This is a genomic window from Amycolatopsis methanolica 239, assembly GCF_000739085.1.
Lineage (GTDB): Bacteria > Actinomycetota > Actinomycetes > Mycobacteriales > Pseudonocardiaceae > Amycolatopsis_E > Amycolatopsis_E methanolica.
The window spans coordinates 4,831,555-4,887,551 of sequence record NZ_CP009110.1 but is presented as its reverse complement, the minus strand read 5'-3'; the positions used below and the strand labels follow the sequence as shown (position 1 = coordinate 4,887,551).

The following is a 55,997-nucleotide window of genomic DNA, read 5'->3' as shown; positions in this document are numbered from 1 at the left end:
ACGGGTCGCTCGCCAGTTCCCGGTCGATCTCCGCGCGCACGTAGACAACCATCCGCAGCACCCCGTCCCAGGACTCCGGGCCTTCCGGGTCGTGCAGCAGCACCAGGCGGCCGGTCGCCGTCACGTCCGCCGGGCCCGTCGCGTCGCAGCTGAGCGCGTAGGACCAGGGGGCAAGGCGCTGCGGCGCGCGCACGGGTTCGAGGGTCATCTCCGGCCGGGGCCGGATCGCTTGCAACGCCGCGACAGCTTCACGGAACATCTCGGGCGCATGCGTCATCGCGGTCACAGCCCGACTGTAGGACGGCGAACGGGCACCGGGCGGCAGACGCGCCGAGGGAAGGGGCCCCGGGGCCGCGTGGCACCATGGTTGACGATGTCCACTACTGCGCAGTCGCGGCCACGCACGGCCCACCGGGACCTGGCCGGGTCCCCCCTCCTGGCGGCCGCCCGCGGCCGTCGTCCCGCGCGGCTGCCCGTCTGGTTCATGCGCCAGGCAGGCCGCTCGCTGCCCGAGTACCGGGCGCTGCGCGAGGGCGTGCCGATGATGAAGGCGTGCTTCGACCCGGAGATGATCGCCGAGATCACGCTCCAGCCGGTGCGCCGCCACGGCGTGGACGCCGCCATCTTCTTCAGCGACATCGTGGTGCCGCTGGTCGCCGCGGGCATCGACGTCGACCTCGTGCCCGGCACCGGCCCCGTGGTGACCGAACCGGTGCGCGACGCCGCCGCCGTCCGCCGCCTGCCGGTACTGGAGCCCGAGCGGCTCGAGCCGGTGCTGGACGGCACCCGGCTGCTGGTCGAGCGGCTGGGTGAGACCCCGCTGATCGGGTTCGCCGGCGCGCCGTTCACGCTCGCGTCCTACCTCATCGAGGGCGGCCCGAGCCGCACCTGGGAGCGCACCAAGGCCCTCATGCACTCCGAGCCGGCGGTGTGGCACGACCTCGCCGGGCGGCTCGCTGAGATGGCGGTGACCTTCCTGCGCGGCCAGGTCGAGGCCGGCGCCGACGCGGTGCAGCTGTTCGACTCCTGGGCCGGCGCACTGACCCTGCGCGAGTACCGCGAGTTCGTGCTGCCGCACTCGGCACGGGTGCTCGGCGCGATCGCGGACCTGGACGTGCCGCGCATCCACTTCGGCGTCGGCACCGGCGAGATCCTGTCCGCGATGCGCGACGCCGGGGCCGACGTGGTCGGCGTCGACTGGCGCGTCCCGCTGGACGAGGCGGTGCGGCGGCTGACCGCTCAGGGCGAGCCGGTGCCGGTGGTGCAGGGCAATCTGGACCCGGCGCTGCTGCACGCGTCCTGGCCGGTGATCGAGGCGCAGGTGCGGCGCATCGCCGGGGAGGGCCGCGCCGCCGCCGCGCACATCTTCAACCTCGGGCACGGCGTGATGCCGAACACCGACCCCGACGTGCTGACCCGCGTCGTCGAGCTCGTCCACAGCCTGGAGGGCTGATGCACGTCGCGGTCGTCGGCGGGGGCCTGTCGGGCGCGGTCGCGGCGTACCGGCTGCGTGGCGCGCTCGGCGACGGCGCGGCGATCACCCTCGTCGAGGCCACGGACAGCCTCGGCGGCAAGCTGCGCACCGCCGAGGTCGGGGGCGTGCGTTACGACGTGGGCGCGGAGGCCTTCCTCGCCCGCCGCCCGGAAGGCGTGGGGCTGGCCGCCGAGCTGGGGCTGGACCTGGTCCACCCGGGGAAGGCCCGCTCGACCGTGCGCGCCGGCGGCCGCGTCGCCCCGCTGCCCGGCCGGACGCTGATGGGCATCCCGGGCTCGCCGGACGCCGTCGCGGAGGTGCTCTCGGACGAGGGCCGGGCGCGCGTGGCCGCCGAGCCGGACCTGCCCCCGGTGACGCTGGAGTCCGACACCGCGCTGGGCGCCCTGCTGCGCGAGCGCTTCGGCGACGAACTCGTCGACCGGCTCGTCGACCCGCTGCTCGGCGGCGTCTACGCGGGCGGCGCCGACGGCCTCGGCCTGCGCGCCACCGTCCCCGCCCTGGCCACCGCGATCGACCGCGGCGCACCTTCGCTGACCGCGGCGGCGGCCGGGTTGATCCCATCCCAGCCCAGCAGCGCTCCGGTGTTCGGCACCCTGCCCGACGGGCTCGGCACGCTCGTCGACCGGCTGGTCGAGCTGGCCAAGCCGGACATCCGCCTCGGACGACCGGTCACCGAGCTGCGGCGGCGGGAGAGCGGCTGGCAGCTGGAGGTCGGCGACGAGCTGATCGACGCCGACGCCGTCCTGCTCGCGGTGCCCGCGCCGGCGGCCCGCAAGCTGCTCGACGGTGTCGCACCGGCGGCGTCGGCGGCGCTCGGCGAGGTTGAGCTGGCCTCCATGGCGGTCGTGGCGATGGCCCTGCCGCCGGGCACCGAGCTGCCGGACGCGTCCGGCGTGCTGATCGGGGCACGGGAACGCCGCGCCGACGGCGAGCCGTTCGCCGCGAAGGCCTTCACCTTCTCCACCCGCAAGTGGCCGCACCTGGACTCCGGCCCGGTGCTGGTCCGCGGCTCGGTCGGCCGATTCCGCGAGCCTGGTGCGCTGCACCGCGACGACGACGACCTGGTCCGCGTGGTGCGCGACGACCTCGCCGAGCTGACCGGGATCACCGCCGAGCCGATCGACGTCGTGGTGACCCGCTGGGGCGGCGGGCTGCCGCAGTACGGGCCTGGCCACCTCGACCTGGTCGAGCGCGCCGAGCGGGCCGTCACCGAGGTGCCCGGGCTGGCGCTGGCCGGGGCCGCCCTGCACGGCGTCGGGGTGCCGGCGTGCATCGCGACGGCCACCGCGGCCGCGACCCGCATCACCTCACAGCTGGTGCGCTAGCAGCGGGTTTCCGCGCAGTGCCAAGATGGGGGCATGGCGCGGCTGAACTATCAGGAGCTCAACGACACCATCCGCTACACCGCCTGGTCGGTGTTCCGGGTCGAGCCGGGGCGGCTCCCCGAGGATCGCGGCCAAGCCGCGACCGAGACCACCGAGTACCTCGACGCCCTGGAGGGCAAGGGGGTCGTGGTACGCGGCGTCTACGACGTCGCCGGGCTGCGGGCCGATGCCGACTACATGATCTGGTGGCACGCCGAGACCCCGGAACAGGTGCAGGCCGCGTACACCGGGTTCCGCCGCACTCCACTCGGCCGGGTGTCGACGCCGGTGTGGAGCCAGTTCGCGCTGCACCGCCCCGCCGAGTTCAACCGCAGCCACATCCCTGCCTTCCTGGCCGGGGAGGAGGCGCGCAAGTACGTCTGCGTGTACCCGTTCGTCCGCTCCTACGAGTGGTACCTGCTGCCGGACGCCGAGCGCCGCAAGATGCTCGCCGACCACGGCAAGGAGGCCCGCGACTACCCGGACGTGCGCGCGAACACGGTGGCGTCGTTCGCGCTGGGCGACTACGAGTGGATCCTCGCCTTCGAGGCCGACGAGCTGCACCGCATCGTCGACCTGATGCGTCACCTGCGCGGCACCGAGGCGCGGCGCCACGTGCGGGAGGAGATCCCGTTCTACACCGGCACGAAGGTCGTTCCGGCCGAGCTGATCCTGAACCTGCCGTAGGTGTTCGGCGCGCTGTGGCGCGACCTGACCGGTGAGGCGCCCGGCCCGGTCGAGATCACCGGCCCGGAAACGGTGCTGCCGGGTCCGTACCGGGTGGCGGCGGCCGCGTCGACGAGCGTCGCCGCGGCCACCCTGGCCGCCGCGGAATTGTTGCGGCTGCGCGGAATCGACCCCGGTGCGGTGTCGGTCGACACGCGGCACGCCGCGGCGGCGTTCTCCAGCGAGAAGCTGGTGCGGGTGGACGGCAAGCCGCCCGGGGACGCGTGGGCGCCGCTGTCCGGTGACTACCGCGCGGCCGACGGCTGGGTCCGGCTGCACTGCAACTACCCCCACCACGCGGCGGCGGTGTGTCGTGCGCTCGGGGTGCCGGAGGACCGGGCGGCGGTGGCGCCGGCGGTCGCCGCCCGGGACGCGTGGGACGTGCAGGAGGCGGTGGTCGCCTCGGGCGGGGCCGCGGCCGCGATGCGCACCCGCGAGCAGTGGCTGGACAGCCCGATGGGGCGGGCGCTGGACGGACCGCTCGTGGTGCAGGAGCTGCTGGGGACGGCCCCGGCGCGGCCGTTGCCGGAGTCGCCACGGCCGCTGGGCGGGGTGCGCGTGCTGGACCTGACGCACGTGATCGCCGGTCCGGTCGCCGGCCGGGTGCTGGCCGCGCACGGCGCGGACGTCCTGCACATCGGGGCCGCGCACCTGCCGGTCGTGCACCCGCTGGTGATCGACACCGGGATGGGCAAGCGCTCGGCGCACCTGGACCTCCGCACCGAAGCCGGGCGTGCCGCATTGTGGCGCCTGATCGGTTCGGCGGATGTCGTGCTGCAATCCTTCCGGCCGGGCGCGCTGGCCGGGCTGGGGTTCACGGCGGAGCGGCTGGCGGCGGCGCGGCCCGGGATCGTGCTGGTGGAGCTGAACGCGTGGGGCTGGGAGGGCCCGTGGCGGGGGCGGCGCGGGTTCGACAGCCTGGTTCAGATGGCGTCGGGGATCGCCTGGGGCGCCGAGGAGCCGCGGCCGTTGCCCGTGCAGGCGCTGGACCACGCGACGGGCTGGCTGGCCGCCGCTGCCGCCATGATCGCCCTGCGGAACCGGGCGGTCGAGGGCGGCAGCCGGCGGGTGCGCCTGGCACTGGCCCGGACGGGGCGGTGGCTCGACGGACTGGACCGGGCGCCCGGTGGATCCACTGTGGACTTCGCGGAGTTCCTCGCCGACACCGGGAGCGGGTTCGGCTCGGTGCGGTATGTGACTTGTCCGGGTGGGCTGGTACCGCGTCCGATGTGGACTTCCGGGCCGCCGCTGCCGGGGAGTTCGGCCGCGGAGTGGCGTTAGCGCCGTCCTGGGAGTAACGCACCCTGGCTGGCCCGCTCCGGTCGCCGCAGGATCGGGAGGTAATGGCAGCAGCGGTAGGGAGCGGGATGCCCGGCAGGGGGCGCGGCTGGTGCTGGTGCTGGTCAACGTCGCGGGAATCGTGGACTGGCCGGGCATCGAGGACACCGCCGAGGCCGCGTGGGACCGGGTGATCGCGACACCGATGATCCAGGACATCCTCGACGCCGCGGGCGACCAGCAGGCCGACATCCAGCCCACCCCGATGAAGCGGGCAGGCACACACCGGACGAGATCGCCGCGGCGATCCTGTTCCTCGCTTCGGATGAGTCGTCCTTCGTCACGGGCGCGGAGATCGTCGTCGACGGCGGCATCACGGCGCACTAGCGTTGCGGGTGTAGCGGGACCACCAGCGCCGCCGGGGCAGTTCGCCGCGGTCGGCGAGCCAGGTGGCGAAGTTCGCGGCGTCCTGGCGGTAGCCGGCGCCGTCGGTGCGGGGTGTGGCCTCGGCGTAGGCGTCGAACAGGGGGCGGAACCGGTCGCCGAGCGTGCGGACCAGGTCGGGACTCAGGTCGGCGACGATGGAGCGGCGCTTGGCCCGCAGGGCGAGCACCTCGGCGGCCACCCGGTCGGCGTCGAAGCCCGCCGGGGGAGGCCCGCCTGCCAGCGGGGCGCGCAGCAGCTCGGCCTGCCGGGCCGCGAGTTCTTTCCGGCTGGTCACCGGTGCTCCCGGATGGCGGCCCGCGGAGCGTGCGGCTGTCCGGCTTGCCGGGCGGCGAGCCCGTCCCGGCTGCTCACAGGCGCTCCCGGATCGCGGCCAGTTCCGCGGCCAGCTCGTCGTCCGGTGGGTAGGCGCCGTCGCGTTCCAGGAGTGCCCCGGGTGGCTCCGTGCGGCGCCGCAGGTCGGTCAGCAGGTCGAGCACCTCCAGCAGCACCGGGTGGGTGTGCGTGTCGTGGTAGATGCCGTCGACCTCGACGCCCCCGGCGACGTGCACGTACGCCACCCGCTCCAACGGCACCTCGTCCAGGAACTCCACCGGGTCCGCGCCCAGGTTCCGCGCGTTCGCGTACAGGTTCGCCACGTCCACGATCAGCAGGCACCCGGTCCGCGACGTCAGCTCGGCCAGGAACGCGGCCTCGCTCATCTCGGCGTCCGGCCACTCCAGCAACGCGGCGATGTTCTCCAGCGCGAACGGCCTGCCCACGATCGACTGCGCCAGCCGCACGTTCTCGACCAGCACGTCCAGCGCCTCCCGCGTGCGGGGCAGCGGCACCAGGTGCCCCGCGTCCAGCCCGCCCGCGCGCACGAAGCACACGTGGTCGCTGGCCAGCGGCGCGTCCAGCTCGTCCGCGACCGCCGCGAGGTGTTCCACCCGCCGCGTGTCCAGCGGCTCCGCCCCGCCCAGGGACAACGACACCGCGTGCGGCAACACCGGCAGGCCTCGCTCCCGCAGCTCCACCAGCGCCGCGGGCAGGCGGCCCGGGTGCAGGTTCTCGGCGATCACCTCGACCCACTCCACACCCGGCAGCCGCGCGATCGACAGGTCGATCTCCGGCCGCCACCCGATGCCCACACCCAGCCGGTCAACCGCCACCGCAATCACCTCCACCATCGGCGCAGTCGAGCCCGCCGCGCCGCGTAAGCGACCCCTCAGTCACCACCGCCGCCACCCCCGCAGCCACCGCCCCCGCCGCACGAGCTGCCTCCGCCACATGAACTGCTGCCGCACGAACCGCTCCCGCAGGAGCTGCCCGACGAGCCGCAGCCGTAGCCCGACGAGCCGGACCAGCCGCCGCGGCGACGGGGCTTCCGCGGCGCCGGCGCCGACAGCAGCGCCTGCGCGATCGCCGTGTCCGGGTAGCGGTCGAGGCCGCCGACGGCCACCGCGTGCGCGGCCCCGCCGGTGGTCACGCTCGCCGTGCGCAGCGCGGTGTCGCCGGTCGTCGTCCGCGCCGGGCCGCGTCGTCGCCGGTCGGTGAGCGCCCAGAGGAGCCCGGCCGGCATCACCGCCAGCACGAACGTGCCGTCCGGGAAGGCCAGGAACGCGAGGACCACGACCGCGAAGAGCATGAGGGTGGCCAGCCGCCGGACGTTGCGCACCGCGCCGGGCGGGACCAGGAGGCCTTCCCCGGCGAGCCGATCGCGCAGCTCCTCGAACTCGGCGCGGCCGAGCATCGCCGCGCGCAGGTCGTGCACGGTCCAGGTGCCGCGGCCGTCGCGCACACCGGTCCACACCGCCGCGCTCAGCCGGTCGGCCGGGGCGTGGCCGCCGGTCGTGGCCAGCCGCCCGGCGCTGCTCACCCGGATCCGCTGCCGCTCCACGAGGTCGGCGAGCGCGGTGTCGGCCGCCCGCACCGGGCCGCCTGCCAGGAAACCCAGCTCGATCGGCCCCGGCGGGTGGTGCGGCCCGCCGCCGCGCCGCTTGAACAGCCGCGAGCCGAACGCGCGCACCACCACGGGCAGCACCACCAGCGTGGCGAAGAGCGGGAGGAACGTCGAAGCGGGCAGGCCCCAGAACGCGGGCCCGTCACCGACCGCCAGGACCACCGGACCAGCCACCCCGCCACCTCCGAATCCACCCCGGCACTTGGCCGTTCGACGGACCTGGCCCGGTGGTGGTTCCCACGACTGTGGCGCCCCGCAGCAGGCGGCTCCCGGCGACGGTGCGCCTCGGCGACGGGACGAGTTCGGCCGCCCCGAGGACGAGCACACCGGCCGGCATCACCGGGATCGCGGTCACCGCGTAACCGCCGAAGAAGGTGCTGACCACGAACCCGACCAGCAAGACCCGGGCCGCGCTGCGGATGCTGGACGCGTCACCGGGCGGCACCACCAGCCCGCGGGCCGCGAGCCCGCGCACGAGCTCCCCGATCCGCGGGCTGTCCGCCAGGTGCAGGCGTAGGGGTCCGCGCGGTGGCAAGGCCGCGCCAGAACGACACCGCCAGCACCACCGCGACGGCGAGCGGCTCCCATGGTGCCGGACCTGTGCTCGCAGACCTCGTCCGGCGCCGGTGGATCCGCGTGGACGGCGGTGTCCGGCCGACCACCACGACCACCGCCGCGTAGAGCGCGGCGAACTCCCGGGCGGTCAGCCCCCAGTACGCCCCCATACGCCCGCAGGGTAGCGGGCGGGTGCGTGTCCCGGCGCGGGTTTACTCGGCGGGCACCAGGCGCAGGGAGATCGAGTTGATGCAGTACCGCTGGTCGGTCGGCGTGGGGTAGCCCTCGCCCTCGAAGAGGTGGCCGAGGTGGCTGTGGCAGGTCGCGCACAGCACCTCGGTGCGCACCATGCCCAGCGACCGGTCCTCGCGCAGCAGCACGGCGTCCGAGGAGGACGGGTCGAAGAACGACGGCCAGCCGCAGTGGCTCTCGAACTTGGTGTCGCTGCGGAACAGCTCGGCGCCACACGCGCGGCACTCGTAGATGCCGGTTGTCTTGGTGTCGGTGTACTCGCCGGTGAACGGCCGCTCGGTGCCCGCCTGGCGCAGCACGGCGTACTCCTCGGGGGAGAGCTGCTCGCGCCACTCCTGGTCCGACTTGACCACCTTCGGGGTGGCTCCCACGACAGGTTCCATGCGAGGTTTCATATGGTTCAGGCTACTCGGCGAGCCACTGCACGGCCCGTACCACGATGTCCCACGAGGCGACGATCACCCCGAGGACCAGCAGCACCACGATGGTGGCCGCGATCCACCACCGCAGCCCGCCGACCCGGGTGCTGGACTCCGCGAACTCCGCCACGTTGTGCAGCGTGCCCTCGACCGTGAAACCCGGCTCGCACCGCTGCATCCGGTCCAGGTGCCGCGCGAACGCCTGGGCCTCCGGATCGTCGGGGTCGAGCCCGACCAGGTCGTCGTCGAAGCGCGGGTTGCGGCCGCTTTCGGTCATACCGACCAGGGTAGGTCAGCCGAGTTTGGTGTTCGCGTCGATCCGCAGCCCGCCCGGGGTGTTGACGACGCGCCAGGACACGCGGCCGACCCCGTCGATGGATACGGACATGTCGGCGGAACCGTCGGCGTTGGCGCCCTTGTCCGCGCGGATCGAGTTGTAGCCCTCGATCTCGTGCTCGTCCCAGTACTGCTGGAACGCCTGCTGGCTGCCGAACACGGCCTGCGCGGCCGGCGTGAGCAGGCCCCACGCCTGGGGCGACCCCGAGCCGTCGAGGTAGGCCTTGACCACCTGGCCCGCCGAGCCGAAGTCCACCGAACCGGTGTTGGCCGTCTGGCCGAGGTCGGCCGGGGCGGCGCTGCTGGGCGTGCTGGGCGGCGCGGAGGTGGGGGCCGTGGTGCCGCCCGCGTTGGCCTGCGACGCGCCGCCGTTCGTCTTGTCGCCGCCGTTGAGCAGGACGATCACCACGACCACGACCACGGCGACCACGGCCACCGCAGAGCCGGCCAGCACGCCCTTGCGCTTCAGCGGGGACTGCTTGGCCTGCTGGGGCGGTTTCGGCGGCGGGATGAACGCGGCAGTGGGGTTGCGCGGGCTGCGCTGCGGCGGGGCGGGCGGCGCGGCGGTGGCGGCGCCGGTGCGCTGCCACGGCGGGCGCTCGCCGGGCGGAGGGGGCGGCGGCGCGTCGGCCGCCACGGACGCGGGCTGGCGGCCGCTGCCGAACAGCGGCGGCGACACCAGCGTGCCCTCCTTGCTGTCGTTCTCGCCGTTGGCCAGCGCGGCCAGCCGGTCGCGGGCCTCCAGCATGGTCGGCCGCTCCTCCGGCTCGACCCGCAACAGGCTCATCAGCAGCGCGGTCGCCTTCCCGGACTGGCGCGGCGGGATGACCTGCCCGTTCGCCGCCGTGTAGAGCAGGGCCAGCTGGTTGGAGCTGTTGCCGTACGGCGGCTGACCCTCCAGCGCGTGGTAGAGCGTCGCGCCGAGGGAGAAGACGTCGGAGGCCGGCGCCGGGTCGGAGCCGCGCGCCAGCTCGGGCGCGAGGTAGGCCGGGGTGCCGCCGATCAGGCCGGTCTGGGTGAGCGTGAGGTCGCCCGCCGCGCGCGAGATGCCGAAGTCGGTGATCTTCGCGGTGCCGTTGTCGTCGATCAGGATGTTCGCCGGCTTGATGTCCCGGTGCACGATGCCGGCCCGGTGCGCGACGACCAGCGCGGAGGCGACCTGGTGCCCGATGCGCGCGACCTCGGCCAGCGGCAGGGTGCCCTGCTCGGCGATCACCGCGGAGAGGCTGCGCGAGGGCAGGTACTCCATGACGAGGCACGGATCACCGCCGTGCTCGGCGATGTCGAACACCACGATGGCGTTCGGGTGCTGGAAGCGCGCCGCGTTCTTCGCCTCGCGCATGGCACGCTGCCGCATGCTGTTGCGCTCGGCTTCGGACATGCCCGGCTGAGCGAGGATCTGCTTGACCGCCACGGAACGCTCGAGGCGCTCGTCGACCGCGCGCCACACGACACCCATGGCGCCGCTGCCGATGTGCTCAACGAGGCGATAGTGCCCTGCGATCAGCTGACCGGTGTCGATGGGACTACTCCTCGGAAACTCTCCGCAAGTGCTGGGTTGGCTCAGCGCGAACGATCTCCTCGCGCACCGGGTCGAGTGTAGCGGGCTGCCCGGTGCGCCCGGCGTAAGCAGTCCCGCGGGCGATTCGGGCCAGGCCAAGGGCCCCGGCGAGTGCGAAGGCACCGTAGCAGGCGAGCAGCGCGGGCGGCGTGCCGCCGGTGAGCGCGTCGCCCAGCACCACCACCGCGATCGTGCCGGGCAGGCTGCCGAGGACGGTCCCGGCCAGGTACGGGCGGAACCGCACGGAGAGGATCCCGCAGCAGTATCCCAGTGGCGCGAAGGGAACCAGCGGGATCAGCCGCAGCGACGCTACCGCGAGCACACCGCCGTCGGCGAGCCGCTCGTCGACCGCGCGCACCACTTTCCGTTCCAGGTGGCGGGAGACGAGGTCGCGGCCGACCAGGCGGGCCAGGCCGAAGCCGAGCGCGCCGGACACGGCGGTCGCCGTGATGGCCACCACGATGCCGAGCACGTCACCCAGCAGGAGCCCGGCCGCGAGGTTGAACACGGTGCGGGGTATGGGCGCGACGGTGAGTACCGAATAGGCGGCCAGGAACACCAGCGCCGTCACCGGACCGGCGCCCGCGGCCCAGTTGCGCAGTTCCGCGGGGCTCGGCACGGGGAGTGTGAACGCCGCCACGACCGCCCCGGCGAGCAGGACGAGCGCGATGACCATCTTCAGGCGGCGGGGCACGACGTCCACGGTAAGGCACGCGCGGAACCGGCCCGGCGGGGCTACGGTGATCCGGTGGCAGGACGTGGTGAGGCGGTCGAGTACCAGGTCGGCGACCGTGTGGTGCGGGTGTCCAATCCGGACAAGGTGTACTTCCCGGAGCGCGGGATCACCAAGCGGCAGGTCGTGGAGTACTACCTCGCGGTCGCGGAGCCGTTGCTGCGGGCGGTCGGGGAGCGGCCGACGACGCTGAAACGGTTCCCCGACGGGGTTTCCGGCGAGCCGTTCTACGCCAAACGGGTCCCCCGGGGAGCGCCCGAATGGGTGCAGACCGCGCGGATCATGTTCCCGTCCGGGCGCACCGCGGACGAGGTCTGCCCCACCGAGGCGGCGGTGTTCGCGTGGGCGGCCAACCTCGGCACGCTCGACTTCCACCCGTGGCCCGTCCGGCGGTCCGACGTGGACCACCCGGACGAACTGCGGATCGACGTGGACCCGTCGGACAGCTCCGGGTTCGGCGACGCGGTGCGGGTCGCGCTGGTGGTGCGGGAGGTGCTGGCGGACGCCGGGCTGACCGGGTACCCGAAGACCTCCGGCGGGCGCGGGGTGCACGTGCTGGTCCGGATCCGGCCGGAGTGGGACTTCGTCGACGTGCGGCACGCGGTGATCGCGCTGGGCCGCGAGGTGGAGCGACGCCTGCCCGACCTCGCCACGATCGCGTGGTGGAGGGAGGAGCGTGGCGGCCGCGTGTTCCTCGACTACAACCAGGCGGCGCGGGACCGGACCGTGGCCTCGTCCTGGTCGGTGCGCGGCACCCCGCGGGCGACGGTGTCGACGCCGCTGACCTGGGAGCAGCTGCCCGAGGCCGACCCGGACGACTTCGACGTGCTCACGGTGCCAGACTGGCTGGCCGGGCACGGCGACCCGCACGCCGCGATCGACGACGAGGCGTTCGGCCTGGAGACGGCGCTGGAGTGGTACGCCCGCGACGAGCGGGACCACGGGCTCGGCGAGATGCCGTACCCGCCGGACTATCCGAAAATGCCAGGTGAACCGAAGCGCGTGCAGCCGAGCAGGGCGCGGCCGGAGGGGTGACGGGCCGCGCGGGGATGGCGGTGCAGGATGACCCAGAACCGGGCCACGGGCCGGCTGCTCCACCGCTCCGCCGTCGTGTGCGCGCAACTGCTGGTCGTCGCCGCCGCGCTGTGGGTGCTCGCCCGGGTGCTGGCCGCGCTCGCCGTCGTGGTGATCCCCGTCGCGCTCGCGCTGCTGCTCGCCGCGCTGCTCGCGCCGGCCGTGACCTGGCTGGCGCGTAACCACGTGCCGAGGGCGCTGGCGACGGCGGTCGTCCTGGTCGGCGGGGTGGCCGCGGTCGGCGCGGTGCTGTGGTTCGTGGTCAAGACGGTGGTGGACAGCCTGCCCGACCTGCGCACCCAGCTCGGCGGGAGCTACCAGGAGCTGCGCGGCTGGCTCGGCTCGGTGGGGGTGCGCCCGGAGCAGCTGGACCAGGTGGCGACCCAGGCGCGGGAGTGGGTGGCGGCGAACCAGCAGGCGCTGGCGACCGGCGCGTGGAACGCGTTCGCCACGCTCGGATCGGTGCTCACCGGACTGGCACTGGCGGTCTTCGTCCTGGCCTTCGTGCTCTACGACGGCGAGCGGATCTGGCGGTTCCTCACCCTGCCGTTTCGCGGGCCTGCCCGCCGCCGGGTGGACGCCGCGGGCAAGCGGGCCTTTCACGACCTCACGGCGTTCATGTACGCGCTGATCATCGTGTCGGCGGTGGACGCCGTCGGGATCGGCGTCGGGCTGTGGGCGACCGGGGTGCCGCTCGTGGTGCCGCTGGCGACGCTGGTGTTCCTCGGCGGGTTCGTGCCGATGATCGGCGCGTTCGTCACCGGCCTGCTCGCCGCGCTCGTCGCGCTTGTCGCCGAGGGGCCGTTCACCGCGCTGCTGGTCGTCCTGATCGTGATCGCCGTGCAGCAACTGGAGGGCAACGTGCTGGAGCCGGTGATCACCAGCAGGGCGGTGCGGCTGCACCCGGTCGCGGTCATCCTGGCGATCGCCGTCGGCGTGCAGCAGGCCGGGGTGATCGGGGCGCTGCTGGCGGTGCCCGCGCTCAGCACGGTCCGGGCGATCACCGCGACGCTGCTGGAGGCGGAACAGGCGCCGGGGCCGGCGTGTTGACCAAGGCGTGAAGCTGTCCGTGCTCGACCGGTCCCGCACCCGCGAAGGCGGCACCCACGCCGAGGCGCTGCGGGAGACCGTGGCGTTCGCGCGGCAGGCCGAGGCGCTGGGCTACCACCGGTTCTGGGTGTCCGAGCACCACAGCGTGCCGGGCGTGGCCGGATCCGCGCCCACGGTGCTGGCCGCCGCGGTCGCGGACGCCACCTCGACCATCCGCGTCGGCACCGGCGGGGTGATGCTGCCCAACCACCAGCCGCTCGTCGTGGCCGAGCAGTTCGGTGTGCTGGAGGCGCTGCACCCGGGCCGCATCGACATGGGGCTGGGCCGGTCGGTCGGGTTCACCGGCGGCGTGCGGCGCGCGCTCGGCCACGGCAAGGACGACGCCGACCGGTTCGGTGAGCAGGTGCGGCTGTTGCTCGGCTACCTCGACGGCACGCAGGGCGAGTACCCCGGCGTGCACGCGTTCCCGGCGGAGGGGCAGCCGGTCCCGGCGTTCCTGCTGGCCACCGGGGCGGGCGCGGACCTGGCCGCCGAGCTGGGGCTGCCGCTGGTGATCGGCGCCGTGCGCGGTGAGGCGCGCATGATCGAGGCGATCGGCCGCTACCGGGAGTCGTTCGTCCCGTCCGTCCGCTGCCCGGCGCCGTACGTGATCGTCTCGGCGACGATCGCGGTGGCCGAGACGCGGGCGGCCGCGGAGCGGTTGCTGGTGCCGGAGGCGCGGTCGTCGGCGTGGTCGCGCACGCACGGCGTGTTCCCGCCCCTGCGCCCGGCGGCGGCGATCCTGGCGGGGCCGATGACCGACCGCGAACGCCGCTACTTCGACGAGGCCAGGGAGGGGCAGATCGCCGGCACCCCCGCCGAAGCGGCCGCGGCACTGGAGGGGCTGGTGGAGCGCACGGGCGCGGACGAGGTCCTGGTGACCACCAGCACGTACGACCGCGCGGAGATGCTGGAGTCCTACCGGCTGCTGGCGGAGGCGGTCTCCGCGGGCAGCGCCGCCGGGTTCTTCGGGCTCCGGTAGTACAGCGCGACCGCCAGGAACACCGCGAACGTGAGCCAGATGTAGGCGTTCTGGAACAGCCACTCCAGCCCTGCCGGTTTGAACGCCAGCACCGTGTCCGCCTCGAAGCCGATCAGCGGCAGCACCCCGCCGGACGTGATGAGCGCCGCGCCCACCAGCCCGATCCATCCCAGCACCGACCCGCGGAACGCCAGGTTGCCCAGGCAGATGAGCAGCATCGCCAGCCACACCCAGTGGTGCACCCAGCTGTACGGCGACACGGCCGTCGTCGCCAGGCCGCACAGCGTCGCCGCCACCAGTTCCTCGCCGCGCGCGGCCAGCCGCCGCGCCAGCAGCAGGCACACCACGGCGGTCGCGGCCGCGACGAGCAGCCACACGATCTGCATCCCGCCGGTCACCCCGGTCGCCCGCGCGAAGAACCCGCGCAGCGACTCGTTCGACGGGTTCTCCGGCACGCCGACCCGCGTCGGGTCCATGAACGCGCCGGACCAGAACGTCACCGAGTCGTGCCACAGGAAGGCGAACCCGACGGCCACGGTGACCACGAACGTGCCCATCGCGACGATCGCCGCCCGGTACCGGCGCGTCACCAGCAGGTACAGCACGAAGAACGCGGGCGTCAGCTTGATCCCCGCGGCGATGCCGATCAGCACGCCCTTGACCTTCGACGAGTCGGGCAGCGCCAAGTCGAGCAGCACCAGCGTCATCAGCAGGATGTTGACCTGCCCGAACGCCATCGTCTCGCGCACCGGCTCGCACCACATGAGCAGCGCCGCGACCGGCAGGCTGAACAACACGAGCCGCACGTCGCGCCGGAACCGCAGCAGCGACAGCGCCGCCCACACCCCGGCGGCCAGCATCGCGTAGTCACCGAGCGCGCCCACCCACGTGAAGAGTTCACCCTTCAGTGGCGCCAGCGGCACGAACAGCAGCGCGGCGAACGGGGTGTAGACGAACTCCCACTGCCCGCGGATGTTGCCGAGCAGCGGCGTGTCGTAGACCGACACGCCGTCCAGCACGCGCTCGCCCGCGATCCGGTACACACCCAGGTCCAGCAGGTGCAGCAGCGCGGGGAGCTGGGCCAGGACCTCCCTGACGTACCAGAAACCGGCGACCGCGCCCAGCACGAGGACCGGCCAGACGGCGATCCAGGGAATCGGTCGTCGTGCGCTGTCCCGGGGTGCCGGCGCCACAGCCGGCGTCTCGACCGCGGAAGACGGCACAGTCACTCCCAGTACTCAGTGGTCCGGCGGATGGAGGACAAGCCTAAACGGGGGCCGCGCAGGGTCCCCTACGCGGGGCAGAGCGTGCCGTCGGCGGGGACCTTCCCGTCGACCAGGAACGCCCGCACCGCCTCGGCCGCGCACGGTGAGCCGAGCGCCCCGTGCCCGGCGCCCTGCCACGCGACGCGCACCGCGCTCGGTATCTGCTGCGCCGCCCGCACCGTGCCGGTTTCCGGCGTGCCCGGGTCGGTCAGGGTGCTGGTGACCAGGACCGGCGGCAACCCGGACGTGCCCAGCGTCGGCAGCGACTCGGTGCGCGCCGGCCAGGGCAGGCACCACGCGAGCCGCTGCGTCACCAGCCCGCCGAAGACGGGGTAGCGGCCGCGCAGCTGCGTGGTCAGCCCGGCGATCTGGTCGGCGGGCATCCGCACGACGGTGTCGTTGCACTCGGTGGCCAGCGTGGCGTCGAGGCGGGACGGCGCGACGTCCGAGCCGTTGAGCATCGGCGAGACGAACGCGGCGAGCCCGCGGACGTCGCCACCGCGGCCGGCGTCCAGCGCGCCGGCCAGCTCGCTCCAGCGGGCGCGGTCGGCGAGCCCGGTGACCACGGCCCGCAGTGCCGTGCCCGCGCCGAACACCGCACCGCCCGGCAGGACCTGCGGGGCCGCGCGCAGCCGCTCCACCACGGCGTTCACCGTCGCGGCCGCGTCCTGGCCGACGGCGCGGCCGTAGGCGTCGAGGGTGGCCTGCTGCGCGGCGGCCAGGTCGCCGAGCACCGTGACCGTGTCGCTGGACGGGTCCGGGATACCGTCCATCACGAACCGGCCGACGCGGTCCGGGAACCGGGCGGCGTAGGAGATGAGCACCTGCGAGCCCTCGCCGTGGGCGAGCGCGTGCAGCTTCGGCACACCCAGCTCACCGCGGATTTCTTCGAGGTCGCCGGCGGTGCGCCAGCTGTCGAAGGACTGCTGTGCGCCGCCGAGGTCGATCGCGCACTGCTGCCCGGCCTTGCGGGCGGCGTCCAGCAGCGGTTCGAGGTCGTCGTCGGCCGGGTCCTGGTTGAGCAGCTGGCTGCGGGTGTCCTCGGGCACGCACGACAGCGGGTCGGACTCGCCGGTGCCGCGCCGGTCCACCCCGATCAGCGAAAACCGCTGCAGCAGCGCGGGCGGCAGTGTCGACGCGAGCCGCGCGGCGTAGAGGGTGCCGGGCTCGCCCGCGACGTCGTTGACCACGACCAGCGGGATCGCGCCGTGGCCGGCCTTGAGGACGGACACGCGCGTCTGCACGCGGCCCGGCAGCGCCGGGTTGTCCAGTGTGGACATCACGGTGCCGCAGCTGAACCGCAGGTAGCCCGGCGCCTCGGCGCCGAGGCGGTTGCGGGTCTGGGCGTCGCAGTCGGTCCAGTCGAGCGCGGGCGAACGCGGCTCGGTCAGCGGCGGCAGCGGCACCTCCGTGGCGGAGCTGGCCGGCGCGGAGGACACCGGCTCGTCGTTCTCCACGACCGGCGGCCGTTTCGACGGCCCCGCCGTGCAGCCGGCGAGGAGGGCCGGCAGCAGCACAGCGAGCACGAGACCACGGCGCGGCACGACGTTCCTCTTTCCCTTGGTGCGTGTTCGCCCCCGAGGTTCGCACGACGCCCGTTTGCCCGTGGTGAGCGGGGTCGGTGCGCTCAGGCGCCGTGGGCGGTGAACCCGCCCGCGCTGAACCCGCCGGAGCCCGCGGTCCCGGTTCCGCCGGGCGTGTGGTGGCGGGGCGCGGACGTCCGCGGGGACACCGGCGGGGCGGGTTCGGCGGACAGCCGGTCCAGCACGTGGCGGGCGGCGGCCGCCACGTACGGCACGCCGGGCTCGTCCACCGCGCTCAGCAGCATCTCGCGCAGTTCGCGCCGGTCGTAGCGGGCCACGAGCTCGGGCCGGGCGTCCAGGAGGGTCAAAGGTGACCACCCACGGCAGATCCCGGCCGTCCCGGGCGTTGCGGTCGCCCTCGGCCGCCATGACCTCCCGCATGGCGGCCCAGATCTTCTCCCGCCACAGCGGGCTGCGGTGCCACAACCAGCCGTCCCCGGCTCCGCAGCGCGTGCCGTTCCACCCGGCCTGCCATCAGCGGGTCCGCTTGACCTCGCCGTGGAAGACGGCGTCCAGGTCGTAGCGGGCGACCTCCTCCAGCTGGGCGTACGTGCACGACTCCGGCTCGCGGTCCGGGCGCCACCGGATGAACTGCGCGGTGTGCCGGAACCGCGACGGCTGGCCGCCTTCGGTGTGCTCGTAGGCGACCTCGACGACCCGTTCCGGCCGCACCGGCACCCACGGCTGCTCGGTGGAGCGCCACCGCGTGATGCCGCCGGGCAGGCGCTGCCCCTCGGTGGTGCCCTCCAGCCACGGGTGCCCGCTGCCGTCGGTGATCAGGCCGGCGAACTCGGCCGCCAGCTCCTTGCGCCGCTTCACCGGGAACGACCCCACGACACCGGGGTGGTGCAGCACGCCGTTGTCGTCGTACAGCCCGAGCAGCAGCGAGCCGACCGCCTCCCCGGGCGTGGAATCCTTGTGCCACCGCAGCCCGGCCACCACGCAGTCGGCGGTGCGCGAGTGCTTGTACTTGATCATGATCCGCTTGCCCGGCTCGTACCCGGCGTCCAGCGGCTTGCCGATGACCCCGTCCAGCCCGGCGCCCTCGAACAGCTCGAACCAGTGCCGAGCGGTCGCCGGGTCGGTGGTGGCCGGCGTGATGTTCAGGTCCTGCCCGGCGAGCTTCGCCAGGCGCTCCCGCCGCGCGCTGGTCGGCTCGCCGAGGAACGCCTCGTCGCCCAGTGCGAGCAGGTCGAACGCGACGAACGTGGCCGGCGTCTGCTCGGCGAGCAGCCGGATGCGGGACTCGGCCGGGTGGATCCGCTCGGTCAGCGCGTCGAAGTCCAGGTGTCCCTCGCGGCCGACGACCAGCTCGCCGTCCAGCACCACCCGCTCCGGCAGCCGCGGCGGCAGCTGCGCCAGCACCTCCGGGAAGTACCGGTTCAGCGGCTTCCCGGCGCGCGACTGCAGGGTCAGCTCGTCGCCGTCGCGGAAGACGAGGCAGCGGAAGCCGTCCCACTTCGGTTCGAAGAGCAGCTCGTCGGAGTCCGGGATCGACTTCGCCGGCTTCGCCAGCATCGGCTGGATCGGCGGGGTCAGCGGCAGCATGCGCCCACTTTAGAGGCGACGGCGGTACCGCAGCATCGTGAAACCGTCTTCGACCAGGATCGACGCCAGATCCATGTCCCGCGCCTCGCTGGCCATGCGGCCGATCGCGATGCGGTCCGCGCCGCCACCGGCCAGCAGCGGCGCGACGGTCAGGCACAGCTGGTCGACCAGGTCCCCGGCGACCAGTTCGCCGAACAGGTGCGGGCCGCCCTCGCAGTTGACCCGGAGCAGCCCCCGGTCGGCCAGTCCGTCCAGCGCCAGCCGCAGGTCGATGGTCTCCGCGCCCGCGATGAGGAGGTCCGCGCCCGCGTCGGCGAGCGCCTTCCGCCGGTCCGCTGGGGCGTGCTCGGTGGTGATGACGATCGGCGGCACCGTCGTGTCGGTGAACAGCGGCGCCGCCGGGTCGAGCCGGGCGCTGCCGGTGACCACGGCGATCGGCGGGACCTCGGCGAGCCCGAGCCGGGCCCGGCGCTCACGCCGTTCGGGGGTGGTGCGGGCGCCGCGGTAGTTCTCCGCGCGCACGGTGCCGGCGCCGGCCAGCACGACGTCGGCGAGCAGGCGGCCGTGGAAGAAGATCCGCTTGTCCGCGGGGCCGGACAGGCCCTCGGACCGGCCTTCCAGCGTCGAGGCGCCGTCGGCGGAGGAGGTGAAGTTGGCCTGCACGAACGGCCGGTCGAGGTCCTCCGGGTAGCCGTAGATCCGGTCCAGGTCGTCGTCGGTCACGTCGTCGAGGGGTTCGGGCCACAGGCTGCGCACGATCTCCATCACATCAGACGGTGACAGTTCGGGCGCGGCGCGGTGCTGCCGATAGCCCGCCCGTCGCCCACCACCACCCTCAACGGAGGCGCTGCGCGCCGCGGTTACGCTCTTGCAATGCCCGCGCACCTCACCGACCGGCAGCCCGAGCTGGGAGCGGACGAGCTGATCGCCGCCCTCGTGCCGCCGCCGCGCTTCGACGCCGTGCGGTTTGCCACCTACGTGCCGAACCCCGACGAGCCCAGCCAGGCGCAGGCGGTGGAGTCGTGCTCGGCGTTCGCGGCGCGCATCGAGAAGGCGGCGCCGAAGAAGTCCAAGCTGCGGTCGCTGTTCGGCGGCGGCTCGGCGCCCGCACCGGGCAAGCAGGGCCTCTACCTGGACGGCGGGTTCGGCGTCGGCAAGACCCACCTGCTCGCCTCCACCTGGCACGACGCGCCCTCGCCCAAGGCCTACGGCACGTTCGTCGAGCTGACCCACCTGGTCGGCGCGCTCGGCTTCGCCGAGGCGGTGCGGCGGCTGTCCGAGCACCGGTTGCTCGCCATCGACGAGTTCGAGCTGGACGACCCGGGCGACACGATGCTGGTCACCCGCCTGCTGCGGGAGCTGACCGACGCCGGCGTGTACGTCGCGGCGACGTCGAACACGCTGCCGGACAAGCTCGGCGAGGGCCGGTTCGCGGCCGAGGACTTCCTGCGCGAGATCCAGTCGCTGTCGTCGCGGTTCTCGGTGGTGCGGGTGGACGGGCCGGACTACCGGCACCGCGGCCTGCCGGACGCGCCGCCGCCAGTGGATGAGGAGACGCTGCTCGCGTCGGCGGAGGGCCGCGAGGGCGCGACGCTCGACGACTTCGACGCGTTGTGCGCGCACCTGGCGAAGCTGCACCCGTCCCGCTACGGCCGTCTCGTCGACGGCGTGTCGGTCGTGCACATCCGGGGTGTGCGGCCGGCGCCGGACCAGAACGTGGCGCTGCGGCTGGTCGCGTTCGCCGACCGGCTCTACGACCGGGCCATCCCGGTGGTCGTCTCCGGCGGGTCGCTCGGGGAGCTGTTCACCGAGGAGATGCTGCAGGGGGGCTACCGGAAGAAGTACCTGCGGGCGGTGAGCCGGCTGACCGCGCTGGCGCGAGACGCCGCGTCGGTGAGCTGAGCGCCACCACCACGGCGACGGCGAAGCACGCGCCGCCCGCCACGTCGGTCGGGTAGTGGTAGCCCAGCCCGACGAGCCCGATGCCCGCGACGACGAGGATCACCGCACCCACGGCGACGGTGACGGCTCGGGCGATCCCGGGCCGGGCGAGCAGCACCAGCACGGTGAGCGTGGCGACCGTGCTGACCGTGTGCCCGCTCGGATAGGCGAGGTAGTCGGACTTCATCCGGTCGAACAGCGGCTTGAGCACCCAGGTGTTGAGCGCGACCGGCGCGGCGACGCCCAGCACCGCGAGCGCCACCGCGTCCCAGCGGCGGCCGAGCGCGCAGGCGAGCACCACGATCGCGACCAGCGGCAGCAGCACGACCGGTTCGGTGGGCAGCACGAACAGGCGCAGCAGCGCGGGCTGCCCGCCGAACGCGCCGTCGATCCACGCGGTGACCGTCGCGTCGGGGCCACTCGCGGTCGTGTCGCCCGCGAACGGGACGCCGATCGCCAGTGCGGCCGCCGCGCACACGGCGACGACGGCCCACCTCACGCGTCAGTCCGTGACCGCCGGGAAGCGGCCGTTCTTGACCGCCGTGACCAGCTCGGCGTGGTCGGACTCGGTCTGGTCGGCGTAGCGCACCGCGTAGCGGCCGATGGCCTCGTCGAGCTGGTCGTCACCGTCGAAGTATCCCGCCAGCAGTCGCGGGTGGACCGAGCGGATGTGCGCGCGGGCGAGCAGCGCGCCGGCCACGCGGCCGTAGTCGTCGAGGTCCTTGCCACCCAGCTCGGTCGGCTCGATCGCGCCTTTCATGTTGCGGAACTGCCGCACGATGAACGGCCTGCCCTCGATGGTGGTCCAGCCGAGCAGGATGTCCGTCTCGGCCTGCACCAGGCGGGCGCCGTGCACGATGCGCTGGCCCTCGTGCTCGGTGCGGTGCTCCGGGAGGTACGGGGTGAGCGCGGACGGGCGGGCCTCCTTGACCTGCAGCACCAGGTCCTCGTCGGTGTTGCCGTGCAGCAGCACGACGTAGCTGCGCAACCCGACGCTGCCGGTACCGGCGACGCGGAAGGCGACGTCGGCGATGCGGTAGCGGGCGATCAGGTTACGCCGCGACTCGCGCAGGGTGTGCACATAGGACACCAGCCCGTCGGCCACGGCGTTCGCGGTCGCCTCGTCGACGTGCCGCAGCACCGGCGGGTCCTCGACGAACCGGTGGTGGCTCAGGCCGGTGGTGTGGTCGTCGATGCGCTCGGTCCACTTCGCCACGACGCGGGCGCTGGTGTTGCGGCGCGCCTTCTCGGCGGCCTCGCTGAACTCGTCGGCGAGGTCGTGTGCCTTCACCTTGGACAGCGCGTCCGCGTCGGCGAGCGCGTTCCACGAGCGCAGGAACGACGCCTCGCCGAGCTGGCGCACCACGCGCCGGTAGGACTTCACCGCGTCCTCGGCCGCGTCCCGGCAGTCCTCTTCGGACACGCCGCCTTCGCGCCCGGCGAGCACCAGGCTCGCGGCGAGGCGCTTGAGGTCCCACTCCCACGGCCCGCGGATGGTCTCGTCGAAGTCGTTGACGTCCATGACGATCTGCCCCTCCGGCGTGCCGTACAGGCCGAAGTTGGCGGCGTGCGCGTCACCGCAGATCTGGGCGGACAGTCCACTGTGCGGGGTGCCGGCCAGGTCCGCGGCCATCAGCCCGGCCGCGCCGCGGAAGAACGCGAACGGGGAGGCGATCATGCGCCCGATCCGCAGCGGGACCAGGTCGCCGAGACGCCCGGCGTTGCTGTGCTCGACGAAGTCGGCGACCGACGGCCGGTGCTCGCCGGCGGCCGCGTGGTCGTGCGCCGTCGATGGCGTGCGTGCCCCCAGCTCCCGGCCCCGCGCGTGCAGCTCCTCCGGATCGCTCAGCTCACCCGGCACCAGTGCCCGTTCCATCCCCTGCTCCCTCCGTTGCCTGCACAACGTATGGCAGCGGCGGACGGTTTCCCCGCGCCCACGCCCCCCGCTCCCGCCGGCGAGTTCCACGCTCGCGCTCGCGAGTGCCACGGCGGAGGTCAGTCGGCCAGGACCTCCTCCAGGATGTCCAGCCCGCGGTCTAGATCGGCCTCCGAAATGACCAGCGGTGGCGCCAGCCGCAGGGTCGCGCCGTGGGTTTCCTTCGCCAGCAGCCCCTTCGCGGCCAGGGCTTCGCACGCCTCGCGGCCGGAGAGCCCGCCCGGCGTGATGTCGATGCCCGCCCACAGGCCGCGGCCGCGGACCTCGGCCAGCCCGTGCCCGACCAGTTCTCCGAGCCGCGCGTGCATGCGTGCGCCCAGCTCCACCGATCGCGCCTGGAACTCGCCTGTGGACAGCAGCTTGATCACCGCCCGGCCGACCGCGCACGCCAGCGGGTTGCCGCCGAAGGTCGAGCCGTGCTCGCCCGGCTTCAGCACCCCCAGCACGTCCCGGCGGCCGACCACCGCGGACAGCGGCAGGATCCCGCCGCCCAGCGCCTTGCCCAGCGTGTAGAGGTCGGCGCGCACTCCGCTCGGCTCCAGCGCGAGCAGCGTGCCGGTGCGGGCCAGCCCGGACTGGATCTCGTCGGCGATCAGGAGCGTCCCGGCCTCGTCGCACAGCCGGCGCGCCTCGGCCAGGTACCCCTCCGGCGGCACCAGCACCCCGGCCTCGCCCTGGATCGGCTCCAGCAGCACCGCTGCGGTGCGCTCAGTGATCGCGTCGCGCAGGGCAGCCGCGTCGCCGTACTTCACGACCGTGAACCCCGGGGTGTAGGGCCCGAACCCGGCGCGCGCGGACTCGTCGGTGGAGAACGAGATGATCGTCGTGGTGCGGCCGTGGAAGTTAGACCCGGCGACCACGATCTCGGCCTGCCCGTCCGGCACGCCCTTGACCTCGTAGGCCCACTTGCGGGCGACCTTGAGCGCGGATTCGACCGCCTCCGCGCCGGAGTTCATCGGCAGCACCATCTCGGTGCCGGTCAGCTCGGCCAGCTCGCGGCAGAACGCGCCCAGCTGGTCGTGGTGGAACGCGCGCGAGGTCAGCGTGACCCGCCCGAGCTGCTCCTGCGCCGCGGCGACCAGGGCGGGGTGCCGGTGCCCGAAGTTCAGCGCCGAGTAGGCGGACAGGAAGTCGAGGTACCGGCGGCCCTCGACGTCGGTGACCCAGGCGCCGTCGGCTTCGGCGATCACCACGGGCAGCGGGTGGTAGTTGTGCGTGCTCCAGCGCTCGTCGAGCGCGATGAACTCGGCCGCGGAGGTCGTCATACCTTCAGGCTAAGGGCAGTTCAGGCCCGGAATCATCCGTCGATCGTTGCTGCGGCACGCTGATCGTTGCGCAGTTCCCGGCGATTCCGGCGGTTCGTTGCACGACTCAGGGCGCCAGTACCTCGTTCCACTTCCGGACGTACCAGTTCTTCACCACGCCGTGGCGCACGAACGGGTCGCCTGACACGAACTCCTCCGCGGCCTCGCGCGTGCGGAACACGCTGAGCGACCCGTTCACCTGCGGGTTCTCCAGAGTGCCGACGAGCAGCAGATCGCCGCGGGCGTGGAACTCGCGGATCCGCGCCGAGTGGGCGTCCATGTGCGGGGCGTCGCGCTCCAGGACGTTGTCCGCCGGTTCGTAGAACACCAGGTACTTCATGCCGCACGCTCCGCCGCCTGGGTGAGCCGGCCCAGGATCCGCGCCCAGCCCTCGGTGAACGCGCCGCCGGTGTAATCGCCGCCGAGCGCGCCGGACGCCCGCACCTGCTCGTCGCTGAGCGCCTCCCAGCCGCGGTGCTCCACCGCGACCCGGGTCAGCGCGGGGCCCAGCGCCCGGAAGGTCAGCTCGACCTCGGTGGGCGCCGGGGTGACCAGCCAGGTCATGGTGAACCGCTCCGGCGGGTCCCACGCGAGCACCTCGCCCCAGTCGTGCTCGGTGCCGTCGTCCCACGTCTCGTAGACGCGGCCGCCCGTGCGGCGCTCGAAGGTCACGTCCCGCACCCGGTCGCCGCCGCGGGAGAACGGCTCGACCGGCCACCAGACGCCGATCGTGCGGACGAACGTGTCGAAGGTGTGCGCGGCGTCGCTGCGCACGAGGGTCGCCTGCCGCACCGGCGGCCGGCTCAGGATGTCGGTCATGCCGATCCTCTCGCCGTGTCGTCTTCGCCGATCCCCCGCTCAGCTTCGACCAGCCGCCGGGCCGTGTCGAGGGATGAGGCCCACATGTCGTCGAGGAACCGCCGCAGCCCGGCGAGGCCGTCCGGGCGGGCGCGGTAGAGCCGTCGCGTGCCGTCGCGCCGCTCGTCGAGCAGTCCCGCGTTCTTCAGGACGGTGAGGTGCTGGCTGACCGCCGTGCGGCTCACGTCGAAGGACTCCGCGATCTCGCCGGCGGCCAGCTCGTCGTGGGCGACCAGCCGGAGGATCGCGCGCCGCCTGGGCTCCGCGAGCGCCCGCAGTGCCTCGTCCGTCCGGTCGTCGTCCGTCATGCCCGCTCCTACGCCCAGAGTCCGACCTGGTTGCCGTCCGGGTCGGCGAAGATGGCGAACCGCCCGAAGTCGCCGGGGAGGTCGGTGGGCGGCACCAGCCGCCTCCCGCCCAGCCGCTCCGCCCGGTCCAGGTGCGCGTCGAGGTCGTCGACGCGCGTGTAGATCTTGACGCCGGTGTCGCCGGGGCCGGTCGAGGGCCCGATCCCGCCGCCGATGCCCCCGCCCGTGTCGACGAGCGCGTAGCCGCCCATCGCCGGGTCGGCGTCGACCTGCCAGTCGAACCGCTCCGCGTAGAACTTCCGGGCCCGTTCGGCGTTCGCGCTGATCACTTCGAAGAACGCGACCTGCTGTCCCATGATCGATCCCTTTTGTCAGAATTCACTAACGTTAGCGAATCCTGACGGAAGGAGTCAACCGCCGCTCGCCAAGACCGGGCGTCGTTTGACAGAGTGCGAGGCGTGACCGACGAGCTCTCCTTCCTCCGCCAGCAGGCCCGCACCCAGCGCTTCACCCTCGGCACCCCGCGCGAGTTCCGCGTCGCACCCGACGGGTCGCGCCTGCTGTTCCTGCGTTCGGAGTCCGGCACCGACCGGCGCAACAGCCTCTGGGAACTCGACCTCACCCGGGGCGCCGAGACCAAGATCGTGGACGCCGCCGAGCTGCTGCCCGGTGAGGAGGAGCTGCCGCCGGAGGAGCGGGCCCGCCGCGAGCGCATGCGGGAGAGCGCCGGTGGCGTGGTCGGCTACGCCGTCGACGACGAGTTCCGCCTGGCCGCCTTCTCCTTGTCCGGCAAGCTCTACACCGTCGACCTGGGCAGCCGCGAGGTGACCGAACTGGTCGACACCTCGGTCGTGGACCCCCGCCCGAACCCCACCGGCACCCACATCGCCTACGTTCGCGACCGCAAGCTGCGCGTCATCGACCTCGCCACGCGCGAGGACACGGTGCTGGCAGGCGAGGACGGCGAGGACATCGCCTGGGGGCTGGCGGAGTTCATCGCCGCCGAGGAGCTGGGCCGCGCCCGCGGCTACTGGTGGTCGCCCGACGGGCAGACCCTGCTGGTCGAGCGCACCGACCGGGCGGACGTGCCCCGCTGGACCATCTCCGACCCGGCCCACCCCGAGGGCGGCGCGAACACCGTCGCGTACCCGGCGGCGGGCACCACGAACGTCGACGTCTCGCTGTCCTTCTTCGGTCTCGACGGCACCCGCGTGGACGTCGAGCGCGGCGACTGGGAGTACCTCGTCGCCGTGCACTGGTCGGCAGGCGGCCCGCCACTGCTCGCCGTGCAGCCCCGTGACCAGCGCGAACTCGCCTTCTACGCGGTGGACCCCGGCGACGGCTCCACCAAGCTGCTGCACACCGAGACCGATCCGCACTGGGTCGAGATCGTCCCCGGTGTGCCCGCCTGGACCACCGACGGGCGGCTCGTGCACGTCAGCGCCGCGGACGGCAGCTACCGGCTGGTGGTCGACGGCGAGCCGGTCACCGGGCCGGGTCTGCAGGTCCGCTCGGTGCTGCACGTCGGGGCCGAGGTCCTGTTCAGCGCGAGCGAAAGCGACCCGACGCAGATCCACGTCTACCGCACCGGCCCGGACGGCGTGACCCGGCTGTCCGACGCCGACGGCGTGCACGTGGGCGCGGGCACGGCCGAGATCACCGTGCTGTCGTCGTGGAGCCTGCGCCGCAGTGGCCCCGAAGTGACCGTGCTGCGCAACGGCCGCCCGCTCGCCGAGGTCCGGTCCTATCCGGTCGACCCGGGACTCGTGCCCGATCCGGAATGGCTCACCGTCGGCGAGCGCGGCCTGCGTGCCGCGCTGCTGCTGCCCACCGGGTACCGGCCCGGGGACGGCAAGCTGCCCGTCCTGCTCGACCCCTACGGCGGCCCGCACGCGCAGCGCGTCCTGCAGAGCCGCAACGCCTTCCTCACCTCGCAGTGGCTGGCCGACCAGGGCTTCGCGGTCCTGGTCGCGGACGGCCGCGGCACCCCGGGCCGGGGGCCGGCGTGGGAGAAGGAGATCGTGCGCGAACTGGCCGAGGTGACGCTCACCGACCAGGTGGACGCCCTGCACGCGGTCGCCGCCGACCACCCTGAGCTCGATCTGTCCCGGGTCGCGATCCGCGGCTGGTCCTACGGCGGGTACCTGTCCGCGCTGGCCGTGCTGCGCCGGCCGGACGTCTTCCACGCGGCGGTCGCGGGCGCGCCGGTCACCGACTGGTCCCTCTACGACACCCACTACACCGAGCGCTACCTCGGCGTGCCGGACGAGGAGCCGGACTCCTACGAGCGCAACTCGCTGATCGCAGGCGCGCCGGAACTGCGGCGCGCGTTGCTGATCGTGCACGGCCTCGCCGACGACAACGTGTTCGTCGCGCACGCGCTGCGACTGTCCTCGGCCCTGCTGGCCGCCGGCCGCCCGCACGTGTTCCTGCCGCTGGTCGGCGCGACCCACATGACGCCGCAGGCCGAAGAGGTCGCGGAGAACCTGATGAGGGTCCAGGTGGACTGGATCAAACGAGAGCTGGAGGCTGCTGCGCGATGAAGCGCTGGGGAATCACGATTCCGCTGACCGGGGTGCCGCTGACCGCGCACCGTGAGCTGATCGAGCGCCTGCCCGCGCTCGGCTACACCGACGCGTGGTCGGCCGAAACCGCCGGGACGGACGCGTTCTCGCCGCTGCTGCTGGCTTCGCAGTGGGCGCCGGAGCTGCGGCTGGGCACCGCGATCGTGCCGGTGTACACCCGCGGGCCCGGGTTGCTGGCGATGTCCGCGGCGACCCTGGCCGAGGCCGCGCCTGGCCGGTTCGTGCTCGGCATCGGCGCGTCCTCGCCGGTGATCGTGCAGAACTGGAACGCCGCCGAGTTCGCGAAACCGTTCGCCCGCACCAGGGACACGCTGCGGTTCCTGCGCGCCGCGCTGGCGGGGGAGAAGGTGACCGCGGAGTACGAGACCTTCTCGGTCAGCAAGTTCCGGCTCGAGCGCGCGCCGGAGCCGGCGCCGCCGATCATGCTCGCCGCGCTGCGGCCCGGCATGCTGAAGCTGGCCGCCAAGGAGGCCGACGGCGCGATCACGAACTGGCTCTCGCCTGCCGACGTCCGTCAGGTGCGCGCCGAGATCGGGCCGGACACCGAGCTGGCGGCGCGGATCTTCGTCTGCCCGACCACCGACCGTGAAGCCGCGCGCGGCCTCGGCCGGATGCTGATCAGCAGCTACCTCACCGTGCCGGTGTACGCGGCGTTCCACGACTGGCTCGGCCGCGGCGAGGCGCTCGCGCCGATGCACGAGGCGTGGCGCGCGGGCGACCGGAAACGGGCGAACGAGGTGATTCCGGACGAGGTGGTCGACGACCTGGTCGTGCACGGCAGTCCCGGGGAGTGCCGGGAGAAAGTGCAGTCCTATGTGGACAACGGGCTGACCACGCCGGTGATCGCGCTGCTGCCCACCGGCGAGGACCCGGTGCGTCAGGTGGAGGCGCTCGCGCCCCGGTGACCCGGCGCACGCCGCCGTGACCCCTTTGGCGGCATGACTAACGCTCCCCGGGCGGGCACTTTGGGAGGAACGTGCCCGCCGGGGGTGTGCCTGCGGCGCACGGTGTCCGTATCGTGGCTTAGCGTAGGCATACCTAAGGAGTGGTGAGTGGGCGAATCGACATCGGAGAGCGCCGGGCTGGCCGGTGGTCGCGCGGGACACCGGCGGCTGGCCGAGCTGATCCCGCTGGTCCTCGACGCGATGGGCGCGGGGTCCGTGGAACGCGGCGGGCCGGGCCCAGCGGGCGGGCCTGCCGCCGTCGCGGCCGGGGTGGCGGCCCTGACCGGCGCGGAACCCCTGGCCGGGGCCACTGGTGTCGGAGCGGAGCAAGCGCTTTCCGAAATGTCCCGGCTGCTGGCCGCGGGCTCGGTCGACCCCGCCGATCCGGCGTGCGCGGCGCACCTGCACTGCCCGCCGCTCGCCGTCGCCGTGGCCGCCGACGTCGTGGCGAGCGCGCTCAACCCGTCGATGGACTCGTGGGACCAGGCGCCGGTGGCGAGCGAGATCGAACGCGAGCTGGTCACCCTGATCGCCCGGCTCTGCTACCCGGACGCCCCTGCGCCGGACGCCGTCGTGACCACCGGTGGCACCGAGTCGAACCTGCTCGGGCTGCTGCTCGCGCGCGAGCCGGAACCGGCCGTCCGCCCGGTGTGCGGGCGCAACGCGCACCACAGCGTGGCCCGTGCCGCGTGGCTGCTCGGCCTGCCCGCGCCGGTCCTGGTGGACTGCGACGGCGAACGCATGCGGCCCGCCGCGCTGGCGGAGACCCTGCGCGAACTCGGCTCGCCCGCGGTCGTGGTCGCCACCGCGGGCACCACCGACACCGGCGAGATCGACCCACTGCGCGAGCTCGCGGCGGTGTGCCGTCGGCACGGCGCGCGCCTGCACGTGGACGCCTCCTACGGCGGTCTCGCCCTGTGCAGCGCGAAGCTGAAGCCCCTGCTCGACGGACTCGGCGAAGCGGACTCCGTCGCGCTGGACGCCCACAAGTTCGGCTGGCAGCCGATTTCCGCGGGCCTGCTCGCGGTGCGCGACGCCGCGGACCTGTCCTCGTTGTCCGTGCGCGCCGAATACCTCAACGCGGACGACGACACCGAGGCCGGGCTGCCGGACCTGCTCGGACGCTCCATCCGCACGTCGCGCCGCCCGGACGCGTTCCGGATGGCCGTCACCCTGCGGGCGCTCGGCATCGACGGCATGGGCGCGCTTGTCGAGCACTGCTGCGCCACCGCGGCCGAAGTCGCGGCCATGATCGAGCGGCACCCGGGGCTGCGGTTGTGGGGCGCGCCGACGTTGTCCACCGTGCTGTTCAAACCGGTGGACGCCGACGACGAACTGGTCGCGCGGGTGCGCCGCACGTTGCTGGAGGCAGGCACCGCGATCGTCGGCAGGGCAACGATGTCCGACGGCGTGTGGCTCAAGCTGACCCTGCTGCACCCGCACGCGAGCGCCGAGGACTACCGCCCGCTGCTGGACTCGGTGGTCGCGGCCGCCGCGGCCCAGTCCGCCGAGGTGGTCCTGCAGTGACTCCGGTCGATCTGGCCGGGGTCGGGATCGGCCCGTTCAACCTGTCGCTGGCCGCGCTCGCCGAGCCGGTCGACGACCTGACCGTCGCGGTGTACGACCGCTGCCCGGAGTTCCGCTGGCACCCCGGCCTGCTGCTCGACGGCGTGACCCTGCAGGTGCCGTTCCTGGCCGACCTGGTGTCGCTGGCCGACCCGACCAGCGCGCTGTCCTTCCTGAACTACCTGCGCGCGAAGGACCGGCTGTTCCCGTTCTACTTCGCCGAACGCTTCCACCTGCCGCGCGCGGAGTACGACGACTACTGCCGCTGGGTGTCGCAGCGGCTGGACAGCTGCCGGTTCGGCACGGACATCACCGGGATCGAGTGGCGCGACGGGTTGTTCCGGCTGCGCTCGGCCGCCGGGGAGATCAGCGCGCGCAACGTCGTGCTCGGAATCGGCACCGAGCCCCGCGTGCCGGAACCGTTGCGCGCGCTCGCCGACGATCCGGACGTGCCGGTGATCCACTCCGCGGAGTACCTGTCCGAGCGGGAACGGCTGCTGGCGCTGCCGGCGGTGACGGTCGTCGGCTCGGGCCAATCCGGCGCGGAGGTGTTCCTGGACCTGCTGCGGCACCGCAAGCAACCGGACGGGCTGCGGTGGGTGACGCGGACGGTGTCGTTCGCGCCGATGGAGTACTCCAAGCTCGGGCTGGAGCAGTTCACGCCCGACTACACGCGTTTCTTCCACCGGCTGCCGGAGGCCGAGCGCGACCGGCTGCTGCCCGCGCAATGGCAGCTCTACAAGGGAATCGATGCCGAAACCATCGCCGACATCCACGACGAGCTGTACCGCCGTTCGGTGGGCGGCGGCTGGCCCGGCGTCACGTTGACGCCCGGCGTGGAGGTGGTGTCCGCGCGGCGCGACGGCGAGCGGATCGCGCTGGGCCTGCGGCACCGGCAGGAGCGCAGCACCGCGACCTGGGTGACCGACGCGGTCGTCGCCGCCACCGGCTACCGGGAGCGGCCGCTGGACGGGCTGCTCGGGCCGCTGGCGGACGCGGTCGCCCGCGACGGCAGCGGCCGCCCGGTCGTCGAGCGCGACTACCGGCTGCGGCTCGCGCCGGAGATCGGCGGCGCGATCTTCGTGCAGAACGCGGAACGGCACACGCACGGGGTCGGCGCGCCGGACCTCGGGCTGGCGGCGTGGCGGGCCGCCTCGATCGTCAACGCGGTCTGCTGCCGCACCGTCTACCGGTTGCCGTCGCGCACGGCGTTCACGCGGTTCGGGTTGGAGGAGTGAGCGTGGAAACTGCCCAGGCCTGGCGCGCGGCCGGCGCGCTGGTCGTGCACAAGATGCTCGGCGAACTGTCCTATGAGGGCCTGTTCCGCCCAGAGCCGGCCGACGACGAGGAGCGCAGGCTGTGGCGGCTGAAGCTGCCCGAGGTGACCTACGAGTTCCGGGCCCGGCGCGGCGCGTTCGAATCGTGGACGGTGGAGCCCGGGTCCGCGTCGCGGGACGGCGAACCGGCTACCGATCCCCGGGTGCTGGTGGTGGACGCCCGCGAGGAGCTGGGCCTGTCCGGGTTGCGGCTGGCGGACGTGCTGGCCGAACTGACCGCCACGGTGACCAACGAGGCCGCCCGCCTGCGCCGCGCGCCCAGCGCCGCGGAACTGTCCACGATGGACTACAACCTCGCCGACGGGCACCTGACCGGGCATCCGCGGCTGGTGCTCAACAAGGGCCGGGTCGGGTTCTCCGCGGACGATCGTGCCCGGTACGCGCCGGAGGCCGGGGCCGACGTGCGGCTGCGGTGGTTCGCCGTGCACCGGGACCACGCGCGGTTCCGCTGCGTCGAGGAGCTCTCGGCCGACCGGTTGTTCGCCGGGGAGCTGGACGACGACCAGCGCGCCGAGTTCACTCGTCGCGCCGACCCCGCGGAGTACGTGTGGGTGCCCGTACATCCGTGGCAGGCGGACGAAATCCTCGGCACGCTCTACGCCGCAGAACTCGCGACCGGGGTCGTGGTCGAACTGGGCGAGTCCCGCGACGCCTACCGTCCACACCAGACGGTCCGGACGCTGGCGAACGTGTCCCGGCCGGACCGGTACGACGTCAAGACCGCGGTCTCGGTGCGCAACACGCTCGTCTACCGCGGGCTCGCCTCCGGTGCGACGCTCGCCGGGCCCGCTGTCACGAGCTGGCTCAAGCGGGTCGGCGCGGCGGATCCGCTGCTCACCGAGAAGTACCGGTTCGAGCTGCTCGGCGAGGTCGCGAGCGTGTCGGTCGAGCACCCGCTGTTCGGCGCCATCGACGAGCTGCCGTACCGGTTCCACGAAACGCTCGGCGCGCTGTGGCGCGAACCGCTGCTGTCGCGGCTGGCCGAGGGGGAGCAGGCGATCTCGTTCGCCGCGCTGCCCTACCGCGACCCGGCCGGCGCGTCGGTCGTCACGGGGCTGATCGAGCGCTCCGGCTGGGGCGCGGAACGCTGGCTCGGCACGGTGTTCGACCTGCTGCTCACCCCGCTGCTGCAGTGGCTGCTGCGCTACGGCGTCGGGTTCTGCCCGCACGGCCAGAACCTGGTCCTGATCGTCGACGAGCGCGGGCGGCCGCTGCGCGTGGCGATCAAGGACTTCGCGCAGGGCGTCGACCTGCTCGACGAGGACCTGGACTGCTACCGGCTGCTCGCGCCGGAGGCCGCCGACGAGATGCTGCGCTGGCCGGCGCACCTGCTCGCGCAGTCGCTGTTCAGCTCGGTGTTCTCCGGGCAGTTGCGGTTCTGGGCCGAGATCCTGCTCGACGACCTGGCCTTCCCGCGGGCGCGGTTCTGGGAACTGGTGCGCGAGGTCGTCGGCCGCTACCGCGCGGAAAACCCGGACGTGGCCGAGCGGTTCGACCGGTGCCTGCTGTTCGCGCCGGACGTCGAGCGGGTCACGCTGAACCGGGAACACCTGGCCGGGCAGGGTTTCGACAAGGTCGACCGCGACGACGAGTTCGACGTGCGGTGGGGCCGAGTGCCGAACCCACTGCACGCCCCGGACCCGGCGGGGGCCTGGTGAGAGCGCCGCGCCCGGCCGGGCCGCGCACGCTCGCCGAGCGGGAGGCGGCCGCACGAGGCATGCGCGCGGCGCTGGACCGGGGCGACGTGCCGCGGGTGCTGCTGCTGGTGCCCGACCCGCACGCCCGGTTCGCCGCGGTCGAGCTGTCCGGTCGGTTCGTGACCGAGGAGGTGCTCACCGGCGGTTACGGGATCTGCACGTACGTCTTCGCCTGGGACGTCGAGCGGGAGGCGCTGCCGCTCGGCGCGGACAGCCCGCTGGCTCGCTACGTCGACGGCTACGGCGACCTGCGGATGCGGCCCGACCTGGCGACGATCACCGCGTTGCCGGACGGCGTGTGCGGCATCGTGTGCGACGTCGAGTGGCCGGACGGCGAACCGGCGCGGGCGGCTCCGCGCCGGGTCCTGACCGAGCAGCTGACGGCGCTGGAATCACTCGGGTACGTGCCGTCGGCGGGGCTCGAACACGAGGTCGTGTTCCGCGACGCCGACGGGCCGTTGAGCGCGCACGGCGTGGACTACGCGGTCGGCGGGACCGAGCGGATGCGGCCGATACTGCGCGATCTGCGCGTGGCGCTGGAGCGGTCCGGGCTGGGTGTGGAATCCGCGCGCGCCGAGTGCCATCCGGGGCAGTACGAGATCGTGCTGCGGCACCGGGACGCGCTCGCGGCGTGTGATGACGCCTTGTTGCAGCAGTTGATCGTGCGGTCGGTGGCCGCGGAGCACGGGGTGTCCGCGGCCTACCTGGCGGCGCCGGAGCCGGGGCAGGGGTGTTCGTGCCACGTGCACCTGTCGCTGTCTTCCCTCGCGGGGGAGCCGGCGTCGGGGCACGGGACCGCGTTGTCGCCGGTGATGGCGTCCTTCCTCGCCGGGGTGCTGCGGGACGCGGCGGCGCTCGCGCCGGTGTGGGCGCCGACCTGGAACAGCTACGTGCGGCTTCGGACTGCGCCGTTCTCCCCGCGGGAGCTGCGGTGGGGTGTCGACGACCGGACGGCGTCGGTGCGGGTGGCCGGGCGAGACTCGTCGCTGCGGCTGGAGTTCCGGTTCGCCGGCGCCGACGCGCAACCGCACCTGGTGGTCGCGGCGCTGCTGGCAGCGGGCCGGGCGGGCGTCGAGGAGGCGTTGCCGCTGCCGCCGGCGGGGGAGGTGCTGGGCGCGCTGCCGGGGGCGCCGTGGGAGGCGCTGTCCGGGCTGGACCGGGTCGCGAAGCTGCTGGGTGACGAGGTCGCGGCTCAGCAGGAGGCGTTGCTGCGGGCCGAACTGGCGGCCGGCTGCTCCGCGGTCACCGACTGGCAGCGCCGGCGGGGCGCCTTGCGGGCATGACCGGCATCGACAGCTCGCGGGCCTTCTGGCGGGGGATCGCGAAGGCCAGCAGCAGGGCGACGCCGACCAGGACGTAGGTGGCGGCGGACAGCTGCTGGGGGAACGTCCAGTCGCGGTGCACGACCGGGAAGTCGGTCTCCGGCAGGGTGTGGAACGGCGCCCAGACGAAGAACACCGCGGTCAGCGCGCCCCAGGCGAACCAGGCCACGGCGAGCCAGGAGCGTTCCAGCGCGCGGCGCACGGTGATGCCGAGCACCACCACCAGCGCCGGGACCACCCACACGTAGTAGTGCGACCACGAGGTGGGGGAGACGAGCAGGGCCAGGCCGGCGTTGGCCATCAGCGCGAGGGCGGGCTCGGCGCGGCGCATCGCGTTCGCGACCAGCGCAAGCAGGCCGAGCACCAGGACGATCCACACGGCCTTCTCGGCCGCGCCGGTCAGCCCGGTGCGCACGATGACCGCTTCGATGGCCTGGTTGGTGGCGAACGCGGTGCCGCTGACGCCGCCGCCGCTCAGGCCGCCCTGGAACCAGTAGTGGATGGAGCCGCCGAAGTCCGCGACGAACCCGATCACGGTGGCGACGCCGAACGTGATGGCCGAGGTGATGGCCGACCGGTAGTCGCGGCGGATCAGGAAGAACAACACGAACGCGGCCGGGGTGAGCTTGAGGGCCGCGGCCAGCCCGATGCCGAATCCGCGCGGCCAGACGGTGCGCCCGGCCAGGCAGTCGATCGTGACCAGGGCCATCATGATGATGCTGACCTGTCCGAAGCCGAACGTCTGGCTCACCGGCTCGAGGAAGACGGTCAGCGGAAGCACGACCGACGCGACGGCGACGCCCCCGTCCCGCCCGAGCTGCGGCCGGACCGCGCGGGCGACCAGGTAGACGGTGACGAACATGCTGAGGCCGTTGAGGATGTACAGGGTCACCACGGAGGCGTCCCACGGCAGCATCGCCAGCGGCGACAGCAGCAGCGCGGCGAACGGCGGGTAGACGAACGGCAGTTCCGCGCCGTTGGCGACCTCCGGCAGCGTGCCGTACATGTCGCGGCCGTCCCACCAGGCCTGCACGCCGTAGCGGTAGACCTCGAGGTCGATCTGGGGGCGGGTGGGCAGGTAGTGCATCATGCCCTGCACCGCGAAGAAGAGCCAGACCGCACAGGGCACCGGGACCAGCCACAGGTATTTGCGCATCAGGCCCTACTGTAGAGATTCGGTAACGCCCGCTCGCGGCGTGGTGCCCGGTCCCGGCCCGCGGAGATCGTCAGGGCAGCAGGATGATCTTGCCGAACTTGCCCGGCCGGGCGAGGCGGGTGTCGGCGCCGTCGAACTGGCCGAGCGGAAAGGTCGCGTCGATGGGCACCCGCGAGTGCCCCTCGGTCTCGTGCCTGCCGCAGATCAGCGGCGTTGAGGCCGGCGGCCCGCCCCCGGACCACCACGCTCTCCGGCCCCGCGACCGGTCCAGCGCGGGATGTCCGCAAGCGCACGACGGAACGTCCGGGCGCGCGCCGCAGCTCAGGCGATGCCGGGCGCCGGTGCACCCGGCGGTACGCCGACGGCGGTGTCCCGCACAGCTCCACGAACGCCTGCCGCAGTGTTTCGGCCGAGCTGAACCCGCACCGCCGCGCGACGGCGGTCAGCGGTAGGTCCGTGGTGGCCAGCAGCTGGGACGCCGCCTCGGTTCGCGCCCGCCTGACGAACCGGCCGGGCGGCGTTCCGAGGTGCTCCTGGAACAGCCTGGTCAGCTGCCGCTCGCTCGGTCCCGCCCGCTCTGCCAGCGTCCGGGTCGACAAATCGCCGTCCGGGTGGGCGGTGATGTGGGCCCGCCAGGTCGGCCACCAGGCGGTGCTCGGGCGGCGGCGCGGCGTGGAACATGCTCACCTGCGCCTGGTTGCCCGGCCGCTGCAGGTACGTGACCAGCCCGCGCGCCACCTCGCGCGCCAGGCTCGGCCCGTGGTCGGCCTCGACGAACGACAGCGTCAGGTCCAGGCCGCTCGTCACGCCCGCGGCGGTGTGCGCGTTGCCGTCCTGGATGACCAGCGGCGCCGGGTCGATGGTGACCTCGGGGTACCGCCGGCCGAGCATGCCCGCCCACATCCAGTGCGTCGTCGCGCGCCGTCCGTTGAGCAGCCCCGCCGCGGCGAGCACGGAGGTCCCCGTGCGGACCGACGCGACCCGCCTGGCCGTCGCGGCGACCCGGCGCACGTGGGTGGTTAGTTTGACGTCCGCGGCGGCTTTCGCGTGCCCCGTGCCGCCCGCGACGATCAGGGTGTCGACCGGACCGCGGAGCCGGTCGAGCCGGTCCTGGGCGGCCAGCGTCAGGGTGTTCTGGCAGCGGATCGGGCGACCGTCGAGGCTGGCCAGGGTGACGTCGTAGGCCGGGGTGGCGCCGTAGCGGTTGGCGGCGTCGAGGACGTCCGCCGGGCACGCGATGTCCAGCAGGGCGGATTCCTCGTACCCGACGATCACCATCCGGCGCATGGTGCGAGGGTAGCTGTCTGTCCGACGACGATCCCAGGTTTTCGGACATCCGGCGTTGGTCGGGGCGTCGCACGCGCCAGGCTGCGACACATGAAGACGATCGCGTTGGTACCGGCGCCGTACGCATTGGTGGTGCCGGGTGGGCAGGCCGGCACGCTCCGGGCGCTGACGAACGAGCGGTTGGTGGAGTACGTCCGCTCGGCGAGTGCGCAGGCGACCGTGACGGCGTCGGTCTGCACCGGCGCGCTGATCCTGGGCGCGGCCGGCCTGTTGACGGGCAGGGAAGCCACCACGCACTGGTCGTTCCTGGAGGCGCTGCACGAGTTCGGCGCGACGCCGGTGAAGCGCCGCTGGGTGGATGAGGGCGAGGTGCTGACCGCGGCGGGCGTGTCCGCGGGGATCGACATGGCACTGCACCTGGCGGCGTGCTTCGGCACCGAAGACATCGCGAAGATGCTGCGGTTCGGGATCGAGTACGACCCCGAGCCGCCCTTCGGGCCGCTCGACTGGGCGGCCGCGCCGAGGGAGCTCTTCGCCGGCCTGGCGGCGACCTGGGTGCAGGAGGCGCTGGCCGGGGCGCCGGAGCTCCAGGGGCGGCTGGCCGCGCGGGTGTGAGCCCTTCGGCGCTGATCCCGGTGGCGGGGGCCGCCGGCTTTCTGGGGGCGTCCCCGGTTGGGGGCGGTCCTTCGGCCGGGCGGGCGTGGGCTCCCCGGTCGGAGGCGGTCCTTCAGCTGAGGGGAAGGTCGGGCCGTCCAGGAGTGGGGACGTGGGCCGTCCACGGTGGGTGCCACGTGGGCGGGTCCTCCGTCGAGGGGACGTGGGACCGTCCTGGGGGTCGGTCCCACGAATCCCCGCAGGCCAGCGGCTTGAGGGCACCCCGCTACCGGGCTGTGTGCGGTCCGTAATAAGCTATCTCCCGTCGCCGCCCCTCGGGGAAGCGATGGCCGGGCTGTGGCGCAGTTTGGTAGCGCACTTGACTGGGGGTCAAGGGGTCGCAGGTTCAAATCCTGTCAGCCCGACGGTCTGTTGGAGCCCGCTGGCTCTGGGTGGAAGCCCAGGTCAGCGGGCTTTTTCCGTGTCACGAGCGATTGCGCGAACTCGATCTACGGCGGTCTCTCGATGGGACCAGCTTGGGACCAGGTACCTAAATGGCCGACTCGGGCACAGTGGTTCGGCGTGCGGCGAGACGGTCGACGGGTGCGTTTGTCGAGAAATCGCACTAGTTTCAGGAGCGGCCGCGCGGCCCGAGGTGGTGGACGCACTTCTGACCGCGCGGCTCATTCGATCAATAGGTGATCGAGGCACCAGCGGCCTGGTTGATGATCAACCGAGCCGCATGCTCGGCGTCGCCCCGGTTGCGGTATCGCTCACTCGTCGCGAGCACATGGTTGTTGCTCGCGATGATGTTGAAGTACCACTGGCCGCCGCTAGGGATGATCTTGAACTTCCCGGTGATTCACTTTCGCTCGCACGCGCTGTTGTCGGCGTGTTCGAGATCAGGATGAACGGCGGCGCGGGACTGCGCAAGCAGAGTCAACACAACATGTGGTAGTTCTACAGCTAATCAAACCCTAGATATTGAGGCTTCTTGCCATCGGTGGGGATCTATGTCGAGCACTCGTTCTGCCTGAATAACGTTCATGTAGTTCCCTTTGTTCCATAGTTGAAAGATCAACTCTCACGGCTGCCAAGGCGGCCAATTAACACCTTCGCAATCTTCGCGATAGTGATCGACATCACTTCAATCGGGAGATGATGTGTGGTAGCAAACTGACGCAGAGCTAGCGCCTGCCGCTGGATGCCCTATAAGCCACGGCCCGATCAGAAGGCTCTGTTAGGCCGATCGACGGAGGTAGTTGGTCAGCAGTTCGCCCGCACCAGTGATCGACGCGTGGTCCGGATGCAGGTACCGCTGCGTCGTGATCAGCGAGCCGTGTCCGGCGATCTTGCGCAGGTGGTGGACCGGCACCCCGGCATCCGCCATCCAGGTCAGACCGGTGTGCCGGAGGTCGTGCCGTCGCAGATGCTCGTACCCGAGCTTGCTGACGACCTCATCCCAGTGGGTCGCATCCCTCAGCACCGCCGTGGTGATCCGGCCGCCACGGGGGCCGGTGAAGAGTCGGGCCATCGGATCAGTGCCGGCTTTGTCGAGAAGCCGCTGAACGAGCGGACGCACCTCCTCGATCAGCGGCACGATCCGGGCCCGCTTGCCTTTGGTTCCCTTGTCGATCAGCCCGCCGGGGGCGGTCGTCGTCTGCCTGCGCACGGTCCAGGTCCACGTTTCCGTGTCGATATCGCCGACGCGGCAGCCTGAGACCTCCCCGATCCGAGCCGCGGTGCACGCCGCGAAGATCACGACGTCGCCCCAGCCGGGATAGGCGTTGCGACCAGCCTTGTCCGCCGAGTGTCGGATGAGTTCGTCAGCGAGCCTGGTCAGGGTCTCCCAGTCCGGCAGGGCCAACGACCGGGGATCGTTCAACTCGTCCTCGGCGAGCGCGTAGGACCGCTGCCAGCCAGTGATCCTCGCCGGGTTGCGATCGGTGATGCCATCGCGGACGGCCTGCTCCATCACGCGGACGAGCACCGCGATGGAGTTCTTGACCGTGGACTTCCCGCACCCGTCGGCGATCCACCCGTGCACGGCCCGGTCTACCGCTCCATTGGTGATCATGCGAACGGCGATGTGACCGAGTGTCGGAACCACGCGCTTGCGCCAGCCCGCGAGGTAGGGGTCAGTAGTCTTGCTCTCCAATCCGCGAAGAGCCAGCGGCATCACAGCGTCGCCGTAGCCAGCGAGCGTTTGAGTTGCGGCCGCCGGATCAACCCCCTGTTCCGCCAGCGTGCAAAGTCGGTCGATCCACTGCAGTGCCTCGTCCTCGCTACCAAAGGTCTCGGAGCGCGACGGCCGTTTGCGCGTTACCGGGTCGATCCAGCGCACTCGTGCGCGGAAGCGGTCTCCGTCCGCCCCGGGACGACGCTCGATGTCCGAAGTCAGGGTGAGCCCGATCGGGAGTGCGATCCTGTCGCTCATCAGGCCGCCCTTCCGGGTTCAACGCGATGGCTCCGCAACCACTCCTCGACGTCGTGGGCGCTGTACACGGTCACCCGCGAGGTCAGGCGAATGAACGGCGGACCTTGCATGGGCTCGGCGGTCCGCCAGCGCCGGAGCGTCGATGCGTCAACGCCGAGCCGTCGTGCCAGTTCCTCGGTGGTGTACCACTGCCCCTCAAGCAACCGGGTGTGCATCTTTCTCCTTATAGGCCAAGGTTTTCCTCCGTCTCTTCGCGTGCGACGCGCTTCCGTTCACGAGCTTTTGCGGCTGCGCTATTCGCCAAGGCGGCGTCGCCGATGGTCAGCCAACCAATGCCGTCGAAGATCCAGTTGAGAGTGACCGTCGACTGTTCGCCGTCCCGGTCCGTGTCGGCCGGCAGCGCCTCTTCGGGGTGTTCGCCGCGTTGAAAGGCTTTGCGGACTGCCCTCAGCGCCGTGAGGGTGGTGGAGTAGCGGCGGCTCTTGGTGGAGAAGTGGCCGCCGAAGCCGAGCATGTGCGCCCACTTTTGGAGCTTGCCCCAGCCTTCGGCCCACTCGGTGCGTTGTTGTGTGCTGGTGTAGTAGAAGGGCCGCTGCCCGAGCCGCCAGCAGGCGACGAGCTGCCGGGACTGGTGGTTGTCGCGCTCCGCGTGCATGTTGGCGTCGAGCTGCGTGAGCCGCCGGGAGACGTGCCCGGCTTCCTCGGTGGCCTTGGTGGCGTACTTGGCGAGGTAGGCGGCCACTGCGGTGGTTGTCAGCGCACCGCGGTCATCGTGATCGCTCGCGTGGAGGTGGACGGGGCGGATGTCGCGCTGCTTGCCCCAGGCCAAGGTCCAGCCGGTGCGTCGCCGGGGGTGGGGTGCCGTGGTGAAGCGCGTGACGGTCGCAGCGGTGTCGATAAGGCTGCTCAGCAGCTCCGGCGTGATGCTCGGATCCGGCGCGACAATGGTATTCGGGTCGTTCGGGTCGAGGCCATCGAGCCTGATCAGGGCGTGGAAGTGCACGACGCCGCGCCGCTGGTACTCGGCGACCTTGGCGTACGACAGCCGCACTTGCACGCCTCGGTCCTTGGCAGCGGCCTTGAGGTACCGGTTCAGCGTGATCGTGGTGCGCCGCCACAGCTCCCCGGCGTGGAAGTTCCAGACGGCCTGGGCGTCGTAGTCGTAGCAGTCCCGGCAGATCGGCTCCCCCACGGACGAGTCATCCTCGCCATGCCGCACGCGGCACTCAGTGGAGCGGCCGTGGGGGCAGAGCGGGGCGTACCGCCGGGGCCGACAGGGCTTGACCTGGCCGTTGCTGACCACGCGAGTGTGAACGGCTCCGAAGGCCGGCGCGGTGAGCGTGACGAAGAAGCACGGATGCTCGGTAACGGTCTCCGGTACGCCCTTCCCGCCGACGAGCCCCGCTTTCACGAGCTGGTAGGTGTCGGCCCGGTAGGTCTCCGCGCAGGCCGGACAGACCGAGGCACGCCGGTTCTTGCAGGCGACATAGAGCAGCCCGTCCGGCATCTCGTCAGTGACCCGCTCGACCTCACCGCCGCCCCAGTCCGCTTCCACGCGCAGTCGGACCGGCCGAGAGCAGGCAGCCGCGGGCATGACGTGTGCGAGCCACCAGCGGTAGTCAGGGCTACCCGCGCGGCGCAGGATGTCCGACTCGGCGACGGCTCCCAGCCCCACCACGGTCTTGGTGGTGGGGCTGAGGGGCATGGTCGAGACGGTCAAGGATGCTCCGGCTCAGGCGAACAGATGCGCGTAGGCGTCGACGTCTTGGGTGGTGGCCCACCGCCAGCCCTCCAAGAGTTCGCCAGTCGGCGCGTAGGCGGGCAGCAGCGCGTAAGGGTCGAACGCGGAAATCGGCAGGGCGATGAAGCCGCCGATCTCCGGCGCGTGCGCGAGGCGGGCGATGTCGACGGCGTTGTTGTCGCCGGTGACGAAGACCCACAGCTGCTCGGGGGTGAGGGCCATGGGTTTGGTTGCGGTCAGCATGAGGGCAGTCCTCTCCTGCGAGTCGAATTGCGAATGGGGATTAGGCGGTCTTGCGAGTGCGGATTTGGCGCGCGTATTCGACGAGGGAATGAATGTGCGCGTCGGTGAGATAGGCGGTCTTCATCCGCCGTGGGATGCCGCCTTCGGCGAGCAGCAGGGCGACGCCGCGTTCCTCCGGCGCGATGTTGGAGGCGTCGAAGCCCTGGGAGGCCCAGCCCCGGCCGAGGATGATGTCGGAGCTGGAATCGGTGGTGCAGCGGTAGGCCATGCGGTACCCGAACAGGTCCCGCAGCGAAGTAGGGATGATGTCGGCAGAAGGCCGCTGAGTGGCAGCAACGACGATGATCCCGGCAGCCCGGCCCCGCGCCACAAGGTCGCGCAGCAGGCGGACGAACTGTTCCTGCTGGTCCTTGGTGCCCATCGTGGCCGAGAACAGGGCCAGCTCATCGATGACAACCATGATCACGTCGATCGGGTCGTGGCGGTCGATCTTGCGCCGCCGCACCCGATCCAGCTCGACATACCGGCGGTCCATCTCCGCCTGCAACCGCTCCAACGCCGTCAGAGCGCGTTCGATGTCGGGGCCGACGAACAGGTCGGCAACCTCGCGCCACAGGCCCAGCTCGACCTGTTTGCCGTCGAACAGCCACAACGACAGGTCCGGGCACAGCGCCCCGTGCGCGACGATGTTGTTGAGTCCGACCGACTTGCCTGCGCCGTGTTCTCCGGCGAGCAGGATGTTCCGCCAGATCAGTTCGATGTCGACGCCGTAGCCGTCTTCGTAGATGCCGAGGTGGACGGGGTCGTAGATGGACAACCCCGCGACGGGGATGGTGGTCTTGCGCATGACCGGTCCCCTCAATCGATGTAGTCGGACAGGTCGTCGACCACCACGGCCGGCCTCGGCGCAGGCCGGTCCCGCACAGGCAACGGCGTGACCGTGGCGGCCGCGATGGGCTCGGTCCCCTCACTACGGGACTTGCGGACAAGAGACGCCAGCTTCGCCAAGGGCGAGTCGATCGGCGTCGAGCGGTCCAGCGGGTCACGACGGATGACCTCGACCGCAAACAAGGTGGACAGCTTGCGCACCCGGTGCACCCGCGCGTCACGGGCGTAGCAGGCGGGCGCGATGTACTCGAGGACCGCTTCCAGATCCCCGGCCGAGGAGCCCGCACGGCTCCACAACCAGATCCGCTCCCCGGTCTTGGTGGGCCGCGCCCACAGCATGAACGGCAGCGCGCCGTCCAGGTTCATCGTGCGGGCACGCGCCTGCCGCAGGCAGGTCCGCAAGCGGTGCCGGTCGACCAGGCACCAGAACCGGGAGAACACGAACCAGCGGGTCTGCGGCACCAGCACCACGACCACCACGGTCCCGGTGAAGATCAGCCAGGCGTAACCCTCGCCGACCTGGTGATACAGCCACGCCATGCCCACGAGGAACACGGCGGTCAGAAGGATCTCTGCGCGCCAGCGCAGCAACACGCCCAGGCTCACCACGAACCAGTGCTGCTTCGGCGCGTGCCAGAACTCCATGACATCGATACGGCGCGCGCCACGCGCCCGGCGGATAGACTTCGCCACGACTCCTCCAAGGTGGAGACGAAAGAGGCACGGGTCCGGACGGGAACCGCCAAGAACCAGACCGGTCCCGTGCTTCTCTTCGAGGGGAATGACTAGCGGCCGAGGGTGTTCCGCTCGACCAGGTCCCGGCTGTTGTGCCGGGTGAGCACTTCAGACGTTCGTCACGGTCAGGAAGCGGAGTTCGCCGACGTCTTCGAACCGGAGACAGCCTTGATGTCGACTGCACGGAAAGCCACGCCGTTGCGACCGTTCTGTGCCCACGGAATCGCCTGCAGCTCAACGGGCGTCACGACGGTGCCAGTGCTGACCTTGGGGGCCTGCGGGGCCGCGACGGTCACACTGATCACCTCCGCGCCCGAGCCGTCCATGGCAACCAGCTGCACAGTCCACATCGGAACGTTCGTGCTGCGCTCGACCCGCTGAATCCCGTTCTGATCCGTCTTCGGCTGAGCCTCCCGGCCCACCGTGAACGTCACCTGAGAAGTGTCGATGACCAGACGCATAACCTGTCCTCCAAGGGTGATCAGTTCCGCACCGCTCCATAGCGCTCTTCGGTGCGTCCCTGACGATGCCGCCGAGGACAGGGACGGCTTCACCGCACGGAGGGACATCTAGGGACGTCTCTGGTAGCGTGAAGACGTCCCTAGGAGTACTTGGGGGAGGGTCGATGACCAACGAGCGTCTACGTGACGCCCTGCTGTCGCGGGGTCTCACCCCGGACCAGCTCGCCGAGCGTATCGCAGTGGACCCGAAGACGGTCGAGCGCTGGATCACCAAGGGGCGCACGCCCTATGCGAAGTCGCGGCACAAGATCGCCGCAATCTTGCAGGAGAGTGAGAGCTACCTATGGCCTGACGCGCTGTCCGAGGCCAAGGCGAGCGAGGTCAGCAACTCCGAAATCGTGAAGGTCTACGCCCACCGCAACTCGGTGCCGGCCGACCTCTGGGACAAGCTCCTGGCACAGGCCACGACGTACGTGGACATGCTGGTCTACGTCGGCATGTTCATGACCGAGAAGCCCGGCCTGCTGGAGCTGCTGCGGAGCAAGGCCGAGGCAGGGGCGCGAATCCGGCTGCTGTTCGGCGACCGGGACGCCCCGGCGGTGATCCAGCGCAGCACCGACGAGGGCATCGGACCGCACACGATCTCCGCGAAGATCGACCACGCTCTGGCCTACTTCCGCAAGCTCGACGGCGTACCCGGAATCGAGATCCGGACGCACGGAACGGTGCTGTACAACAGCATCTTCCGCTTCGACGACGAGATGATCGTCAACCCGCACGTCTACGGCAAGATGGCCGCCCACGCCCCCGCGCTACACCTGCGGCGGTTGTCGGCGGGCGACCTCTTCACCACCTACGCGGACAGCTTCACCGCCGTGTGGGAGCACGCTCAACCGCACAAGTGGGAGGACTGAGGCTCGTGCCGAAAAAGGACTACTACGACGACCCCGACGCCCCGGCCGCCAACAGCATCGTGCCCGCGGTCGCCGCTGTGGTGCGCAACGAGGCCGGCGACATCCTGATGATCGAGCGCACCGACAATGGCCTCTGGGCGCTCCCCGGCGGAGCCCAGGACCTCGGCGAATCGGTGGTGGACGCCGTCCGGCGCGAGGTCGAGGAGGAAACCGGGCTGACGGTCGAGGTCACCGGGATCAGCGGCATCTACTCCGACCCCAAGCACGTCATCGCCTACGACGATGGCGAGGTGCGCCAGGAGTTCTCGATCTGCTTCCACGCCCGCCCGCTCGCAGGGTCGCTGCGGCCCAGCTCGGAGTCACGGCAGGTGCACTGGGTCGCCCCGGAGCGCCTGGACGAGCTGGACATCCACCCCTCGATGCAGCTGCGCATCGATCACGCGATCAAGCACCCTGAGGACGTCCATTTGGGTTAGCCGCCGAGACGGCGGAGAGACGGCCCTTCGTGCGCTCGACGGCTGCCAGCAGCTCAGGAGTGGCACCGATGATGAACCGAGTCACGAGATGGTCAGGGCCGTAGCGCCGCTTGATCTCCGCGATGCGGTCTTCGGCGTCGACGGTCTCGCCGTCCGGCGAGGTGGTGAGGTCGCAGTACCAGAGCGCGTCGCGGATCGAGCCGCGTTCGTCGTGGAAGTCGGCCAGTTCTTCGGTCAGCCCCCGCAGTTCGGCTTCGTAGACGGCGTAGGAGTGGTGTGCGACGAGGTGCACGAGCCGTTCGGGGGCATCGACCTTGGCGAGGTAGGTAGCGCCGTCGATGGGATGAAAGCCGGTGTCGACCAGATCGGGGGCATACCCGATGTCGTGAAGGATGGCCGCGGCTTCGAGCAGTTCAGCGTCCGATCCGGCGATCGGCGCGAGGGTGCGCGCCTGCCGGGCTACGCCCTGCACGTGGGCCCATCGTCGAGGCAGTGCGTCACGCAGCTTGGCCTCAGAGAGGTCGTATGCCCACGAAATCAGCGACATCCGCCCACCGTAACGTCAAGATTCAGCGGACGCACGAGGCCCGCGAACGAAGGTGCCCTTAGAGCGGACGGTCACGACCAAGCCCAGGTCCCGCAGGATGCTGGTCGCGTGACGAGCCGTGCCCAGCGCCACGCCGTACTCAGCGGCCAGCCGCCGTTCGGCCGGCAACGGCGTATTGGGCTTCAGTTGGCCCGCAGCGATGAGCCTGGCCAGGTGATCGGCCAGATGCTCGTAGATGTACTTGTCCGGATTGCTGTCCGGATCGAAGACGATGCGTTCGTCGACAGCACGGCTGCCGTCGGGGTCATCGCTCATGCTCCCTCCTGCCTCTCGGCGATACCGGTCGTGCGCCTCGCCGCGTAGCAGTGCTGCTGATCGCGCCGGGACACGTGACCAGAGTATCCGAAGTTGGGATACTCGCTGGCTCTCCGGTCGCCTTGACAGGTGGAGAAGTCGATCTACTCGGCCGAGTACCGGGAGCTCTGCCGCATCCTGCGGGAGTTGCGCAAGGAGGCTGGGCTCACGCAAGTGCAGGTAGCAGAGCACCTCGGTGTGCCGCAGTCATTCGTAAGCAAATATGAATCAGGAGAACGGAGATTAGACCTCATTGAAGTTCGACAGGTGGCTAAAGTTCTACAAGCGACAGTGGTCGATATCATCGAACGCTTAGATGAAGTCCAAACCTAGACATAAGGCCGGGTCAGCTAGACGCTTCCCGTTCGTCTCTCATCGCGCGGAGTGAACCAAGAACGTAGTGCTCAAGGCTTTCAACGGGGACACGGGTCCACGGGTCCTTGATGAAGGGGTCAACTTCTTCAAGTGCGACGTCTAGTTTAGAGAAGACATAGTCGAGCCCTATCAATTGATCGATAAGACCGGCACTAATATCGCCGAGATACTCGCACTCCTCGTTAGGGTCTTCGTGAACAGGAACATACGAGCAAATAAAATCTAGAAGTTTCCATCTATCCTCGTCGAATTGCAGCTGCAACCAAAGCTTGACCGTTTCTGGCTCGATAAAATTCCAAACCCAGAATAACTCTCGAATTTCAGTTGAAATGTCTCCAATAGGAGTGTTCTTAAGGCTCGAAAGCTTGTCCTTAATCGCTGTTAGTACACCCTGAGCGTAAGCAAGCTTCCATCTTTCATAATTCCCACGCTCTTCGGAGCCCTCCTTGCCGGGCTCACTCCCGCGGCGCACATAGTGGACATAGGCGTTCGAGATCAAGCAGATACCCGGATCTGACGCCGACAATTCAAGAACAGTTCCCTCCATTGAGCCGACACCAACCTCGCGCAAAAGATCAAATGCCACGTGCTCCATCGCCCTGCGTGGGCTCGAGAATAGATGCATTCGGGCAGACTCCTGCACGTCAAAGTAAAGGTCTTGCAAGAAACGCAGGACAGGAACTGGATCGACGCCGCCACGCGCTATTTGATTCTGAATCTTCCGAAGCACCGGATGACAGTCCGCCAGCAACTTCACCCTCATAGATTCTATGGCGGTGGACTTTTCGATGCCTAAGGAAATTTGAGACAGTGCGCTCACGACTTGGCGGTCACTTATATCTTCAGCGGGCACTCCAAATGCAAAATATCGATCAAAGTAGTCGGGGTGCCCAACCCCTCTCTGTCGGCCGATGTCGGTCAGCCAAGCGGAGCTGTACTCTACCCGCTCGCAAGCAGCCCTAATAGGAAGAAATAGCATACCTAGAAACCGCATGAAGGGTTCGATTTGGTCCTTGCTAACCCCACATTGACGTAAGCGAGTTGCCCAACGGTCGTATCGGTCTTCATGTTTTTCAACCTGAGAAGACCTAGGCACAGCGGCAAGTTCGTCTTTGTTCTCCGATAGCAGTCGATAAAGACTAGGGTAAGCTGTCCGGACATACGAGAGCAAAAGGAAGTCTACGTAATCTACCTCACCGTGAACGAGTTCCGAAAAGGCATCCAGCTGCGCAAAAAAGCGCGTAATTGCCCGCGGTGTGCTGAGATCAGATTGCAGAAGTAGACCATAAGCGGCATTGATCCGAGAAAACTGCGCTTTAGATAACTCGATATTGTTGTTGTTTAGCACTTGGTCGAATGCCAGGTTGATCAATTCCTCCGATTGTCGTTCACGTAGTGGAGGTAGATCAATGCGCACCTGCACCATCTTCTCAAGGTATCGCCGCGCTCGCTCCTCGTTACCGCGCACTACCTCCGTGCGCTTGAGTAGATCTAGTAACGACTGCTCGTCATACGAAAGTATATAATATAGATTCGGCAAGCGCCCGACATTGCGAACCAACTTGAACACTAGAAGAAGCTCACTAGGCGTCAATCTGTCAAGGTCATCGAGAATTACGAGGATTGGCTTGGCGTACTCCCGGAGAGCGTCAGATGCTCGCTCTCTCGTCTTCGATGAACTATTGTCTCCGGCAACCCATTCAGAGACCTTATCTACGACAGTACTGGCATCGAAGCCCACCACAGCCGCAATCTTTCCTAAGGGGCTGATCGAGCGGCCGAAATTTCCTATCTTCTCTCTTGTGGTATTCCATTTGTCTCCAGAAGGAAGTGCATTTCGTATTTCTGAGAAAAAGCCAGCTATCATCGACTCAGAGTCGCTGTAATTCCACGGATTGAAATCGACGGGCGTCCAGCCGTTGTCTGCAGTAGCAAGAATGCGAGTCGCCAAATTTAGTACGCTAGACTTGCCTGCTCCCCACGGCCCTATCAGTGCGGCAACGCTCGAATCGCTTTGCTTCCTGACGAGCTGAAGCAGCTTGACTAAATGTGAGGCAAATTCAGTTCTGCTCAACCGGTCGGGTGCAGCGTCTGTCCCCTCGATCGGATCGTCACTGAAAAGATTGCGATGACCGTCGCTCATTAGTCACTCCAATAGCGTGAGAACTTTCTTTACGTCTTCAAGCCGCCCTGCCGGGCGGGCGCGCGAGCCGAACTGGCGCGCGGCCGAGCCGGGCCGCTCCGCTCTGCACGGCCGCGCTTAACGCCGTCGGCCGGCGCGCGCGGGGTAGGGGAGGGCGCATGAGTGACGTCCAGAGCCTCGAACGTCGGCGGCTGCCGGAGTGCGGACCATCCCCGCGATCGCCGGATGATCAAAGCCGGGGCGGGTGCTGTCAACCCCGCTTCGCGCCGATCACGCCCGCGGCGGTCGGCTTGTGCACGCACAGTCACGAGACGTACGTCGCCGGTTGGGCGTGATCGGTTACAGGGTTGACAGCACCCGCCCCGGCTGTGGGCGGCTGTGGATCGCGGGGATGGTGCCGCCTGGTTGGTCCCGAAGGCCAGCGAGGGCGGCCGCGCGTTGGGACCAGCTTGGGACCACACGACCTGCGCGCGGCCGGACAACATGCAGTTCGACGAACTGCACGCCACCCGACCTAATGGAGCTTGACCTGCGAAAACAACTACTCCAACGTCCTGGGGGTCAAGGGGTCGCAGGTTCAAATCCTGTCAGCCCGACGGTCTGGATGAGCCCGCTGGCTCTGGGTGGAAGCCCAGGTCGGCGGGCTTTTTCGTGTTTCCTTCACGTTCGCTCGGCCTTGTCGATTTCAAGATCAACAGGGGTGTCAAGGAGCGATTCTGGAGTGGATCATGCTTCTGGCGGCAAATGGGGTCGCCTAAGAGGGTGTCTCACTTGGATCAAGGGGGTGCGCGGGCAAGATCATGGCGTGCTGGACGAGTTGTCGCGGGGGCTGGTGCCCGACGAGTTGTGGGCGCTGGTTAAGCAGCTCATTCCACCGGGCAAGACGCGTCCACAAGGTGGTGGAATGTCACGGGTGGACGATCGGGTGGTGTTCACCGCAATCGTGTTTGTGCTGACCAGCGGGTGTGCCTGGCGTCATCTGCCGCCCAGCTTCGGGTCACCGTACCGACGGTGCATCGCCGGTTCACCGAGTGGCGAGGCCGGGCTGTGGTGGCAGCTGCACGGGGCAGTGCTGGACGAGCTGGGCGGCAAAGGCATGATCGATTGGTCGCGCGCAGTCCTGGACGGAGCATCCGTCAGGGCGAAAAAGGGGGCGAACGGACCGGCCCGAGCCCGGTCGACCGCGGCAAACCCGGCTCGAAGATCTACGCTCTGTCCGACCGAGCCGGCCTACCCCTGACTGTCGGTATCTCCGCGGCTAACACCCACGACAGCTACGCGCTCAAGCCCCTGGTCAACGCGCTGCCGGCGATCCGCTCCCGGCGCGGACCCCGGCGACGGAAACCGATCAAGCCGCACGCGGACAAGGCCTACGACATTCCCGCGCTGCGCGACTGGCTCCGCCGGCACGGGATCATCCCGCGCATCGCCCGCAAAGGGCATCGAATCCGGCAACAAGCCCGGCAAACACCGGTGGGTCATCGAACGGACGATCGCCTGGCCGACCGGCTACCGGCGCTTGACTACCCGCCACGAACACAAACCCAGCCACTTCCTGGCCTTCCTCACCCTCGGCGCCGCCATCACCCGCTACAAGAAACTCGCCAAATGAGACACGCTCTTAGCGCGCGTTGGTGACTGTGGCGCCAGACATTTGCGTCGGGCGGCGGCGTTCGTTGGTAGCCGCGGTGTGCAGGCAGGTTTCAGCCGTCCTGCGTCGATCCCTCGTCACGTTGCACGTTCACCTGCTCGCACCTGAAGCACCACCGCGAAACATCGCTTGGATACGGGCCACAGATGAGGGACTCGGTCCGGACGGCTGATCGCTCCGGTCCTGCGGCTGCGGCGTGCCGACCGAGGAGCCGCATGATTCTCCAAGCGCTCGCCGGCGATCGAGATGCGGGTTTGGCTCGGTTCGACGGGGGGAGGCACCGCTGACCACCCCCCGGTCAGGGCGGACGCGATGTCGATGGTGAAGTTCACAGGTCCAGGATCAGGGTCTTGGAGCAGGACCGGGAGCAGCACGGCATGATGACTTCGCCGGACTCCTTCTCCTGGGGTGTCAGGTAGGAGTCCCGGTGGTCCGGTTCGCCTTCCAGCACCACGGTTTCGCAGGTGCCGCATGTCCCTTCCCGGCAGGAGGTGGGGATGTGCACGCCCGCGGCTTCGACAGCGTCGACGATGGATTGGTCCGGCGCGACGGTGAGCGTGATGCCGGAGTAGTCCAGGACGACCTCGAATTCGGTGTTCTCGCCCTCGAGTGCGCCGTCCTTCGGGCGGAAGCGTTCCAGGTGCAGTGCGCCGTCGGGCCATGCCTCGCACCGTTGTTCCACGGCGTCGAGCAGGCCGCCGGGGCCGCAGCAGTAGACGGCGGTGCCGGCCTGGGGTGTGCCGAGGATCGTGGGGAGGTCGAGGTGGCCGTGGACGTTTTGCGGCCAGTAGGTGACGCGGTCGCCGTACGGGGTGAGTTCCGCCCGGAATGCCATGGACGCTTCTTCCCGGCCCCCGTAGAACAGGTTCCACGGCTTCCCCGCTGCCTCGCACTGCCGGATCATCGGCAGGATCGGGGTGATGCCGATGCCGCCGGCGATGAACAGGTACCGCTCGGCCTCGGTTAGCGCGAAGTTGTTGCGGGGGCCGCGGCAGAGGATCTGGTCGCCGACGGACAGCTTCTCGTGCACGTGTGCCGATCCGCCACGGCTTTCGGGTTCGCGCAGGACTCCGATGCGCCAGCTGCGCAGGTCCGTGGGGTCCCCGCACAGCGAGTACTGGCGCTCCAGGCCGGGAGCGAGGACGAGGTCGATGTGCGCGCCGGGTTCCCATGCGGGCATTTTGTCGCCGGAGGCGGGTTCGAGCCGCAGGGACTTGATGCCGTCGGCCTCGGGCACGATCTCGGCGACGACCGCGGGCACCTCGGCGGGGCCGCGAGGGAAGGTGTGCGTCATCGGAAACCATCCATTTCGGGAGGTGCGGCCAGCATCGGGTGGCCGTGGAAGCCCCGCCGGGCCGGTCGCTGGTGCCGGCCCAGCGGGGACGCAGGAGGATCAGGCTCGGGACTGGGCCTGCGCGCGGGAGCCGCGCGCAGGGCGTCGTCGGCTGGTGTCGACGACGACCATGTCGTCTTCGACGCTCACCGCGTAGCCCTCCATGACGAACGGCCCCTTCTGCCGGCCACCGTCCGGGTCGACCACGTCCGCGGGCGAACCGGGGACGACTTCGACGTCGTACTTGCGCACGCGCGCGTTGCGCGGGTCGAAAAAGGACTCACCGGTGCGGATGTCGTACTCCCAGGCGTGCCAGGGGCAGCGGATCGCGCGGTTGCGCTCGTAGGAGATGTCGCCGTCCGGCTTGTCCGCGTCGGAGACCCCGAAGACCGTGCCGAAGCTGCACAGCGCCGCCCCGGCGTGCGGGCACTGGTCCAGTAGCGCGAAGTATTCGCCGTCGACGTTGAACACACCGATCTTGCGGCCTTCGAGTTCGACGATCTTGCGCTCGCCCGGTTCGATCTCGGAGGTGCCCGCCACCACGTACTTCGGCATGTGATCAGCCCTCCAGCCCGAAGAACCGCAACCCGTTGGTACGCATGATCTTGTCGCGCAGGTCGTCCGGGAAGACGCTGGGGAAGACGGTCTCGGGCGAATCGAAGTCGAAATGCGGGTAATCGGAAGCGAAGACCACGTTGTCCGGGCAGAACTCTTCGATCATCTCGGCCAGGTGCTTCGGGTTCTCCGGCTCGTCGATCGGCTGGGTCGAGGCGAAGATGTGGTCGCGGATGTACTCCGAGGGCTTGCGCTGCAGGTCGGCGACCTCGCCACGCAGGGTCTTCCAGTGGTAGTCCAGCCGCTGCACCAGCGGAGCGAAGTGCACGACGTTGCCCTCGACGAACATGACCTTCAGGTCCGGGAACCGGTCGAAGGTCCCGGTGAGGATGAGGCTGAGCATCTGCGACTGCAGGCTCTGGGTGTGCCCGACGTGGTACTCGGTGTGGTAGGAGGTCCACCCGGTTCCGGTGTTGGCGTGCCCGCCGCCCTGGGACAGGTGGAACTGGATCGGCAGGTCGTGCGCGACGGCGGCCTCGTAGATGGGCCAGTACTTGCGGCTGCCCAGCGGTTCCAGGGTCTTGCTCAGGCCGAGGATCGACACGACACCCGGGTTGGAGCCCACTCGCTCGATCTCCTTGACCGCGAACTCGGCGGCCTCGAACGCGACCGGGGCCGAGGCGCGCAGCCGCGGCTCCGGGTAAACCAGGTGCTCGAGCTGCCAGTCGTTGATAGCCCGGGTGAGCACGTCGGCGACCCGCGGGTCCAGCGCCTGGCTGGCCGGGTTCAGGGTCTGCCCACCGGGGGCAAGGCACTGCAGCACGCCGACGGTCACGTTGTACGGGTCGAGCAGCTGGGACCGGATCAGCTCCAGCGACGATCCGGGGTAGGAGCCGTCGTCGGGCCACGCGTCGTTGCGCATGGCGCCGCCGTACATCTGGGGGTACTCGGTGACGTGGGTCAGGCCGTTGGTGGTGCGCACGCCGTACTCGTGGATGTGCCGGCGCCACCGGTCGGGCAGGTAGCTCGCGATCAGGCCTTCGCGCGGCACGGGGTGGATGTCGACGTCGAAGATCCCGGTACCGAGCCGGGCCTCGCCCACGGGGGCGGCGGAGGGGGCGTGGTCGATGGCAGTCATGGCGGTGCCGCCTTTCTCACTCGTGGCCGGGGACGCTGAGCTGGTACAGGTCCCAGGCGTTGTGCCGGTAGATGCGGTCGATCAGCTCGCTGTCGGACGTGCCGGCTTCGATCTGCCGCGGCCCGGACGCGTGGTTGTGGGGGTAGTCGCTGGAGTAGACGAGCATCTGGTCGCTGCCCATCCGCTCGACGATCCGATCGAGGCCCCCGGGTTCTTCGGCGCCGTCGGAGGGGGCGGTGGTGAACTTGAAGTGCTCGCGGATCAGCTGGGACGGTGCGCGGTCCAGCCAGGGCACGTCGTGCCGGTAGCTCTTCCACAGCTTGTCGAACTTCCAGATGAACGCCGGCAGCCACTGGAATCCGACCTCGGAGACGACCACCCGCGTGCCGGGGAACTTCTGCAGCACGCCTTCGGACACGATCGAGTTGATCTGCGCCTCGAGGTTGGACTGCTGCCCGACGTACCACTCCAGGTAGGAGGTGGGCCATCCGACGGACGTCGGGGCCTGGCGGAAGACACCGCCCAGGTGGATCGTCACGGGCAGACCCGCCGCTTCGGCCGCTTCCCAGATCGGCCAGTTGATCTGGCGTCCGTAGAGCAGTTCGGACTGCCCCAGCAGCAGGACCTGCACGAACCGCTTGTCGCCGGCGCGGTGGGCAATCTCTTCGGCGGCGAGCTCGGGGGTGCCTTGCGGCACGACGATCGAGGCGCGCAGGCGTTCGTCCTGGGCCAGCCACTCGTGCGCGATCCAGTCGTTGAGCGCACGGGCGTGCGCCGCTTCGCGACGCGGCTGGTGCATCTGCTGGATGCCGTAGAGGCAGTTCAGGATCGCGAAATCGGTGTGCCCGTCGGCGAACACGTCGGCCACCAGGTCCTCCACCCGGGTGGCGGCGCGGCCGTCGTCGTCGGTGCGCAGACCCGGTCGCTGGGCGATCGGGGAGTGGCGCGGGTGGTAGTTCGGTTCGTAGTTCGGTGACAGTGCACCGATCAGCTGGTCGCCCCAGTACTCGTCCAGGTAGGGGAGGAACGCCTCCGGGGTGGTCAGGATGGGGTGGACGTCGCAGTCGACGACGGCCGGACGGGTACCGGGCGGAGGCGCGGAGCGTTCCTGCTTCTCGGCAACGACGGTGTCAACCATGTTCGGAACAGACCTTTCGAGTTCTTGGCCGTGGAGTGGGCGGGGAGTTGCGCGGGAACCGGGGGCGCCCGTCCAGACGCGACTGGCGCGGGCCGCGAGGTAGGCGTTCGCCGGGAGGGGGAGCCACGGCAGGCGGGACGGTCATGATCCGCCTCCACCACTCGCCACTGTGGATCCAGGATCAAGGATACGGCTCGGGATCACGTGACGCAAGGCACGTGGATCCAGGATCTCAAACATGCAGGTCGAGCGACCGGCTCGCCGTCGTGTGCAAGTCCGTATACAAGGCTCCTGGATCCAGGAGCCGGGATTCGGGTAGCGTGCGGTACGGCTCCGCGATGACGCAAGCCGCTTGAAGACCGTTCGGAAGGAAGTGCAGCGATGTCCGCCACCGTCTATTACGACGCCGACGCAGACCTAGGGCTCTTGCAGGGGCTGAAGGTCGCCGTCATCGGCTATGGGAGCCAGGGGCACGCCCACGCTCTCTGCCTGCGCGACTCCGGCGTCGACGTCCGGGTGGGGCTGCCCGAAGGGTCGAAGTCGCGCCCCAAGGCCGAGGAGGAAGGGCTGCGGGTCCTCACGCCCGCGGACGCCGCCGCGGAGGCAGACGTCGTCTCCATCCAGGCGCCGGACACCGTGCAGCGCACCCTGTACGCGCAGGACATCGCCCCGAACCTGCGGCCGGGCAACTTGTTGCTGTTCAGCCACGGCTTCAACGTCCGCTACGACTACATCAGCGCGCCCGAGGGTGTGGACGTCGCCCTGATCGCACCGAAGGGGCCTGGGCACCTGGTGCGGCGGCAGTTCGTCGATGGGCACGGGGTCCCGGCGCTCGTCGCCGTCGAGCAGGACGCCTCCGGCCGGGCCCTGGAGGTCGCGCTCGCCTACGCCAAGGCGCTGGGCGGCACGCGCGCCGGCGTCATCAAGACCACGTTCGCCGAGGAGACCGAGACGGATCTGTTCGGTGAGCAGGCCGTTCTCTGTGGTGGCACCTCGGCCCTGATCGAGGCCGGCTTCGACACGCTCGTCAACGCGGGATACCAGCCCGAGATCGCCTACTTCGAGGTCCTGCACGAGCTCAAGCTGATCGTCGATCTGATCTACGAGGGCGGAATCGCGCGCCAGCGCTACTCGTGCAGCGACACCGCCGAGTACGGTGACCTCACCCGCGGACCGCGGATCGTCACCGATGACACCCGCAAGGAGATGGCCAAGATTCTCGGGGAGATCCAGGACGGCACCTTCGCGCGCGAATGGATCGCCGAGGACGAGAACGGCAGGCCGAACTTCCTGCGGCTGCGGGCACAGGGACAGGCGCACGGCATCGAGCAGGTCGGGGCCCGGCTCCGGGACATGATGCCCTGGGTCGACCGGAAGATCACCGAAA

57 protein-coding genes, 1 tRNA gene and 2 pseudogenes (2 of these 60 only partly in view) are annotated in these 55,997 nt (G+C 70.7%); 23 read left to right on the top strand and 37 right to left on the bottom strand.

Annotated features, from left to right (window positions below; genetic code table 11):
• Positions 1-286 carry the 5' portion of a DUF3000 domain-containing protein gene (locus tag AMETH_RS23790; protein WP_017983671.1) on the bottom strand. It extends 278 nt beyond the left edge of the window, so 286 of the gene's 564 nt are visible here — the first part of the coding sequence; it begins with the start codon at positions 284-286; its stop codon lies off the left edge, out of view.
• A gap of 87 nt (positions 287-373) precedes the next feature.
• On the opposite strand from AMETH_RS23790, the gene hemE reads away from it, so the two are divergent.
• From hemE to AMETH_RS42740, 5 genes are all read left to right on the top strand, one after another.
• Complete coding sequence (gene hemE / locus AMETH_RS23785; protein ID WP_081617588.1) at positions 374-1,453, top strand: uroporphyrinogen decarboxylase; 1,080 nt, start codon at positions 374-376, stop codon at positions 1,451-1,453.
• A complete protein-coding gene (gene hemG, locus AMETH_RS23780; protein WP_017983669.1) occupies positions 1,453-2,820 on the top strand; it encodes a protoporphyrinogen oxidase in 1,368 nt (455 codons plus the stop codon). The genes hemE and hemG overlap by 1 nt, the downstream gene beginning before the upstream one ends.
• Positions 2,821-2,853: 33 nt before the next feature.
• Positions 2,854-3,546, top strand: a complete 693-nt coding sequence (gene hemQ / locus AMETH_RS23775) for a hydrogen peroxide-dependent heme synthase (protein ID WP_017983668.1) — start codon at positions 2,854-2,856, stop codon at positions 3,544-3,546.
• Complete coding sequence (locus tag AMETH_RS23770; RefSeq protein ID WP_017983667.1) at positions 3,547-4,866, top strand: CoA transferase; 1,320 nt, start codon at positions 3,547-3,549, stop codon at positions 4,864-4,866.
• 177 nt (positions 4,867-5,043) lie between these two features.
• Positions 5,044-5,250, top strand: a complete 207-nt coding sequence (locus AMETH_RS42740; RefSeq protein WP_038532321.1) for an SDR family oxidoreductase — start codon at positions 5,044-5,046, stop codon at positions 5,248-5,250.
• Here AMETH_RS42740 and AMETH_RS23760 read toward each other — a convergent pair.
• The 8 genes from AMETH_RS23760 to AMETH_RS23725 form a co-directional block, all read right to left on the bottom strand.
• Positions 5,237-5,584 carry an SCO6045 C-terminal-like domain-containing protein gene (locus AMETH_RS23760; protein WP_017983666.1) on the bottom strand — a complete coding sequence of 116 codons (348 nt, stop codon included), beginning with the start codon at positions 5,582-5,584 and terminating at the stop codon, positions 5,237-5,239. The genes AMETH_RS42740 and AMETH_RS23760 overlap by 14 nt on opposite strands.
• Positions 5,585-5,657: 73 nt before the next feature.
• Positions 5,658-6,476 carry an MbnB/TglH/ChrH family RiPP precursor modification enzyme gene (locus tag AMETH_RS23755; protein WP_017983665.1) on the bottom strand — a complete coding sequence of 273 codons (819 nt, stop codon included), beginning with the start codon at positions 6,474-6,476 and terminating at the stop codon, positions 5,658-5,660.
• 38 nt (positions 6,477-6,514) lie between these two features.
• A complete protein-coding gene (locus tag AMETH_RS23750) occupies positions 6,515-7,423 on the bottom strand; it encodes a TIGR04222 domain-containing membrane protein (protein ID WP_223842924.1) in 909 nt (302 codons plus the stop codon).
• Positions 7,392-7,724 carry a hypothetical protein gene (locus tag AMETH_RS23745; RefSeq protein ID WP_017983663.1) on the bottom strand — a complete coding sequence of 111 codons (333 nt, stop codon included), beginning with the start codon at positions 7,722-7,724 and terminating at the stop codon, positions 7,392-7,394. The genes AMETH_RS23750 and AMETH_RS23745 overlap by 32 nt, the downstream gene beginning before the upstream one ends.
• A 292-nt stretch (positions 7,725-8,016) precedes the next feature.
• Positions 8,017-8,439 (bottom strand): peptide-methionine (R)-S-oxide reductase MsrB, encoded by a 423-nt coding sequence (msrB, locus tag AMETH_RS23740; protein WP_020422371.1) that lies wholly within the window; start codon positions 8,437-8,439, stop codon positions 8,017-8,019.
• Positions 8,440-8,461: 22 nt separating this feature from the next.
• Complete coding sequence (locus tag AMETH_RS23735; protein WP_017983661.1) at positions 8,462-8,752, bottom strand: hypothetical protein; 291 nt, start codon at positions 8,750-8,752, stop codon at positions 8,462-8,464.
• A gap of 15 nt (positions 8,753-8,767) precedes the next feature.
• A complete protein-coding gene (locus AMETH_RS23730) occupies positions 8,768-10,318 on the bottom strand; it encodes a serine/threonine-protein kinase (RefSeq protein ID WP_081617719.1) in 1,551 nt (516 codons plus the stop codon).
• Between the two features lie 19 nt (positions 10,319-10,337).
• Positions 10,338-11,075 (bottom strand): TVP38/TMEM64 family protein, encoded by a 738-nt coding sequence (locus tag AMETH_RS23725; RefSeq protein WP_017983659.1) that lies wholly within the window; start codon positions 11,073-11,075, stop codon positions 10,338-10,340.
• A 45-nt stretch (positions 11,076-11,120) separates the two neighbouring features.
• Between AMETH_RS23725 and ligD the strand changes: the two genes are divergently transcribed.
• Genes ligD through AMETH_RS23710 form a run of 3 tightly spaced genes read left to right on the top strand, consistent with a single transcriptional unit; the run spans position 11,121 to position 14,250 of the window.
• Positions 11,121-12,140, top strand: a complete 1,020-nt coding sequence (gene ligD / locus AMETH_RS23720) for a non-homologous end-joining DNA ligase (RefSeq protein WP_017983658.1) — start codon at positions 11,121-11,123, stop codon at positions 12,138-12,140.
• A 27-nt stretch (positions 12,141-12,167) separates the two neighbouring features.
• A complete protein-coding gene (locus tag AMETH_RS23715) occupies positions 12,168-13,229 on the top strand; it encodes an AI-2E family transporter (protein WP_017983657.1) in 1,062 nt (353 codons plus the stop codon).
• A gap of 7 nt (positions 13,230-13,236) precedes the next feature.
• Positions 13,237-14,250, top strand: coding sequence for an LLM class flavin-dependent oxidoreductase (locus AMETH_RS23710; RefSeq protein WP_017983656.1), 1,014 nt, complete (start codon positions 13,237-13,239; stop codon positions 14,248-14,250).
• On the opposite strand, the gene AMETH_RS23705 is transcribed toward AMETH_RS23710, so the two are convergent.
• From AMETH_RS23705 to AMETH_RS23685, 5 genes are all read right to left on the bottom strand, one after another.
• A complete protein-coding gene (locus tag AMETH_RS23705; protein ID WP_223842922.1) occupies positions 14,187-15,473 on the bottom strand; it encodes a glycosyltransferase 87 family protein in 1,287 nt (428 codons plus the stop codon). The genes AMETH_RS23710 and AMETH_RS23705 overlap by 64 nt on opposite strands.
• A 68-nt stretch (positions 15,474-15,541) precedes the next feature.
• Entirely contained in the window at positions 15,542-17,059 is a 1,518-nt protein-coding gene (locus tag AMETH_RS23700; RefSeq protein WP_026153305.1) for an alpha/beta hydrolase, read from the bottom strand.
• An 83-nt stretch (positions 17,060-17,142) separates the two neighbouring features.
• The gene (locus AMETH_RS40740; RefSeq protein ID WP_017983653.1) at positions 17,143-17,406 is read right to left on the bottom strand and encodes a hypothetical protein; all 264 of its coding nucleotides are present in this window, start codon (positions 17,404-17,406) and stop codon (positions 17,143-17,145) included.
• A 166-nt stretch (positions 17,407-17,572) separates the two neighbouring features.
• Positions 17,573-18,646, bottom strand: a complete 1,074-nt coding sequence (locus tag AMETH_RS23690; RefSeq protein WP_017983652.1) for an ATP-dependent DNA ligase — start codon at positions 18,644-18,646, stop codon at positions 17,573-17,575.
• A gap of 9 nt (positions 18,647-18,655) precedes the next feature.
• Entirely contained in the window at positions 18,656-19,411 is a 756-nt protein-coding gene (locus AMETH_RS23685) for a pyrimidine reductase family protein (protein WP_017983651.1), read from the bottom strand.
• Positions 19,412-19,519: 108 nt separating this feature from the next.
• Between AMETH_RS23685 and zapE the strand changes: the two genes are divergently transcribed.
• The gene (gene zapE / locus AMETH_RS23680; RefSeq protein ID WP_017983650.1) at positions 19,520-20,548 is read left to right on the top strand and encodes a cell division protein ZapE; all 1,029 of its coding nucleotides are present in this window, start codon (positions 19,520-19,522) and stop codon (positions 20,546-20,548) included.
• Here zapE and AMETH_RS37255 read toward each other — a convergent pair.
• From AMETH_RS37255 to AMETH_RS23645, 7 genes are all read right to left on the bottom strand, one after another.
• Positions 20,451-21,086: a phosphatase PAP2 family protein gene (locus AMETH_RS37255; RefSeq protein ID WP_081617587.1), complete on the bottom strand. Its 636-nt coding sequence runs from the start codon at positions 21,084-21,086 to the stop codon at positions 20,451-20,453. The two genes, zapE and AMETH_RS37255, sit on opposite strands and share 98 nt — an antisense overlap.
• Before the next feature lie 3 nt (positions 21,087-21,089).
• Complete coding sequence (locus tag AMETH_RS23670) at positions 21,090-22,463, bottom strand: DUF2252 domain-containing protein (RefSeq protein ID WP_017983647.1); 1,374 nt, start codon at positions 22,461-22,463, stop codon at positions 21,090-21,092.
• A gap of 119 nt (positions 22,464-22,582) precedes the next feature.
• The gene (rocD, locus tag AMETH_RS23665) at positions 22,583-23,788 is read right to left on the bottom strand and encodes an ornithine--oxo-acid transaminase (protein WP_017983646.1); all 1,206 of its coding nucleotides are present in this window, start codon (positions 23,786-23,788) and stop codon (positions 22,583-22,585) included.
• A 106-nt stretch (positions 23,789-23,894) separates the two neighbouring features.
• On the bottom strand, positions 23,895-24,167 hold the full coding sequence (locus AMETH_RS23660; protein ID WP_017983645.1) for a YciI family protein: 273 nt from the start codon (positions 24,165-24,167) through the stop codon (positions 23,895-23,897).
• On the bottom strand, positions 24,164-24,646 hold the full coding sequence (locus AMETH_RS23655) for an SRPBCC domain-containing protein (RefSeq protein WP_017983644.1): 483 nt from the start codon (positions 24,644-24,646) through the stop codon (positions 24,164-24,166). Before AMETH_RS23655 ends, AMETH_RS23660 begins: the two co-directional genes overlap by 4 nt.
• Positions 24,643-24,993, bottom strand: a complete 351-nt coding sequence (locus AMETH_RS23650) for an ArsR/SmtB family transcription factor (RefSeq protein WP_017983643.1) — start codon at positions 24,991-24,993, stop codon at positions 24,643-24,645. The genes AMETH_RS23655 and AMETH_RS23650 overlap by 4 nt, the downstream gene beginning before the upstream one ends.
• Before the next feature lie 8 nt (positions 24,994-25,001).
• The gene (locus AMETH_RS23645; protein ID WP_017983642.1) at positions 25,002-25,349 is read right to left on the bottom strand and encodes a VOC family protein; all 348 of its coding nucleotides are present in this window, start codon (positions 25,347-25,349) and stop codon (positions 25,002-25,004) included.
• Positions 25,350-25,451: 102 nt separating this feature from the next.
• Here AMETH_RS23645 and AMETH_RS23640 point away from each other — a divergent pair, with 102 nt between their 5' ends.
• From AMETH_RS23640 to AMETH_RS23615, 6 genes are all read left to right on the top strand, one after another.
• On the top strand, positions 25,452-27,536 hold the full coding sequence (locus tag AMETH_RS23640; protein ID WP_017983641.1) for a S9 family peptidase: 2,085 nt from the start codon (positions 25,452-25,454) through the stop codon (positions 27,534-27,536).
• Complete coding sequence (locus AMETH_RS23635; protein ID WP_017983640.1) at positions 27,533-28,483, top strand: LLM class F420-dependent oxidoreductase; 951 nt, start codon at positions 27,533-27,535, stop codon at positions 28,481-28,483. Before AMETH_RS23640 ends, AMETH_RS23635 begins: the two co-directional genes overlap by 4 nt.
• A 147-nt stretch (positions 28,484-28,630) precedes the next feature.
• The gene (locus AMETH_RS23630) at positions 28,631-30,049 is read left to right on the top strand and encodes a pyridoxal phosphate-dependent decarboxylase family protein (protein ID WP_017983639.1); all 1,419 of its coding nucleotides are present in this window, start codon (positions 28,631-28,633) and stop codon (positions 30,047-30,049) included.
• On the top strand, positions 30,046-31,326 hold the full coding sequence (locus AMETH_RS23625) for a lysine N(6)-hydroxylase/L-ornithine N(5)-oxygenase family protein (protein ID WP_017983638.1): 1,281 nt from the start codon (positions 30,046-30,048) through the stop codon (positions 31,324-31,326). The genes AMETH_RS23630 and AMETH_RS23625 overlap by 4 nt, the downstream gene beginning before the upstream one ends.
• Before the next feature lie 53 nt (positions 31,327-31,379).
• The gene (locus AMETH_RS23620) at positions 31,380-33,083 is read left to right on the top strand and encodes an IucA/IucC family protein (protein ID WP_410468239.1); all 1,704 of its coding nucleotides are present in this window, start codon (positions 31,380-31,382) and stop codon (positions 33,081-33,083) included.
• A complete protein-coding gene (locus tag AMETH_RS23615) occupies positions 33,077-34,405 on the top strand; it encodes a type I glutamate--ammonia ligase (RefSeq protein WP_026153303.1) in 1,329 nt (442 codons plus the stop codon). The genes AMETH_RS23620 and AMETH_RS23615 overlap by 7 nt, the downstream gene beginning before the upstream one ends.
• Here the strand turns inward: AMETH_RS23615 and AMETH_RS23610 are convergent.
• Both AMETH_RS23610 and AMETH_RS23605 read right to left on the bottom strand, forming a co-directional pair.
• Positions 34,365-35,600, bottom strand: a complete 1,236-nt coding sequence (locus AMETH_RS23610; protein ID WP_017983635.1) for a glycosyltransferase family 87 protein — start codon at positions 35,598-35,600, stop codon at positions 34,365-34,367. The two genes, AMETH_RS23615 and AMETH_RS23610, sit on opposite strands and share 41 nt — an antisense overlap.
• 329 nt (positions 35,601-35,929) lie before the next feature.
• Positions 35,930-36,887, bottom strand: a pseudogene (locus AMETH_RS23605) (GlxA family transcriptional regulator); the annotation flags it as partial.
• A 90-nt stretch (positions 36,888-36,977) separates the two neighbouring features.
• Here AMETH_RS23605 and AMETH_RS23600 point away from each other — a divergent pair.
• The 3 genes from AMETH_RS23600 (at position 36,978) to AMETH_RS42955 (ending at position 38,439) form a co-directional block, all read left to right on the top strand.
• Positions 36,978-37,502 (top strand): DJ-1/PfpI family protein, encoded by a 525-nt coding sequence (locus AMETH_RS23600; RefSeq protein ID WP_017983633.1) that lies wholly within the window; start codon positions 36,978-36,980, stop codon positions 37,500-37,502.
• A 330-nt stretch (positions 37,503-37,832) separates the two neighbouring features.
• Positions 37,833-37,906, top strand: a tRNA-Pro gene (locus tag AMETH_RS23595).
• Between the two features lie 233 nt (positions 37,907-38,139).
• On the top strand, positions 38,140-38,439 hold the full coding sequence (locus AMETH_RS42955) for a hypothetical protein (protein ID WP_228683559.1): 300 nt from the start codon (positions 38,140-38,142) through the stop codon (positions 38,437-38,439).
• A 282-nt stretch (positions 38,440-38,721) separates the two neighbouring features.
• Here AMETH_RS42955 and AMETH_RS23590 read toward each other — a convergent pair whose 3' ends face one another.
• From AMETH_RS23590 to AMETH_RS23560, 7 genes are all read right to left on the bottom strand, one after another.
• Positions 38,722-39,918, bottom strand: a complete 1,197-nt coding sequence (locus AMETH_RS23590) for a tyrosine-type recombinase/integrase (protein ID WP_026153302.1) — start codon at positions 39,916-39,918, stop codon at positions 38,722-38,724.
• On the bottom strand, positions 39,918-40,133 hold the full coding sequence (locus AMETH_RS23585; protein WP_017983631.1) for a helix-turn-helix transcriptional regulator: 216 nt from the start codon (positions 40,131-40,133) through the stop codon (positions 39,918-39,920). The genes AMETH_RS23590 and AMETH_RS23585 overlap by 1 nt, the downstream gene beginning before the upstream one ends.
• Before the next feature lie 8 nt (positions 40,134-40,141).
• A complete protein-coding gene (locus tag AMETH_RS23580) occupies positions 40,142-41,638 on the bottom strand; it encodes a replication initiator (protein WP_017983630.1) in 1,497 nt (498 codons plus the stop codon).
• A 12-nt stretch (positions 41,639-41,650) separates the two neighbouring features.
• Positions 41,651-41,902, bottom strand: a complete 252-nt coding sequence (locus tag AMETH_RS23575; protein ID WP_223842921.1) for a hypothetical protein — start codon at positions 41,900-41,902, stop codon at positions 41,651-41,653.
• A gap of 40 nt (positions 41,903-41,942) precedes the next feature.
• Positions 41,943-42,749: an FtsK/SpoIIIE domain-containing protein gene (locus tag AMETH_RS23570; protein ID WP_017983628.1), complete on the bottom strand. Its 807-nt coding sequence runs from the start codon at positions 42,747-42,749 to the stop codon at positions 41,943-41,945.
• A gap of 11 nt (positions 42,750-42,760) precedes the next feature.
• Complete coding sequence (locus AMETH_RS23565) at positions 42,761-43,483, bottom strand: hypothetical protein (RefSeq protein WP_223842920.1); 723 nt, start codon at positions 43,481-43,483, stop codon at positions 42,761-42,763.
• Between the two features lie 167 nt (positions 43,484-43,650).
• Entirely contained in the window at positions 43,651-43,986 is a 336-nt protein-coding gene (locus tag AMETH_RS23560) for a hypothetical protein (protein WP_017983626.1), read from the bottom strand.
• Between the two features lie 164 nt (positions 43,987-44,150).
• On the opposite strand from AMETH_RS23560, the gene AMETH_RS23555 reads away from it, so the two are divergent.
• Together AMETH_RS23555 and AMETH_RS23550 are read left to right on the top strand one after the other, a co-directional pair.
• Positions 44,151-44,900, top strand: a complete 750-nt coding sequence (locus AMETH_RS23555; RefSeq protein WP_017983625.1) for a helix-turn-helix domain-containing protein — start codon at positions 44,151-44,153, stop codon at positions 44,898-44,900.
• A gap of 5 nt (positions 44,901-44,905) precedes the next feature.
• Positions 44,906-45,376 carry an NUDIX domain-containing protein gene (locus AMETH_RS23550; protein WP_017983624.1) on the top strand — a complete coding sequence of 157 codons (471 nt, stop codon included), beginning with the start codon at positions 44,906-44,908 and terminating at the stop codon, positions 45,374-45,376.
• On the opposite strand, the gene AMETH_RS23545 is transcribed toward AMETH_RS23550, so the two are convergent.
• Entirely contained in the window at positions 45,345-45,923 is a 579-nt protein-coding gene (locus tag AMETH_RS23545; RefSeq protein ID WP_026153301.1) for an HD domain-containing protein, read from the bottom strand. The two genes, AMETH_RS23550 and AMETH_RS23545, sit on opposite strands and share 32 nt — an antisense overlap.
• Before the next feature lie 15 nt (positions 45,924-45,938).
• On the bottom strand, positions 45,939-46,238 hold the full coding sequence (locus tag AMETH_RS23540) for a winged helix-turn-helix domain-containing protein (protein ID WP_017983622.1): 300 nt from the start codon (positions 46,236-46,238) through the stop codon (positions 45,939-45,941).
• A gap of 129 nt (positions 46,239-46,367) precedes the next feature.
• Between AMETH_RS23540 and AMETH_RS37245 the strand changes: the two genes are divergently transcribed.
• On the top strand, positions 46,368-46,610 hold the full coding sequence (locus AMETH_RS37245; RefSeq protein WP_017983621.1) for a helix-turn-helix domain-containing protein: 243 nt from the start codon (positions 46,368-46,370) through the stop codon (positions 46,608-46,610).
• Positions 46,611-46,623: 13 nt separating this feature from the next.
• Here the strand turns inward: AMETH_RS37245 and AMETH_RS37240 are convergent, their stop codons facing one another.
• Positions 46,624-48,795, bottom strand: a complete 2,172-nt coding sequence (locus AMETH_RS37240; protein ID WP_081617585.1) for a KAP family P-loop NTPase fold protein — start codon at positions 48,793-48,795, stop codon at positions 46,624-46,626.
• Positions 48,796-49,600: 805 nt separating this feature from the next.
• On the opposite strand from AMETH_RS37240, the pseudogene AMETH_RS38175 reads away from it, so the two are divergent.
• Positions 49,601-50,407: pseudogene (locus tag AMETH_RS38175) on the top strand (IS5 family transposase).
• Between the two features lie 367 nt (positions 50,408-50,774).
• On the opposite strand, the gene AMETH_RS23535 reads toward AMETH_RS38175, so the two are convergent.
• The 4 genes from AMETH_RS23535 to AMETH_RS23520 form a co-directional block, all read right to left on the bottom strand.
• Positions 50,775-51,740 carry a PDR/VanB family oxidoreductase gene (locus AMETH_RS23535; RefSeq protein ID WP_017983620.1) on the bottom strand — a complete coding sequence of 322 codons (966 nt, stop codon included), beginning with the start codon at positions 51,738-51,740 and terminating at the stop codon, positions 50,775-50,777.
• Positions 51,741-51,839: 99 nt separating this feature from the next.
• Complete coding sequence (locus AMETH_RS23530; RefSeq protein ID WP_017983619.1) at positions 51,840-52,334, bottom strand: Rieske (2Fe-2S) protein; 495 nt, start codon at positions 52,332-52,334, stop codon at positions 51,840-51,842.
• A gap of 4 nt (positions 52,335-52,338) precedes the next feature.
• A complete protein-coding gene (locus tag AMETH_RS23525) occupies positions 52,339-53,472 on the bottom strand; it encodes an amidohydrolase family protein (protein WP_017983618.1) in 1,134 nt (377 codons plus the stop codon).
• A gap of 16 nt (positions 53,473-53,488) precedes the next feature.
• Entirely contained in the window at positions 53,489-54,610 is a 1,122-nt protein-coding gene (locus AMETH_RS23520; protein ID WP_017983617.1) for an amidohydrolase family protein, read from the bottom strand.
• Positions 54,611-54,991: 381 nt separating this feature from the next.
• Between AMETH_RS23520 and ilvC the strand changes: the two genes are divergently transcribed.
• On the top strand, positions 54,992-55,997 hold the 5' portion of the coding sequence (gene ilvC, locus AMETH_RS23515; protein WP_017983616.1) for a ketol-acid reductoisomerase. The gene runs 8 nt beyond the window's last position; the window shows 1,006 of its 1,014 coding nt (coding positions 1-1,006); it begins with the start codon at positions 54,992-54,994; the stop codon falls past the right edge of the window.

Bases quoted from the DNA above. Each gene is read 5' to 3' on its own strand.
- hemE (WP_081617588.1), top strand. From the start codon at position 374: ATGTCCACTACTGCGCAGTCGCGGCCACGCACGGCCCACCGGGACCTG.
- hemG (WP_017983669.1), top strand. From the start codon at position 1,453: ATGCACGTCGCGGTCGTCGGCGGGGGCCTGTCGGGCGCGGTCGCGGCG.
- hemQ (WP_017983668.1), top strand. From the start codon at position 2,854: ATGGCGCGGCTGAACTATCAGGAGCTCAACGACACCATCCGCTACACC.
- AMETH_RS23755 (WP_017983665.1), bottom strand. From the start codon at position 6,476: ATGGTGGAGGTGATTGCGGTGGCGGTTGACCGGCTGGGTGTGGGCATC.
- msrB (WP_020422371.1), bottom strand. From the start codon at position 8,439: ATGGAACCTGTCGTGGGAGCCACCCCGAAGGTGGTCAAGTCGGACCAG.
- AMETH_RS23735 (WP_017983661.1), bottom strand. From the start codon at position 8,752: ATGACCGAAAGCGGCCGCAACCCGCGCTTCGACGACGACCTGGTCGGG.
- AMETH_RS23715 (WP_017983657.1), top strand. From the start codon at position 12,168: ATGACCCAGAACCGGGCCACGGGCCGGCTGCTCCACCGCTCCGCCGTC.
- AMETH_RS23690 (WP_017983652.1), bottom strand. From the start codon at position 18,646: ATGCTGCCGCTGACCCCGCCGATCCAGCCGATGCTGGCGAAGCCGGCG.
- AMETH_RS23685 (WP_017983651.1), bottom strand. From the start codon at position 19,411: ATGGAGATCGTGCGCAGCCTGTGGCCCGAACCCCTCGACGACGTGACC.
- zapE (WP_017983650.1), top strand. From the start codon at position 19,520: ATGCCCGCGCACCTCACCGACCGGCAGCCCGAGCTGGGAGCGGACGAG.
- AMETH_RS23670 (WP_017983647.1), bottom strand. From the start codon at position 22,463: ATGGAACGGGCACTGGTGCCGGGTGAGCTGAGCGATCCGGAGGAGCTG.
- rocD (WP_017983646.1), bottom strand. From the start codon at position 23,788: ATGACGACCTCCGCGGCCGAGTTCATCGCGCTCGACGAGCGCTGGAGC.
- AMETH_RS23660 (WP_017983645.1), bottom strand. From the start codon at position 24,167: ATGAAGTACCTGGTGTTCTACGAACCGGCGGACAACGTCCTGGAGCGC.
- AMETH_RS23655 (WP_017983644.1), bottom strand. From the start codon at position 24,646: ATGACCGACATCCTGAGCCGGCCGCCGGTGCGGCAGGCGACCCTCGTG.
- AMETH_RS23650 (WP_017983643.1), bottom strand. From the start codon at position 24,993: ATGACGGACGACGACCGGACGGACGAGGCACTGCGGGCGCTCGCGGAG.
- AMETH_RS23645 (WP_017983642.1), bottom strand. From the start codon at position 25,349: ATGGGACAGCAGGTCGCGTTCTTCGAAGTGATCAGCGCGAACGCCGAA.
- AMETH_RS23635 (WP_017983640.1), top strand. From the start codon at position 27,533: ATGAAGCGCTGGGGAATCACGATTCCGCTGACCGGGGTGCCGCTGACC.
- AMETH_RS23620 (WP_410468239.1), top strand. From the start codon at position 31,380: ATGCTCGGCGAACTGTCCTATGAGGGCCTGTTCCGCCCAGAGCCGGCC.
- AMETH_RS23610 (WP_017983635.1), bottom strand. From the start codon at position 35,600: ATGCGCAAATACCTGTGGCTGGTCCCGGTGCCCTGTGCGGTCTGGCTC.
- AMETH_RS23600 (WP_017983633.1), top strand. From the start codon at position 36,978: ATGAAGACGATCGCGTTGGTACCGGCGCCGTACGCATTGGTGGTGCCG.
- AMETH_RS23590 (WP_026153302.1), bottom strand. From the start codon at position 39,918: ATGAGCGACAGGATCGCACTCCCGATCGGGCTCACCCTGACTTCGGAC.
- AMETH_RS23585 (WP_017983631.1), bottom strand. From the start codon at position 40,133: ATGCACACCCGGTTGCTTGAGGGGCAGTGGTACACCACCGAGGAACTG.
- AMETH_RS23575 (WP_223842921.1), bottom strand. From the start codon at position 41,902: ATGCTGACCGCAACCAAACCCATGGCCCTCACCCCCGAGCAGCTGTGG.
- AMETH_RS23570 (WP_017983628.1), bottom strand. From the start codon at position 42,749: ATGCGCAAGACCACCATCCCCGTCGCGGGGTTGTCCATCTACGACCCC.
- AMETH_RS23560 (WP_017983626.1), bottom strand. From the start codon at position 43,986: ATGCGTCTGGTCATCGACACTTCTCAGGTGACGTTCACGGTGGGCCGG.
- AMETH_RS23555 (WP_017983625.1), top strand. From the start codon at position 44,151: ATGACCAACGAGCGTCTACGTGACGCCCTGCTGTCGCGGGGTCTCACC.
- AMETH_RS23545 (WP_026153301.1), bottom strand. From the start codon at position 45,923: ATGTCGCTGATTTCGTGGGCATACGACCTCTCTGAGGCCAAGCTGCGT.
- AMETH_RS23540 (WP_017983622.1), bottom strand. From the start codon at position 46,238: ATGAGCGATGACCCCGACGGCAGCCGTGCTGTCGACGAACGCATCGTC.
- AMETH_RS37240 (WP_081617585.1), bottom strand. From the start codon at position 48,795: ATGAGCGACGGTCATCGCAATCTTTTCAGTGACGATCCGATCGAGGGG.
- AMETH_RS23535 (WP_017983620.1), bottom strand. From the start codon at position 51,740: ATGACGCACACCTTCCCTCGCGGCCCCGCCGAGGTGCCCGCGGTCGTC.
- AMETH_RS23530 (WP_017983619.1), bottom strand. From the start codon at position 52,334: ATGCCGAAGTACGTGGTGGCGGGCACCTCCGAGATCGAACCGGGCGAG.
- AMETH_RS23525 (WP_017983618.1), bottom strand. From the start codon at position 53,472: ATGACTGCCATCGACCACGCCCCCTCCGCCGCCCCCGTGGGCGAGGCC.
- AMETH_RS23520 (WP_017983617.1), bottom strand. From the start codon at position 54,610: ATGGTTGACACCGTCGTTGCCGAGAAGCAGGAACGCTCCGCGCCTCCG.